This is a genomic window from Streptomyces sp. NPDC039465, assembly GCF_055639315.1.
This window is the reverse complement of the sequence record NZ_JBVKAP010000008.1, coordinates 280250-334574: the sequence shown is the minus strand read 5'-3', so window position 1 is coordinate 334574 and position 54325 is coordinate 280250. Positions and strand designations below refer to the sequence as shown.

Annotated in this window: 61 protein-coding genes and 1 riboswitch (2 of these 62 cut by a window edge); of the genes, 36 read left to right on the top strand and 25 right to left on the bottom strand. The window is 72.0% G+C overall.

Features of this window, described 5'->3' with window-relative positions; translation table 11 throughout:
• The 9 genes from ACZ7LT_RS26760 to ACZ7LT_RS26720 all read left to right on the top strand — a co-directional run.
• A protein-coding gene (locus ACZ7LT_RS26760; RefSeq protein ID WP_471238639.1) for a sugar phosphate nucleotidyltransferase crosses the window boundary here: on the top strand, positions 1-276 show its end. Its footprint begins 2220 nt before the window's first position; the window shows 276 of its 2496 coding nt (coding positions 2221-2496); its start codon lies beyond the left edge, outside the window; it ends in the stop codon at positions 274-276.
• 99 nt (positions 277-375) lie between these two features.
• A complete protein-coding gene (locus ACZ7LT_RS26755) occupies positions 376-1302 on the top strand; it encodes a DUF881 domain-containing protein (RefSeq protein ID WP_471238638.1) in 927 nt (308 codons plus the stop codon).
• Positions 1299-1631 carry a small basic family protein gene (locus tag ACZ7LT_RS26750; RefSeq protein ID WP_003970459.1) on the top strand — a complete coding sequence of 111 codons (333 nt, stop codon included), beginning with the start codon at positions 1299-1301 and terminating at the stop codon, positions 1629-1631. The genes ACZ7LT_RS26755 and ACZ7LT_RS26750 overlap by 4 nt, the downstream gene beginning before the upstream one ends.
• Before the next feature lie 5 nt (positions 1632-1636).
• Positions 1637-2500, top strand: a complete 864-nt coding sequence (locus ACZ7LT_RS26745) for a DUF881 domain-containing protein (RefSeq protein ID WP_471238637.1) — start codon at positions 1637-1639, stop codon at positions 2498-2500.
• Positions 2501-2582: 82 nt separating this feature from the next.
• Positions 2583-3527 carry an FHA domain-containing protein gene (locus ACZ7LT_RS26740; protein WP_471238660.1) on the top strand — a complete coding sequence of 315 codons (945 nt, stop codon included), beginning with the start codon at positions 2583-2585 and terminating at the stop codon, positions 3525-3527.
• 44 nt (positions 3528-3571) lie between these two features.
• Positions 3572-4315 carry a transcriptional regulator FtsR gene (ftsR, locus tag ACZ7LT_RS26735; protein ID WP_471238636.1) on the top strand — a complete coding sequence of 248 codons (744 nt, stop codon included), beginning with the start codon at positions 3572-3574 and terminating at the stop codon, positions 4313-4315.
• A gap of 53 nt (positions 4316-4368) precedes the next feature.
• Entirely contained in the window at positions 4369-4842 is a 474-nt protein-coding gene (locus ACZ7LT_RS26730; RefSeq protein WP_028797289.1) for a bifunctional nuclease family protein, read from the top strand.
• Positions 4843-5031: 189 nt separating this feature from the next.
• On the top strand, positions 5032-5649 hold the full coding sequence (locus ACZ7LT_RS26725) for a MerR family transcriptional regulator (protein ID WP_471238635.1): 618 nt from the start codon (positions 5032-5034) through the stop codon (positions 5647-5649).
• Positions 5650-5731: 82 nt separating this feature from the next.
• On the top strand, positions 5732-7090 hold the full coding sequence (locus tag ACZ7LT_RS26720; RefSeq protein WP_471238634.1) for a DNA polymerase IV: 1359 nt from the start codon (positions 5732-5734) through the stop codon (positions 7088-7090).
• A 28-nt stretch (positions 7091-7118) separates the two neighbouring features.
• Here the strand turns inward: ACZ7LT_RS26720 and ACZ7LT_RS26715 are convergent, their stop codons facing one another.
• Entirely contained in the window at positions 7119-7493 is a 375-nt protein-coding gene (locus tag ACZ7LT_RS26715) for a PRC-barrel domain-containing protein (RefSeq protein ID WP_471238633.1), read from the bottom strand.
• Between the two features lie 113 nt (positions 7494-7606).
• A riboswitch (glycine riboswitch) is annotated at positions 7607-7705 on the top strand.
• 176 nt (positions 7706-7881) lie between these two features.
• On the opposite strand from ACZ7LT_RS26715, the gene gcvP reads away from it, so the two are divergent.
• Positions 7882-10767: an aminomethyl-transferring glycine dehydrogenase gene (gcvP, locus tag ACZ7LT_RS26710; RefSeq protein WP_471238632.1), complete on the top strand. Its 2886-nt coding sequence runs from the start codon at positions 7882-7884 to the stop codon at positions 10765-10767.
• 106 nt (positions 10768-10873) lie between these two features.
• Here gcvP and ACZ7LT_RS26705 read toward each other — a convergent pair whose 3' ends face one another.
• Positions 10874-11071, bottom strand: a complete 198-nt coding sequence (locus ACZ7LT_RS26705) for a DUF5999 family protein (protein ID WP_471238631.1) — start codon at positions 11069-11071, stop codon at positions 10874-10876.
• A gap of 352 nt (positions 11072-11423) precedes the next feature.
• On the bottom strand, positions 11424-12017 hold the full coding sequence (locus ACZ7LT_RS26700; RefSeq protein ID WP_471238630.1) for a hypothetical protein: 594 nt from the start codon (positions 12015-12017) through the stop codon (positions 11424-11426).
• A gap of 504 nt (positions 12018-12521) precedes the next feature.
• Between ACZ7LT_RS26700 and ACZ7LT_RS26695 the strand changes: the two genes are divergently transcribed.
• Together ACZ7LT_RS26695 and ACZ7LT_RS26690 are read left to right on the top strand one after the other, a co-directional pair.
• A complete protein-coding gene (locus ACZ7LT_RS26695; RefSeq protein WP_471238629.1) occupies positions 12522-14024 on the top strand; it encodes a glutamate-cysteine ligase family protein in 1503 nt (500 codons plus the stop codon).
• A 134-nt stretch (positions 14025-14158) separates the two neighbouring features.
• Positions 14159-14959, top strand: a complete 801-nt coding sequence (locus ACZ7LT_RS26690; RefSeq protein WP_471238659.1) for a CPBP family intramembrane glutamic endopeptidase — start codon at positions 14159-14161, stop codon at positions 14957-14959.
• A gap of 83 nt (positions 14960-15042) precedes the next feature.
• Here ACZ7LT_RS26690 and ACZ7LT_RS26685 read toward each other — a convergent pair whose 3' ends face one another.
• A complete protein-coding gene (locus ACZ7LT_RS26685) occupies positions 15043-15852 on the bottom strand; it encodes a PhzF family phenazine biosynthesis protein (protein ID WP_471238628.1) in 810 nt (269 codons plus the stop codon).
• A 157-nt stretch (positions 15853-16009) separates the two neighbouring features.
• Here ACZ7LT_RS26685 and ACZ7LT_RS26680 point away from each other — a divergent pair, with 157 nt between their 5' ends.
• On the top strand, positions 16010-16624 hold the full coding sequence (locus ACZ7LT_RS26680; protein ID WP_471238627.1) for a PadR family transcriptional regulator: 615 nt from the start codon (positions 16010-16012) through the stop codon (positions 16622-16624).
• Between the two features lie 92 nt (positions 16625-16716).
• Here ACZ7LT_RS26680 and ACZ7LT_RS26675 read toward each other — a convergent pair whose 3' ends face one another.
• Complete coding sequence (locus ACZ7LT_RS26675; RefSeq protein WP_471238626.1) at positions 16717-17145, bottom strand: type II toxin-antitoxin system Rv0910 family toxin; 429 nt, start codon at positions 17143-17145, stop codon at positions 16717-16719.
• A 298-nt stretch (positions 17146-17443) separates the two neighbouring features.
• On the opposite strand from ACZ7LT_RS26675, the gene ACZ7LT_RS26670 reads away from it, so the two are divergent.
• From ACZ7LT_RS26670 to ACZ7LT_RS26660, 3 genes are all read left to right on the top strand, one after another.
• The gene (locus tag ACZ7LT_RS26670; protein WP_471238625.1) at positions 17444-17977 is read left to right on the top strand and encodes a Clp protease N-terminal domain-containing protein; all 534 of its coding nucleotides are present in this window, start codon (positions 17444-17446) and stop codon (positions 17975-17977) included.
• 41 nt (positions 17978-18018) lie between these two features.
• Complete coding sequence (locus ACZ7LT_RS26665; RefSeq protein WP_471238624.1) at positions 18019-19014, top strand: EamA family transporter; 996 nt, start codon at positions 18019-18021, stop codon at positions 19012-19014.
• Between the two features lie 166 nt (positions 19015-19180).
• Positions 19181-20143 (top strand): DMT family transporter, encoded by a 963-nt coding sequence (locus tag ACZ7LT_RS26660; RefSeq protein ID WP_471238623.1) that lies wholly within the window; start codon positions 19181-19183, stop codon positions 20141-20143.
• Positions 20144-20183: 40 nt separating this feature from the next.
• On the opposite strand, the gene ACZ7LT_RS26655 is transcribed toward ACZ7LT_RS26660, so the two are convergent.
• Positions 20184-20828, bottom strand: coding sequence for an FMN-binding negative transcriptional regulator (locus tag ACZ7LT_RS26655; protein WP_471238622.1), 645 nt, complete (start codon positions 20826-20828; stop codon positions 20184-20186).
• A 6-nt stretch (positions 20829-20834) separates the two neighbouring features.
• A complete protein-coding gene (locus tag ACZ7LT_RS26650; protein WP_471238621.1) occupies positions 20835-21512 on the bottom strand; it encodes a pyridoxamine 5'-phosphate oxidase family protein in 678 nt (225 codons plus the stop codon).
• A gap of 35 nt (positions 21513-21547) precedes the next feature.
• Between ACZ7LT_RS26650 and ACZ7LT_RS26645 the strand changes: the two genes are divergently transcribed.
• A complete protein-coding gene (locus ACZ7LT_RS26645; protein ID WP_471238620.1) occupies positions 21548-22879 on the top strand; it encodes an aminotransferase class I/II-fold pyridoxal phosphate-dependent enzyme in 1332 nt (443 codons plus the stop codon).
• Here the strand turns inward: ACZ7LT_RS26645 and ACZ7LT_RS26640 are convergent.
• Positions 22870-23838, bottom strand: a complete 969-nt coding sequence (locus ACZ7LT_RS26640; protein ID WP_471238619.1) for a DMT family transporter — start codon at positions 23836-23838, stop codon at positions 22870-22872. The genes ACZ7LT_RS26645 and ACZ7LT_RS26640 overlap by 10 nt on opposite strands.
• Positions 23839-23912: 74 nt before the next feature.
• Between ACZ7LT_RS26640 and ACZ7LT_RS26635 the strand changes: the two genes are divergently transcribed.
• Positions 23913-24824 (top strand): LysR family transcriptional regulator, encoded by a 912-nt coding sequence (locus ACZ7LT_RS26635; RefSeq protein ID WP_471238618.1) that lies wholly within the window; start codon positions 23913-23915, stop codon positions 24822-24824.
• A 52-nt stretch (positions 24825-24876) separates the two neighbouring features.
• Here ACZ7LT_RS26635 and ACZ7LT_RS26630 read toward each other — a convergent pair whose 3' ends face one another.
• Positions 24877-25362: a pyridoxamine 5'-phosphate oxidase family protein gene (locus ACZ7LT_RS26630; protein ID WP_471238617.1), complete on the bottom strand. Its 486-nt coding sequence runs from the start codon at positions 25360-25362 to the stop codon at positions 24877-24879.
• Positions 25363-25529: 167 nt separating this feature from the next.
• Here ACZ7LT_RS26630 and ACZ7LT_RS26625 point away from each other — a divergent pair, with 167 nt between their 5' ends.
• Positions 25530-26180: a cysteine hydrolase family protein gene (locus ACZ7LT_RS26625; RefSeq protein ID WP_471238616.1), complete on the top strand. Its 651-nt coding sequence runs from the start codon at positions 25530-25532 to the stop codon at positions 26178-26180.
• Here ACZ7LT_RS26625 and ACZ7LT_RS26620 read toward each other — a convergent pair.
• Positions 26167-26625 carry a Rieske (2Fe-2S) protein gene (locus ACZ7LT_RS26620; protein ID WP_471238615.1) on the bottom strand — a complete coding sequence of 153 codons (459 nt, stop codon included), beginning with the start codon at positions 26623-26625 and terminating at the stop codon, positions 26167-26169. The genes ACZ7LT_RS26625 and ACZ7LT_RS26620 overlap by 14 nt on opposite strands.
• Before the next feature lie 299 nt (positions 26626-26924).
• Here ACZ7LT_RS26620 and ACZ7LT_RS26615 point away from each other — a divergent pair, with 299 nt between their 5' ends.
• Complete coding sequence (locus ACZ7LT_RS26615; RefSeq protein ID WP_471238614.1) at positions 26925-27581, top strand: alpha/beta fold hydrolase; 657 nt, start codon at positions 26925-26927, stop codon at positions 27579-27581.
• Positions 27582-27604: 23 nt separating this feature from the next.
• Here the strand turns inward: ACZ7LT_RS26615 and ACZ7LT_RS26610 are convergent, their stop codons facing one another.
• Positions 27605-28360 (bottom strand): 2-phosphosulfolactate phosphatase, encoded by a 756-nt coding sequence (locus tag ACZ7LT_RS26610; RefSeq protein ID WP_471238613.1) that lies wholly within the window; start codon positions 28358-28360, stop codon positions 27605-27607.
• A 90-nt stretch (positions 28361-28450) separates the two neighbouring features.
• A complete protein-coding gene (locus ACZ7LT_RS26605; RefSeq protein ID WP_471238612.1) occupies positions 28451-29335 on the bottom strand; it encodes an oxygenase MpaB family protein in 885 nt (294 codons plus the stop codon).
• 98 nt (positions 29336-29433) lie between these two features.
• On the opposite strand from ACZ7LT_RS26605, the gene ACZ7LT_RS26600 reads away from it, so the two are divergent.
• The 7 genes from ACZ7LT_RS26600 (at position 29434) to ACZ7LT_RS26570 (ending at position 35555) form a co-directional block, all read left to right on the top strand.
• On the top strand, positions 29434-30279 hold the full coding sequence (locus ACZ7LT_RS26600; RefSeq protein WP_471238611.1) for a HipA family kinase: 846 nt from the start codon (positions 29434-29436) through the stop codon (positions 30277-30279).
• The gene (locus ACZ7LT_RS26595; protein WP_471238610.1) at positions 30276-30659 is read left to right on the top strand and encodes a DUF3037 domain-containing protein; all 384 of its coding nucleotides are present in this window, start codon (positions 30276-30278) and stop codon (positions 30657-30659) included. Before ACZ7LT_RS26600 ends, ACZ7LT_RS26595 begins: the two co-directional genes overlap by 4 nt.
• 227 nt (positions 30660-30886) lie before the next feature.
• Positions 30887-31648, top strand: a complete 762-nt coding sequence (gene fabG, locus ACZ7LT_RS26590; protein ID WP_471238609.1) for a 3-oxoacyl-ACP reductase FabG — start codon at positions 30887-30889, stop codon at positions 31646-31648.
• 20 nt (positions 31649-31668) lie between these two features.
• Positions 31669-32436 carry an SDR family oxidoreductase gene (locus tag ACZ7LT_RS26585; protein ID WP_471238608.1) on the top strand — a complete coding sequence of 256 codons (768 nt, stop codon included), beginning with the start codon at positions 31669-31671 and terminating at the stop codon, positions 32434-32436.
• 120 nt (positions 32437-32556) lie between these two features.
• A complete protein-coding gene (locus tag ACZ7LT_RS26580) occupies positions 32557-34134 on the top strand; it encodes an ABC transporter substrate-binding protein (protein WP_471238607.1) in 1578 nt (525 codons plus the stop codon).
• 108 nt (positions 34135-34242) lie between these two features.
• A complete protein-coding gene (gene ung, locus ACZ7LT_RS26575; protein WP_471238606.1) occupies positions 34243-34935 on the top strand; it encodes a uracil-DNA glycosylase in 693 nt (230 codons plus the stop codon).
• Between the two features lie 149 nt (positions 34936-35084).
• Positions 35085-35555, top strand: a complete 471-nt coding sequence (locus tag ACZ7LT_RS26570) for a hypothetical protein (protein ID WP_471238605.1) — start codon at positions 35085-35087, stop codon at positions 35553-35555.
• Between the two features lie 15 nt (positions 35556-35570).
• Here ACZ7LT_RS26570 and ACZ7LT_RS26565 read toward each other — a convergent pair whose 3' ends face one another.
• The 3 genes from ACZ7LT_RS26565 to ACZ7LT_RS26555 form a co-directional block, all read right to left on the bottom strand.
• A complete protein-coding gene (locus ACZ7LT_RS26565; RefSeq protein ID WP_471238604.1) occupies positions 35571-36059 on the bottom strand; it encodes a hypothetical protein in 489 nt (162 codons plus the stop codon).
• A 90-nt stretch (positions 36060-36149) separates the two neighbouring features.
• A complete protein-coding gene (locus tag ACZ7LT_RS26560; RefSeq protein WP_471238603.1) occupies positions 36150-36677 on the bottom strand; it encodes a DinB family protein in 528 nt (175 codons plus the stop codon).
• A gap of 83 nt (positions 36678-36760) precedes the next feature.
• A complete protein-coding gene (locus ACZ7LT_RS26555) occupies positions 36761-37375 on the bottom strand; it encodes a TetR/AcrR family transcriptional regulator (protein ID WP_471238602.1) in 615 nt (204 codons plus the stop codon).
• 99 nt (positions 37376-37474) lie between these two features.
• Here ACZ7LT_RS26555 and ACZ7LT_RS26550 point away from each other — a divergent pair, with 99 nt between their 5' ends.
• Positions 37475-38686 carry an FAD-dependent monooxygenase gene (locus ACZ7LT_RS26550; RefSeq protein ID WP_471238601.1) on the top strand — a complete coding sequence of 404 codons (1212 nt, stop codon included), beginning with the start codon at positions 37475-37477 and terminating at the stop codon, positions 38684-38686.
• A 9-nt stretch (positions 38687-38695) separates the two neighbouring features.
• Positions 38696-39601 (top strand): Gfo/Idh/MocA family protein, encoded by a 906-nt coding sequence (locus ACZ7LT_RS26545; protein WP_471238600.1) that lies wholly within the window; start codon positions 38696-38698, stop codon positions 39599-39601.
• On the opposite strand, the gene lnt is transcribed toward ACZ7LT_RS26545, so the two are convergent.
• From lnt to ACZ7LT_RS26525, 4 genes are all read right to left on the bottom strand, one after another.
• Positions 39525-41120: an apolipoprotein N-acyltransferase gene (gene lnt / locus ACZ7LT_RS26540; RefSeq protein ID WP_471238599.1), complete on the bottom strand. Its 1596-nt coding sequence runs from the start codon at positions 41118-41120 to the stop codon at positions 39525-39527. The genes ACZ7LT_RS26545 and lnt overlap by 77 nt on opposite strands.
• A 114-nt stretch (positions 41121-41234) precedes the next feature.
• Positions 41235-41687 (bottom strand): nuclear transport factor 2 family protein, encoded by a 453-nt coding sequence (locus tag ACZ7LT_RS26535; RefSeq protein ID WP_471238598.1) that lies wholly within the window; start codon positions 41685-41687, stop codon positions 41235-41237.
• A 69-nt stretch (positions 41688-41756) separates the two neighbouring features.
• A complete protein-coding gene (locus ACZ7LT_RS26530) occupies positions 41757-41972 on the bottom strand; it encodes a hypothetical protein (RefSeq protein ID WP_471238597.1) in 216 nt (71 codons plus the stop codon).
• 344 nt (positions 41973-42316) lie between these two features.
• On the bottom strand, positions 42317-42808 hold the full coding sequence (locus tag ACZ7LT_RS26525; RefSeq protein ID WP_471238596.1) for an FxLYD domain-containing protein: 492 nt from the start codon (positions 42806-42808) through the stop codon (positions 42317-42319).
• 52 nt (positions 42809-42860) lie between these two features.
• Between ACZ7LT_RS26525 and ACZ7LT_RS26520 the strand changes: the two genes are divergently transcribed.
• Complete coding sequence (locus ACZ7LT_RS26520; RefSeq protein ID WP_471238595.1) at positions 42861-43097, top strand: hypothetical protein; 237 nt, start codon at positions 42861-42863, stop codon at positions 43095-43097.
• Positions 43098-43162: 65 nt separating this feature from the next.
• Here ACZ7LT_RS26520 and ACZ7LT_RS26515 read toward each other — a convergent pair whose 3' ends face one another.
• Both ACZ7LT_RS26515 and ACZ7LT_RS26510 read right to left on the bottom strand, forming a co-directional pair.
• On the bottom strand, positions 43163-44053 hold the full coding sequence (locus ACZ7LT_RS26515; protein ID WP_471238594.1) for an undecaprenyl-diphosphate phosphatase: 891 nt from the start codon (positions 44051-44053) through the stop codon (positions 43163-43165).
• A 132-nt stretch (positions 44054-44185) separates the two neighbouring features.
• The gene (locus tag ACZ7LT_RS26510) at positions 44186-44653 is read right to left on the bottom strand and encodes a winged helix-turn-helix transcriptional regulator (RefSeq protein ID WP_471238593.1); all 468 of its coding nucleotides are present in this window, start codon (positions 44651-44653) and stop codon (positions 44186-44188) included.
• A 129-nt stretch (positions 44654-44782) separates the two neighbouring features.
• Here ACZ7LT_RS26510 and ACZ7LT_RS26505 point away from each other — a divergent pair, with 129 nt between their 5' ends.
• On the top strand, positions 44783-45952 hold the full coding sequence (locus ACZ7LT_RS26505) for a thiolase family protein (protein WP_471238592.1): 1170 nt from the start codon (positions 44783-44785) through the stop codon (positions 45950-45952).
• A gap of 57 nt (positions 45953-46009) precedes the next feature.
• Here ACZ7LT_RS26505 and ACZ7LT_RS26500 read toward each other — a convergent pair whose 3' ends face one another.
• Positions 46010-46801 carry a TVP38/TMEM64 family protein gene (locus ACZ7LT_RS26500; RefSeq protein WP_471238591.1) on the bottom strand — a complete coding sequence of 264 codons (792 nt, stop codon included), beginning with the start codon at positions 46799-46801 and terminating at the stop codon, positions 46010-46012.
• 49 nt (positions 46802-46850) lie between these two features.
• Between ACZ7LT_RS26500 and ACZ7LT_RS26495 the strand changes: the two genes are divergently transcribed.
• The 3 genes from ACZ7LT_RS26495 to ACZ7LT_RS26485 all read left to right on the top strand — a co-directional run bounded on the left by ACZ7LT_RS26495 (position 46851) and on the right by ACZ7LT_RS26485 (position 49927).
• Positions 46851-47549: a DNA alkylation repair protein gene (locus ACZ7LT_RS26495; protein ID WP_471238590.1), complete on the top strand. Its 699-nt coding sequence runs from the start codon at positions 46851-46853 to the stop codon at positions 47547-47549.
• 280 nt (positions 47550-47829) lie between these two features.
• Positions 47830-48999, top strand: coding sequence for an elongation factor Tu (tuf, locus tag ACZ7LT_RS26490; RefSeq protein WP_471238589.1), 1170 nt, complete (start codon positions 47830-47832; stop codon positions 48997-48999).
• Between the two features lie 82 nt (positions 49000-49081).
• Positions 49082-49927, top strand: a complete 846-nt coding sequence (locus ACZ7LT_RS26485) for a spermidine synthase (RefSeq protein WP_471238588.1) — start codon at positions 49082-49084, stop codon at positions 49925-49927.
• Here ACZ7LT_RS26485 and ACZ7LT_RS26480 read toward each other — a convergent pair.
• Together ACZ7LT_RS26480 and ACZ7LT_RS26475 are read right to left on the bottom strand one after the other, a co-directional pair.
• A complete protein-coding gene (locus ACZ7LT_RS26480) occupies positions 49889-51238 on the bottom strand; it encodes an MFS transporter (protein ID WP_471238587.1) in 1350 nt (449 codons plus the stop codon). The two genes, ACZ7LT_RS26485 and ACZ7LT_RS26480, sit on opposite strands and share 39 nt — an antisense overlap.
• An 88-nt stretch (positions 51239-51326) precedes the next feature.
• A complete protein-coding gene (locus ACZ7LT_RS26475; protein ID WP_471238586.1) occupies positions 51327-52400 on the bottom strand; it encodes a DUF8017 domain-containing protein in 1074 nt (357 codons plus the stop codon).
• Between the two features lie 121 nt (positions 52401-52521).
• Between ACZ7LT_RS26475 and ACZ7LT_RS26470 the strand changes: the two genes are divergently transcribed.
• Positions 52522-52959 (top strand): DUF4442 domain-containing protein, encoded by a 438-nt coding sequence (locus tag ACZ7LT_RS26470; RefSeq protein WP_471238658.1) that lies wholly within the window; start codon positions 52522-52524, stop codon positions 52957-52959.
• Between the two features lie 129 nt (positions 52960-53088).
• On the top strand, positions 53089-53760 hold the full coding sequence (locus ACZ7LT_RS26465; protein WP_471238585.1) for a DedA family protein: 672 nt from the start codon (positions 53089-53091) through the stop codon (positions 53758-53760).
• Positions 53761-53938: 178 nt separating this feature from the next.
• On the opposite strand, the gene ACZ7LT_RS26460 is transcribed toward ACZ7LT_RS26465, so the two are convergent.
• Positions 53939-54325: the 3' portion of a gamma carbonic anhydrase family protein gene (locus ACZ7LT_RS26460; RefSeq protein WP_471238584.1), read on the bottom strand. The gene runs 138 nt beyond the window's last position; only the last 387 of its 525 coding nucleotides appear in the window; its start codon lies off the right edge, out of view; it ends in the stop codon at positions 53939-53941.

The following is a 54325-nucleotide window of genomic DNA, read 5'->3' as shown; positions in this document are numbered from 1 at the left end:
GCGCGCATTCCGCGGGCGCACGTGCTGCGCAGGGACCTTGCGACCCCGTGGGCCGTCAAGGGCCTGGTGATGCGCCGGGTCGTGGAGGCGGCCGGTGATCGTCATGTGGACACCACCGACGGTGTACGGGTGGTGGAGGCCGACGGGCGCTGGGTGATGGTGCTGCCGGACCCGGCGGAAGCCGTCACCCATCTGTGGGCGGAGGGGCCGGACGACGCCTCCGCGCAGGCGCTGCTCGACGAATGGTCGGCCGTGGTGGACAGCGCCGGTCACTGACGGGTGGTACGGATGTGCCGGGAGGTGTCCTTGGGCGCCTCCCGGCACAACGGTGGGGCCATTCGGCGGTAGCCCGCGCGACGTGCGACGATGTGCGGCATGTCGCAGCAGCCCCCCGTTCGGAGCACCGGCTCCCCGCCACCGCGTCCCGATGCGTCCATGTCGCTGCTGACCAATGTGATGGACCACGCCCTGGACGACGGGTACGCGGAGGCGACGGCGCGACGGCAGGCGGAGGGCGGTCTTCCGCGCACGCTCCGGGCCAAGCTGGCGCTCGCCGCCGGTCTTGTGCTGGCGGCGCTGGTGGTCACCGTCGCCGCCGCGCAGACCCAGGTGTCGGCGCCGGTCGTCGCCAAGGAGCGCGAGGAGCTCATCGACCGTATCGAGGCGGAGACCTCCGCGGCCGACAAGCTGGCGGCGGATGTGGAGAAGCTCCGCGGCGAGGTGGGGGAGCGGCAGCGCAAGGCGCTGGAGGAGCACGGCGGGGACCAGGCCGAGCTCGTCGCGCTGCTCTCCGGCGCCACGGAGGTGCGCGGGCCCGGGGTCAAGCTGGTCGTGGACGACGCCAAGGACACCGACCAGGGCGGCGGCGGACCGCGTGAGAGCAGCGGCTTCTCCGACACAGGCCGGGTGCGGGACCGGGACATGCAGCGGGTCGTCAACGGGTTGTGGCAGTCCGGCGCCGAGGCGATCGCGATCAATGGGCAGCGTCTGACGTCGCTGTCGGCGATCCGGGCGGCGGGCGACGCCATACTGGTCGACAACAAACCGCTGGTGCCGCCGTACACCGTGCTGGCGGTGGGGGACGGGAAGAAGCTGAGCACCGCGTTCCAGGACAGCGCCGACGGCCAGTACCTGCACGCGCTGCAGGAGAACTTCGGTATCCGCACCAGCATTTCCGCCCAGGACGAGGTGCGTCTCCCGGCCGCGCCCAGCCTGATCGTACGTACAGCAGAGCCGAGGGACGCCCGGGCCGGCAAGTCCGGCGGGCAGGCCACGGCCGACACAGGGAAGGGCACATCTTGATCGCCGTACTGGGCCTCGTCGTGGGAGTCGTGGTCGGACTGTTGGTCCGGCCCGAGGTGCCGGCGGTGGTCGAGCCCTATCTGCCGATCGCCGTCGTGGCCGCGCTCGACGCGGTCTTCGGCGGTCTGCGGGCCATGCTCGACGGGATCTTCGTCGACAAGGTCTTCGTGGTCTCCTTCCTGTCGAACGTGGTCGTGGCCGCGCTGATCGTGTTCCTCGGCGACAAGTTGGGCGTGGGCGCCCAGCTGTCCACCGGTGTCGTGGTCGTCCTCGGTATCCGGATCTTCTCCAACGCCGCCGCGATCCGGCGGCATGTGTTCCGGGCGTGAGGCCGATGAGCAACGACGAGACCCCGCAGAACGACGTCCCCGAGAGCGGCCTTCCCCGCAAGGAGGAGCCGGTCCGCAAGGAGGAGCCGGTCCGTGAGCCGGCGCCGGCCCGTGAGCCGGAGCCCGCGGAGCCCGCTCCGGCGCCGCTGACCGGCCGCCAGCGGCTGGCCGCCGGGCTGTGGCCGCCCCGCTTCTCCCGTGCCCAACTGATCGTCGCCGTGCTGCTGTTCGTGCTCGGACTGGGGCTGGCGATCCAGGTCCGCTCCACCAGCGACAGCAGCGCGCTGCGGGGCGCCCGGCAGGAGGACCTGGTCCGGATCCTCGACGAGCTGGACGACCGCACCCAGCGCCTGGAGGACGAGAAGTCGCGCCTCGAGGACCAGCGCGCGGAGCTGGACAACAGCTCAGACCAGGCCGAGGAGGCCCGTAAGCAGACCCGCGAGAAGGAACGCCAGCTCGGGATCCTGGCCGGCACTGTGGCCGCGCAGGGCCCCGGCATCACCCTCACCATCGCGGACGGCGCCGGGGCGGTCGAGTCGGACATGCTGCTCGACGCCATCCAGGAGCTGCGCGCGGCCGGCGCCGAGGCGATCCAGGTCAACGACGTCAGAGTGGTCGCCGACTCGTACTTCTCCGGAGGCGACGGAAGTCCGATAGAAGTCGATGGAACGAAGGTGTCCCCTCCATACGTCTTCAAGGTCATCGGCAAGCCGGAGGACCTGGAGCCCGCGCTCAACATCCCCGGCGGTGTCGTCCAGACACTGGAGAAGGAGCAGGCCACGGCCACGGTGCGGCGTTCCGACAAGATCGTTGTGGACGCCTTGCGACCTGCGGAGCGGCCTGACTACGCTCGGTCGTCGTCGCAGTGAGGCGGGGGTGCATGAGGGTCGCGCGACAAGGGCATGACGTTGCGGGGGGTCGACGCACCACCAGCCTGCCGCGTGGTGGAAACTGTCCGGAGGATACGGACGTTGTGAAGGTGTCCGGGTCGGCAGGTGTGTTCATTCAGGGTTCGTCCTGCCCCACGGGCGGGTCTGTTTCGGTCAAGGGGAATCGCCCGTGAAGTTGTTTGCGAAGTTGTTCGGCAAGAGCGCACGCGAGGACGGCGGCAGCACCGCCAAGCACCGCGCCCCGCGCCATGCCCAGAGCGAGGAGCAGGGTGGCGAACGCCCCCTGTTCCGTGACGAGGTCGCCCAGGACGGTGTCCATCCGGGCGGACAGGGCGCGTCGTCTGTTGACCCTGCCGCTTCCGGACGCATAGGTTTCGGAGAACCATCAACCTCAAGTGCGGGTGGAGGGTTTGCCCCCGGTCCGTACGGAGCCCAGGCCCCCGCGGGGCAGCCGCGGCAGGAGGATTCGTCCATGCCGGTATGTACGAGGTGCGGGCACCGCAACGCCGCGGACAGCAGGTTCTGCTCCCACTGCGGCGCCCCGCTGCGCGGCACGGCGCCGGCGGAGCGGGCGTCCGAGACGACGTCGACCATCTCCATCTCGGGTCTCGAGGCGTACGAGGCCGAGGCCACCGGTCAGCACGCGCTGCCGTCGCTCTCCCCGGAGGCCCAGGCGGCCGTCGACGCGCTGCCGCCCGGTTCGGCGCTGCTCGTGGTGCGACGCGGCCCGAACTCGGGCAGTCGCTTCCTGCTCGACGGTGACCTGACCACGGCCGGCCGTCACCCGCAGAGCGACATCTTCCTGGACGACGTGACGGTCTCCCGGCGTCATGTGGAGTTCCGCCGTACCCAGGAAGGCACCTTCACCGTCGCGGACGTCGGCAGCCTGAACGGCACGTACGTCAACCGTGAGCCGATCGACTCGGTCGTGCTGCTCGCCACCGGTGACGAGGTTCAGATCGGCAAGTACCGGCTGGTCTTCTACCCGAGCCAGCGGGGCGTGTGACCCACCCCCGGACTCCGTTCCGGGGGGACCCCTAAGGAAGGTCCATGCTGCGAACACCGACGGGCGGTGCCGGCCACGGCACCGCCACCGCGGGTGACCGGCTGGTCAGTATCGGTACGGTGCTGAACCAGCTCAGGGACGAGTTTCCCGAGGTCACGATCTCCAAGATCCGGTTCCTGGAGGCCGAGGGCCTGGTCGAGCCGCGGCGGACCCCTTCGGGGTACCGCAAGTTCAGCCCCCAGGACGTCGAGCGGCTGGCGCAGATCCTGCGGATGCAGCGGGACCACTATCTGCCCCTGAAGGTCATCAGGGAGCACCTGGACGCGCTGGCGCGCGGGGAGCAGGTGCAGCTGCCGGCCCAGGCGCCGCAGCGCGAGCCGCTGGACGTCCCCTGGGACCAGGAGGCGCAGCGGCCGACCGCCGCCCGCGTGGGGCGTGCCGAGCTCCTGGCGGCCGCCGAGGTCACCGAGGAGGAGCTCGCCGACTGGGAGTCGTACGGGCTCATCGCTCCGGACCCGGACGGTGGGTACGACGCCGAGACCGTGACGGTCGCCAAACTTGTCGCGGATCTGGGGAGATTCGGTCTCGAAGCGCGGCATCTTCGCGCCATGAAAGCGGCCGCCGACCGGGAGGCGGGGCTGGTCGAACAGATCGTCGCACCGCTGCGCCGGCACCGCAATCCGCAGACCAGGGCGCATGCGGAAGCCACCGCGAAGGAGCTGGCGGGGCTCTCCGTACGGCTGCATTCGGCCTTGGTACAAACCGCGCTCGGAGTCCGCTTCCAGTGATCTTGGGGGAGCCCGACTACCCAAACCGGTCGAGCACGTCCTAGGGTTGCTGTGTGAACGAGCTCGACGTTGTGGGTGTCCGGGTGGAAATGCCCTCCAACCAACCGATCGTGCTCCTGCGTGAAGTGGGAGGCGATCGGTACCTCCCCATCTGGATCGGACCGGGTGAGGCGACCGCGATCGCCTTCGCCCAGCAGGGCATGGCCCCTGCCAGGCCTCTGACCCACGACCTGTTCAAGGACGTGCTGGAGGCCGTGGGCCAGGAGCTCACCGAGGTCCGCATCACGGACCTGCGTGAAGGGGTCTTCTACGCGGAGCTGGTCTTCGCCAGTGGGGTCGAGGTCAGTGCCCGGCCCTCCGACGCCATAGCGCTCGCCCTGCGCACCGGAACGCCGATCTTCGGCAGTGACGGGGTGCTGGACGACGCGGGTATCGCGATCCCCGACGAGCAGGAGGACGAGGTGGAGAAGTTCCGCGAGTTCCTCGACCAGATCTCGCCGGAGGACTTCGGAACCAGCAGTCAATGACCGGGCCTTCGACCCGCCGCGCTGCTCAGGATGGCCCCAGGGCATTCGAGTAGCCGTTCCCCGGAGAGAGACACGGGAAACCACTCTCAGGGTGATTATCACTCGGCGTGCCGAGTGTGGCGATCGTTGACGCACCCCGAGTGACTGCCTACCTTCGTGTGGGCAGGTCAAGGACGGAGGGTCGGCGTGATGAGCAGCGGCGACGGTACGGCAGGGGGTCTCCCCGGACGGAGTCCGGTGGAGAGCGGGCCGTATCCGCTTCACGGAAGTGCGGCGAGTGCGGCTCACGTGAGTGCGGCCGACACCACCACCGACACCATCGGATACCGGGGGCCGACCGCCTGCGCGGCGGCTGGGATCACCTACCGGCAGTTGGACTACTGGGCGCGTACGGGGCTCGTCGAGCCGAGTGTGCGCCCCGCTTACGGCTCGGGAACGCAGCGGCTGTACAGCTTCCGCGACGTCGTCGTCCTCAAGATCGTCAAGCGGTTCCTCGACACCGGGGTCGCGCTCCAGAACATCCGCGCGGCCGTGCAGCATCTGCGCGCGCGGGGCTTTCGCGATCTGGAGCGGATGACGCTGATGAGCGACGGCGCCACCGTCTATGAGTGCTCATCGCCGGACGAGGTGGTGGACCTCCTCCAGGGCGGGCAGGGGGTCTTCGGGATCGCCGTGGGCGTCGTGTGGCGGGACGTGGAGGCCGCGCTGTCGCAGCTGCACGGGGAGCGCGTCGACACCGGCGAGACACTGGTCGGCCACAATCCGGCCGACGAACTGGCGCGGCGCCGCCGGGACAGGGCGGTCTGAGACTCCGGTCTTCAGAGCTCCCGCCCGCGTTTCGCACAGAAGTACGGGTCCACTGTCAGTGCCGTAAGGCAGCATCTGAGGTGTGAGAGCCGCGCCGACGATCCTGCATCTGGACATGGATGCCTTCTTCGCCGCCGCCGAGCAGGCGGCGAAGCCCAGTCTGCGCGGAAAACCGGTGGTCGTCGGCGGCCTCGGGCCGCGGGGTGTGGTGGCGACGGCGTCGTACGAGGCGAGACGGTTCGGGGTGCACTCGGCCATGCCGATGGCGCAGGCCCGGCGGCTCGCGCCGAACGCCGCGTATCTGGTGCCGCGCTTCTCGCTGTACCGCTCGGTCAGCGACCAGGTCATGGCGCTGCTCGCCCGGCTGTCCCCGCTGGTCGAGCCGCTGAGCCTGGACGAGGCCTTCGTGGACCTGGAAGCGGGTGGCGCGGCATATGACTCGGCCACGGCGCGGGAGGCCGGTGAGCGGCTGCGCAGGGACATTCTCGGCACCACGGGGCTGACCGGCTCGGTGGGTCTGGCCGGTTCGAAGATGCTCGCCAAGATCGCCTCGGAGGAGGCGAAGCCGGACGGACTCGTGCTGATCGAGCCGGGCACGGAGCGGGAGCTGCTCGGGCCGAAGTCGGTGCGGATCCTGCCCGGGGTGGGGCCCGCGACCGGGGAGCATCTGCGGCGGGCCGGGATGACGACGGTCGCCGATCTGGCGGAGGCCGGCGAGGACGAGCTCGTACGGCTGCTGGGGCGGGCGCACGGGGCGGCGCTGGCCAGGATGGCCCTGGGGCACGACGACCGGCCCGTGGTGGCCGAGCGGGACGCGAAGTCGGTCTCCGTGGAGGACACGTTCGACACGGACCTGCACGACCGGGTGCGGATCCGGATCGAGGTGGAGCGGCTGGCCGACCGGTGTGTGGAGCGGCTGCGTGCCTCAGGGCACTCCGGGCGGACGATCGTGCTGAAGGTGCGGCGCTACGACTTCTCGACGCTGACCCGCTCGGAGACGCTGCGTGGGCCGACCGACGCCCCCGCGGTCGTCCGCGAGGCCGCCGGGCGGCTCCTGGAGGCCGTCGACACCACGGGCGGGGTGCGGCTGCTGGGTGTGGGTGTGAGCGGTCTGGCCGACTACACCCAGGAGGACCTCTTCGCGCAGGCCGCCGACGAGCTACGGGAACCGGCGGAGGGCGAGCCGGCCCAGACCGCGGAGGACGAGCGTACGGCCGAGCCGGAAGCGGCCGCGGTCCCGGCCGAGCGGCACTGGCCGGCAGGGCGGGACGTACGGCACGCGGTGTACGGGCCCGGATGGGTGCAGGGCAGCGGGGTGGGGCGGGTGACGGTGCGGTTCGAGGAGCCGGGGTCGCCGCCGGGGCGGGTGCGGACCTTCCTCGTCGACGACCCGGATCTGGAGCCGTCCGATCCGCTGCCGCTGGTACCCCCGCCCGTGTGAGCCCCGTGTGAGCGCGGGGCCGGCCCGGTCAGTCGTCCTGGCCCGCGATCCGGCCGAAGTCCCGGTCCGGGGGTGCGGCGGTGGACAGTGGCGGGATTTCTATCCCGTAGTGGTGGTAGAGCTGGAGCTCCTGCTCGGGGGAGAGGTGGCGGCCGACGCCGAAGTCGGGGGCGTCCTTGATCAGCGCGCGTTCGTACGGGATGTGCAGCGCGTCGTTGACCAGCTCACTCGGCTCCAGGGGGACGAAGGCGTCCCGGCTGAACAGTCCGGTCCGTACGGCCGCCCATTCGGGGGCTCCTGTGGCGTCGTCCAGGTACACCTCGTCGATGGTGCCGATCTTGGTGCCGTTGCGGTCGAACGCCTTCCGGCCGATCAGGCTGCGCGGATCGATGTCGGTCTGCACGGTCCCTCCAACTGGTCGCACCTGCTCTTCAAGGACTACGAAAGTGCACAACGGGGATGTCGGCCACTTGAGGGAACCCCGAGGAACCTCGCTGGTAGGCTGGCTGTGGCTGCTGACCCCGTGCGGGAGAGTCCAGCGAAGAAACCTTTCGGTGGCGCCGAAGGAGCAACTCCTCCCCGGAATCTCTCAGGCCCCTGTACCGCACGGACGAGGTCACTCTGGAAAGCAGGGCGATGTCCGACGGCATCCGCTCTCACCGACGGTGAAAGTCGGCCACGTCCGCGTGCGCCGGTGAAGCTCTCAGGTTGAGATGACAGAGGGGGAGGCCGTCCGGGCACCCGCGCCGTGGTGCCCCTCGCAGGTCGTGACGACCAGGAGGCCTCCGTACATGACCGCCAACCGCATTCCGCTCTCCGTGCTGGAGCAGGGCATCCCCTTCGAGCAGCGGCACATCGGGCCCGACGCCGAAGCCCGGGCGAAGATGCTCGCCCAGGTCGGCTACGGCTCGCTCGACGAGCTCACGGCCGCCGCGGTACCGGACGTGATCAAGAGCGCCGAGGCGCTCGGGCTGCCGGCCGCCCGCACCGAGGCCGAGGTCCTGGCCGAGCTGCGCACGCTCGCCGACCGCAACAAGGTCCTCGCCCCGATGATCGGCCTCGGCTACTACGGCACCTTCACGCCGCCGGTCATCCTGCGCAACGTCATGGAGAACCCGGCCTGGTACACGGCGTACACGCCCTACCAGCCGGAGATCTCGCAGGGCCGGCTCGAGGCGCTGCTCAACTTCCAGACCATGGTCGCCGACCTCACCGGTCTGCCCACCTCCGGCGCCTCCCTCCTCGACGAGGGCACCGCGGCCGCCGAGGCGATGGCGCTGTCCCGGCGCGTCGGCAAGGTCAAGAACGGTGTCTTCCTGATCGACGCGGACGCGCTGCCGCAGACCGTCGCCGTCATCCAGACCCGCGCCGAACCGACCGGTGTCGAGGTCGTCGTCGCCGACCTGTCCGAGGGCATCCCGGCCGAGATCGCCGAACGCGGCGTCTTCGGTGTGCTCCTGCAGTACCCGGGCGCCTCCGGCGCCGTACGGGACATCAAGCCGCTCATCGACGCGGCCCACGAACTCGGCGCGATCGTCACCGTCGCCGCCGACCTGCTCGCGCTGACCCTGCTGACCTCGCCCGGCGCCCTCGGCGCCGACATCGCGGTCGGCACCACCCAGCGCTTCGGCGTCCCGATGGGCTTCGGCGGCCCGCACGCCGGCTACATGGCCGTCCAGGACAAGCACGCCCGCTCCCTGCCGGGCCGGCTCGTCGGCGTCTCCGTCGACGCCGACGGCAACAAGGCCTACCGCCTGGCCCTACAGACGCGCGAGCAGCACATCCGCCGCGAGAAGGCCACCAGCAACATCTGCACCGCGCAGGTGCTGCTCGCCGTCATGGCCGGCATGTACGCCGTCTACCACGGCCCCGAGGGCCTCAAGGCGATCGCGCAGCGCACCCACCGGTACGCCACCATCCTCGCCGCGGGCCTCACGGCCGCGGGCGTGGAGGTCGTCCACGGCGCCTACTTCGACACCCTGACCGTCAAGGTGCCCGGCAAGGCGGCCCAGGCCGTCGCCGCCGCCCGCGAGGGCGGGGTCAACCTGCACCTCGTCGACGCCGACCACGTCTCCGTCTCCTGCGATGAGACCACCGGCCGCGCCCAGATCGCCGCCGTCTGGGCCGCCTTCGGCGCGGACGCCGACATCGAGGCGCTGGACGCGGAAGCGGCCGACACGCTGCCCGAGGCCCTGCTGCGCACGGACGCGTACCTCACCCACCCGGTCTTCCACGCGCACCGCTCCGAGACCGCCATGCTGCGCTACCTGCGCAAGCTCGCCGACCGCGACTACGCGCTCGACCGCGGCATGATCCCGCTCGGCTCCTGCACGATGAAGCTGAACGCGACGACCGAGATGGAGCCGGTGACCTGGCCGGAGTTCGGGCAGATTCACCCGTTCGCACCCATCGAGCAGGCCCAGGGCTACCTCACGCTCATCACCGAGCTGGAGGAGCGCCTCGCCGAGGTCACCGGCTACGACAAGGTCTCGCTGCAGCCCAACGCCGGCTCGCAGGGTGAGCTCGCCGGTCTGCTCGCGGTCCGCGCCTACCACCGCGCCAACGGCGACACCCAGCGCACCGTCTGCCTGATCCCCTCCTCCGCGCACGGCACCAACGCCGCCAGCGCCGTGATGGCCGGGATGAAGGTCGTCGTCGTCAAGACCGCCGACGACGGCGAGGTGGACATCGAGGACCTGCGCGCCAAGATCGAGCAGTACCGCGACGAGCTGTCCGTGCTAATGATCACCTACCCGTCCACGCACGGTGTGTTCGAGGAGCACGTCGCCGACATCTGCGCCGCCGTGCACGACGCCGGCGGCCAGGTGTACGTCGACGGTGCCAACCTCAACGCGCTGGTCGGCCTCGCCAAGCCGGGCAAGTTCGGCGGCGACGTCTCGCACCTGAACCTGCACAAGACCTTCTGCATCCCGCACGGCGGCGGCGGCCCGGGCGTCGGCCCGGTCGGTGTCCGGGCGCACCTCGCCCCGTACCTGCCCAACCACCCGCTCCAGCCGAGCGCCGGACCGCAGACGGGCGTCGGCCCGATCTCGGCCGCCCCGTGGGGCTCGGCCGGCATCCTGCCGATCTCCTGGTCGTATGTGCGCCTCATGGGCGGCGAGGGCCTGAAGCGGGCCACCCAGGTCGCCGTCCTCGCGGCGAACTACATCGCCAAGCGCCTGGAGCCGCACTACCCGGTGCTCTACACCGGTCCGGCCGGGCTCGTCGCCCACGAGTGCATCGTGGACCTGCGTCCGCTGTCCAAGGCGACCGGGGTCAGCGTCGACGACATCGCCAAGCGCCTGATCGACTACGGCTTCCACGCGCCGACCATGTCGTTCCCGGTCGCCGGCACGCTGATGATCGAGCCGACGGAGAGTGAGGACCTCACCGAGATCGACCGGTTCTGCGACACGATGATCGCGATCCGCGCCGAGATCGAGAAGGTCGCCTCCGGCGAGTGGCCCGCCGGGGACAACCCGCTCGCCAACGCCCCGCACACCGCGGCCGCGCTCGGCGGCGAGTGGAACCACCCGTACACCCGCGAGGAGGCCGTCTTCCCGGCCGGGGTGTCGGCCGCGGACAAGTACTGGCCGCCGGTGCGCCGGATCGACGGCGCCTTCGGCGACCGGAACCTGGTCTGCTCCTGCCCGCCGCTGGACGAGTACGACAACTGACGTACGGCGCCTGGGGCAGGGCCCTGGGCGCGCCTACGCGAGCACAGGTAAGGGCCGGTTCGGAGAAGCTCTCCGGGCCGGCCCTTCGGCTTGCTTGCCGCCTGCGTCAGGCGGCGGTCACCACCCCCGGCGGCCGGTGCGGCGCGATGATCTGGCCGTCCGGCAGCAGCTCACCGGTGTCCTCGAAGAGCAGGACGCCGTTGCACAGCAGGCTCCAACCCTGCTCCGGGTGGTGCGCCACGAGGCGCGCGGCCTCCCGGTCGGCGGAGTCGGCTGTGGGGCAGGGTGGCTGGTGCTGGCACATGGATGGGTTCTTTCGCTGCGGTGTGGTGTGTGTCCTGCGGCTCGAAGCGGAGTTCATGGCCGCCCCCCGTCGGTCGTTTCGGTGGTCCCAGTCTTCCCCTGCGGAGGTCGATCCGCAGGGATTTCGCGTCAGCTCTTCCTACTGCACAAGGACGTATCACCCGCCCGGGCGGTTCAGTTCAAGTGCACTGTCACTTCGGATGGTTCGGGGTGGTCCCAGTGGGCTAGTCCGTACGGGGCAGCGTACGGCGACCCGTACGAATGCGCTCCTCGCGTGCGCGTACGGGTTTACGGGCGTACAGCGATGCCCCGCGCCGTCGGAACGCGGGGCATCGCGGGTGGAAGCGGCCGGGTCAGGCCGGTGACCCCAGCAGCGGTGCCGGGGCCAGTCGGAGGGTCAGGACGGGCAGCAGGTCGGCGACCTGGTGGGCGCGGTGTGCGGCGATCCCCGGTGGCGCGGGCGCCAGGGGGATCAGGAGATCGGTCGGCGCCGGGGAGCCATCGGCCCCGTCGGCGTCGGTGTCCGCGTGCAGCCAGAGCGTCAGCATGTACAGCTCGGGGACCGACAGCAGACGTGGCTGGAACGGTGTGGTGACGGACTCGGCCTGGCGCAGCGCGTGTTCGGTGGCGGTGACGTACGGCCCTTCGAAGAAGTGCGAGAAGGACCAGCCGTCCGGAGTGAGCATCGTGTCCGCGGCGGCGATGGAGCGTTCGCCGCCGCGGATCAGGAACCGCCAGCCGGCGAGCCTGGTACGGGGCGTGCGGCCGGGCGGGACGACCTGATCGAGAGTGTCCAGGACGTGGACGGGCAGGGGCAGTTCGGGGGTGAGCGGGCCCTGGAAGGAGCGGAGAGCCGGGGTACGTGCGTCGCGGACCGCGGTGGGGGAACCGAGGGCCACGAGCACACTGCGCAGGGCGGCCGAAGGGGCCGGAGGGATGTGGAGCATGGTGGGTCGCCTCTCACTCAGGAGACACGGTGAAGCGGGGGCAGTGCGGACGACGCTGTCAGCGCGGGGCCAGAGGGGGCCAGAAGGCCGTGGCCGGGCGCCAACTCTCTGCCTCGTTCGCGGAGTTTATACGACGCGTGTTCACGCAGTGTTTCTGCTACCGGCCCCCGGTATTGCCGCCAAGGCAGAATTCGGCCTTTGATTTGCGGCATTTCGATGGATTTTGCGTCGGCGCACGTCTTTGACCTGCACGGTAATCCCCGCTACGACGGCCGGATCCCGTCGGCGAATCGACCGTGCCGTCGCGACGGAATGTGCCCCGCGCATCCCGTCCGGCGAATGGGCCGCCGGAATGGGCCCATGGAATGTGCCGTACGGCTCATGTTCTCAGCCTACCGTTCGGCCGGTCCGCGTGCGGGCGTTATGGATCAGTCCGGCTGGGCATTATCGACCGTGACGCGAGCGGCCGAGCCGCGGGCTGCCCACTCGAGGAGGGACGCTCCGATGGGGGAGAAGATCGTGGCAGGCGGGTTCGACCTGTCCGATCGGCAGAGATACCGGCGCAAGCTCCAACAGTGCCTGACGGGGCTGGGGAGGCTCCTGGCGGAGAAGAGGTTCGACCGGCCCAAGAACATGATGGGCCTGGAGATCGAGCTGAATCTCGCCGGTGGAGACGGCATGCCCCGGATGATGAATGCCGAGGTGCTCGACCGCATAGCGAGCAAGGATTTCCAGACCGAGCTCGGAATGTTCAACCTGGAAGTGAACATCGCGCCGCACCGCCTCGGCGGCCGGGTATTCGACCGGCTCGCCGAGGAGTTGCGTACGGGTTTGGGATATGCCCACCGCAAGGCCCAAGAGGTCGACGCGGGCATCGTCATGATCGGTATTCTGCCGACGCTCACCCCCCAGGATCTGGTCTCCGCGAACCTCTCCGAGGTCGACCGCTACATGCTGCTCAACGACCAGATCGTGGCCGCCCGCGGGGAGGACTTCACCCTCGACATCCACGGCGTGGAGCGGCTGACCTGCACGGCGACGTCGATAGCGCCCGAAGCGGCCTGTACGTCCGTGCAGTTGCACCTCCAGGTCACCCCGGCCCGCTTCGCCGCCGTGTGGAACGCCGCGCAGGCGGTGGCTGCCGTGCAGATCGCGGTGGGCGCCAACTCGCCCTTCCTCTTCGGCCGGGAGCTGTGGCGCGAGTCCCGGCCGCCCCTCTTCCAGCAGGCCACCGACACCCGTCCGCCCGAGCTCCAGGCCCAGGGGGTGCGGCCGCGCACCTGGTTCGGGGAGCGGTGGGTGGACTCGGCGTACGAGCTGTTCGAGGAGAATCTGCGCTTCTTCCCCGCGCTGCTGCCGATCTGCGACGAGGAGGATCCGCTGCGCGTCCTCGACGACGGGGGAGTGCCCCGGCTCCAGGAGCTGGCGCTGCACAACGGCACGGTCTACCGCTGGAACCGGCCCGTGTACGGACTCACCGACGGCGTCCCGCATCTGCGCGTGGAGAACCGCGTGCTGCCCGCCGGCCCCACCGTCACCGACGTCGTCGCCAACGCCGCCTTCTACTACGGACTCGTGCGCGCGCTCGCCGAGGAGCCGCGCCCGGTGTGGAAACGGCTCACCTTCCAGGAGGCCGAGGCCAACTTCGACACCGCCTGCCGCCACGGCATCGACGCGGAGCTGCGCTGGCCGCGCCCCGGCCGCTCGGGCGGCATCACCGCCGTGCCCGCCGTGAAGCTCGTACGGGACGAACTCCTGCCGCTCGCCGCGGCCGGCCTCGACGCCTGGGGCATCGAACCGGCCGACCGGGACGCGTATCTCGGTGTCATCGAGGAGCGCTGCCGGCGGCGGGTGAACGGAGCCTCCTGGCAGGTCGACACCTACCACCGCGGCCTGGAGGCGGGGCTCGGGCGGGAGGAGGCGCTCGCGGTGACCACCCGGCGCTACGCGGAGCTGATGCGCCGCGGCGAGCCGGTGCACGCCTGGCCGTCCGGGCTCGGAGACTGAGGAGCGCCACCAGCGCGCCGGCGGCCCCGATCCACGTCCGGCACGCGGCGGGCGACCTCGCCCTCGGCGCTGCCGTGGGACCCGGCCGTGCCCGTCGCCGTGGCATCGGGCAAGCTGTGACATCCCAGAACGGTGTGCAGCAGGAGGCAGGGCGCGTGGCCGACACTCTTCCCCACGAGGGCCTCTCACGGGGGATCCTGCGGTCCGAGACCATGATCGTGCTGGCGCTCTCGCTCGGCGCGAGCGCGGTGTCGTCGCTGATCAGCTTTATCGGGGCGCTGACCAAGCCCGGCGGGCTCAAGGACCAGGCCGCGATGCTCAACAGCTCGTACGCGCCGGGACGGCCATGGCTCGACCTGGCGTGGCAGCTGTTCGGCATCGCGACCGCGCTCGTGCCCGTCGTGCTCGTGGCGCATCTGCTGACCCGGGAGGGTCCTGGCCTGCGGGCCATCGGCTTCGACCGGACGCGGCCCTGGCCCGATCTCGGACGCGGGGCGCTGGTGGCGGCCGCCATCGGCAGCGCGGGGCTCGCCTTCTACCTTCTCGCGCGGGCCGCCGGCTTCAACCTGACGGTGGTGCCCGAGTCGCTGCCCGATGTGTGGTGGAAGTACCCGGTGCTCATCCTGTCGGCGGTGCAGAACTCCGTACTGGAGGAGGTCCTCGTCGTCGGCTATCTGCTGCGCAGGCTCGGGCAGTTGGGGTGGACGCCGATGGCCGCGCTGGTGGCGAGCTCGGTGCTGCGTGGCTCGTACCACCTGTACCAGGGCATCGGCGGCTTCATCGGCAACATGGTGATGGGCGCGGTGTTCGTGCTTCTCTACCGCCGGTGGGGGCGGGTCGGCCCGCTGGTCGCGGCGCACGCGCTGCTCGACATCGTGGCCTTCGTCGGATACGGCCTGCTGGCCGGAAAGGTGGGCTGGTTGCCCACCCCGTGAGACCCACCCCGTGAACCGGGGCGGCTGAAGGGAACAGGGGCGTACGGCCGGTGCCGTACGCCCCTTCGTGCTGTCCGGGCCGGTCAGACGAGGAGGTCGCCCTCGATCACCGTCACCGCCCGGCCGGTGAGCAGGGTCCGCTCGCCGCGCAGGGTCGTACGGACCAGGCCCGTACGGGCGCCGCCCTGCAGGCCGGTGAGCTCGTCGCGGCCGAGGCGGGCTGACCAGAACGGGGCGAGGGCGGTGTGCGCGCTGCCCGTGACCGGGTCCTCGTCGATGCCGACGCCGGGGAAGAAGCCGCGTGAGACGAAGTCGTAGCCGCGCGAGGGGTCGTCGGCCGCGGCGGTGGCGATGATGCCCCGGTCCGACAGGGACACCAGCGCCCGCGCGTCCGGCTCCAGGGACCGTACGGCCTGCTCGTCGGCGAGTTCGACGATCAGGTCGCCGATGTGCGTGCCGGTGTCGTGGACCGAGACGGGCTTGGCGCCGAGCGCCTCGGCGAGTCCGGCGGGGGCTGTCACAGGGATGAGCGGCGAGGTCGGGAAGTCCATCGTGATCGCGCCGTCCTCGGCGGCGGTCGCGCGCAGGATGCCGCAGCGGGCCGTGAAGCGGATGGTGCCGCTCGCGCGGCCGGTGGTGTGCAGGACGTGCGCCGTGGCGAGGGTGGCGTGGCCGCACATGTCGACCTCGGTGGTCGGCGTGAACCAGCGCAGGGCCCAGTCGGCCTCGCCGCCCCTGGGGAGGGGATGGGCGAAGGCGGTCTCCGAGAGGTTCACCTCGGCGGCGACCTTCTGGAGCCAGTGGTCCTCGGGGAAGCCGTCGAGGAGGAGAACCCCTGCCGGGTTGCCGGAGAAGGGGCGGTCGGTGAACGCGTCGACGATTCGAATCCGCATGGACGAGACCGTAGGCGGCCGGCGAAGCCGCGGGCCAAGGCCAATTCGTGACCACTGGACCGGTGGCCGGACGGCGCCGGTCAGGGTGTTGCTCGGAGAACGGTGCCGATATATCGTTGAAGCATCGCGACAGATCAACGATGGAAGGAGCGTAGCGATGCGTTCACAAGGACACGAGCATGAGCACGGCCGAGGGCACGGACACTGCGGACCCGGCCATCGCGGTTGGGCCGACGTCGAGGGGCGGCGTGCCGCCTTCGGTCCGTTCGGACCGGGGTTCGGGGGCGGCGGCCCCTGGGGCGGGCGTGGCCGCGGAGGCGGCGGTCGGGGCAGGGCGCGGCGCGGAGACGTGCGCGCCTCGATCCTGACGCTGCTGAAGGACCGTCCGATGCACGGTTACGAGATGATCCAGGAGATCGGCGAGCGCAGCGGCGGGGCCTGGAAGCCCAGCCCCGGCTCCGTCTACCCCACCCTCCAGCTGCTGGAGGACGAGGGCCTGATCACCAGCGCGAGCGAGGGCGGCAAGAAGCTGTTCACGCTCACCGACGCCGGGCGGGCCGAGGTCGAGGCGGGGCCCGACGCCCCGTGGGAGGAGGCCGGGCGCGGTGTCGACTGGGAGGCCCTGAACGAAGTCCGGCAGGCAGGTTTCGGCCTGATGGAGGCGTTCGGCCAGGTCTGGAAGACCGGCAGTGCCGAGCAGCGGCAGAAGGCCGTCGAGGTCATCAACGACGCCCGCAAGAAGCTGTACCTGATCCTGGCCGACGAGCACTGAGTCGAAGGCGAGCGCTGAGTCGGATCAGAACTCCCGGTCAGGGCAAGGGTCCCGTGGCATCCGTGCCACGGGACCCTTCCTGCCTCCGGAGTTCAGGCCACCAGCGCGCCGAGCCTGCGCAGCGACTCGTTGAGCGCCGCCGTGGCCGAGTCCTTGAGTTTGCCCGCCATAAGGGAGACCGCGGCGCCGGTGAACTCGCCGTCGATCCGCAGCGTCGTGGCGTCCCCGTCCGCCGTCAGCGAGTAGCGCGTACCGACACTGACACCCATCGGGCCCTTGCCGCGGATGGCCAGAACCCGCGCTGTCTCCAGCTCCTCGACCGTCCAGAGCACCTCGGCCGGGAAGCCCATCAGCTTCATGTTCTCCTCGAACGTGGCGCCGGGCTCCAGGGTGGCGGGACCCCCCTTGGGGAAGCTCGTGTGGGTGGCGTTCCACCGGTCGTACGAGGTGAAGTCGGTCAGCTGCGCCCAGACCTTCTCGGTCGGTGCCTCGATACGTGCCTCCGCGCTGACATCGGCCATGCGACCACTCCTCTTGTCGGACTCCGTGGCGCGGAACGTAGCCGGGGGCCGGTGAACATTCAATACTGATGGGCCGTCAGATCTGCTCGGTCCGGCCGGTCGTCGTCGAGTCGGCCGAGGGGGCGTGAGGCAAGGCGGCGCGCGCCCCTTCTGTCATTGCCTCGCAATCTCATCCGTAAGGATGAGGAAAGAACGCGCCATGCCCACCTCCCGTGGGATGGAGACATGGTTCCCGGCGGGGATGGTCATGGCCCGGCAGGGCTGATGGGATGGGACGGTGCAATTTCCCGTACCACGGGTGCCTCAGCCGCCCGCCGCATCCCGCGGAGCGATTGACGCCCGGCTCACCGTCGAGCTGAGCAAGCTCACCGTCGAACTCGCCTCGGTCGTCGCGGGCGCGCGCCGAAGGGCGCTGCGGGACGGGGACCGGCAGATCGACACCGCCCATCTGCTCCATTCACTGCTGGAGTGCGACCCGGCGGTCGGCGCGGCCTTCGACGGCCCCGGCCGGGTCGCCCGCGTCCTCGGCTACCTCGTCCAGCGCAGCATCGGGTACGGACTGCGCTGGCGGGGCGCCGTGGAGGACTCCGGGGTCGCCCCCCTCGTCGTACGCAAGAACCAGATGGCGGGCTGGTCGCCCTCCGCCGTGGCCGCCATGGCCCGGGCCCTGGACCGCGCCGCACAGCGCGGGGACGCCCGCGCCCACGGCCTCGACCTGCTGGCCGCCCTGGTCGCCGACCCGGACTGCCGGGCCGTGGAGGTCCTCGGCCGCGCGGGCGCCGATCCCTCCGCCCTGACCCTGCGGATCGCGGAGCTGTCTCAACAGGTGTAACGGGCCTTACGCACCTGACGTGCCGCTGGCATGATGGCCCGATGCACGCGTCTCAGGGGAGAAGCGCCGGCCTGGGACTCGCCCTGGCCTCGGCGTTCGCATTCGGTGGATCAGGTGTCGCGGCCAAGCCGCTGATCGAAGCGGGGCTCGACCCGCTGCATGTGGTGTGGCTACGGGTGGCCGGCGCCGCGCTCGTCATGCTGCCCGTCGCCTGGCGCCACCGCGACCTCCTGCGGCGCAAGCCCGCCCTCCTCGCCGGCTTCGGTCTCCTCGCCGTCGCCGGCGTCCAGGCCTGCTACTTCGCGGCGATCTCGCGGATCCCGGTCGGCGTTGCCCTGCTCATCGAATACCTCGCCCCCGCGCTCGTCCTCGGCTGGGTGCGGTTCGTCCAGCGCCGTCCCGTCACCCGCGCCGCCGCGCTCGGGGTGGTGCTCGCCGTCGGCGGGCTCGCCTGTGTCGTGCAGGTCTGGTCTGGGCTCACCTTCGACCTCCTTGGGCTGCTGCTCGCGCTGGCCGCCGCCTGCTGCCAGGTCGGCTACTTCGTCCTGTCCGACCAGGGCAGCGACGAGGCCGAACCCGCCGATCCGCTCGGCGTCATCGCGTACGGACTGCTCGTCGGCGCGCTCGTCCTGACCGTCGTGGCCCGGCCCTGGGGCATGGACTGGTCCGTCCTCGGCGGCACCGCCGAGCTGAACGGGACCGCCGCCCCGGCCTGGCTGCTGCTCGGCTGGATCGTGCTGATCGCGACCGTCGTCGCCTACGTCACCGGCGTCGTGTCGGTGCGCAGGCTCTCCCCGCAGGTCGCCGGAGTCGTGGCCTGCCTGGAGGCGGTCATCGCGACCGTGCTGGCGTGGGTGCTGCTCGGGGAGCACTTGGCGGCGCCGCAGATCATCGGTGGCGCGGTCGTCCTCGTCGGCGCGTTCATCGCCCAGTCCTCGACGCCGAAGGCGCCGTCCCGGCCGGTCGCCGGCTCGGAGCAGGCCGAGCACGAGGACCGGCCGGCCCCGGAGCGCACCTCCCTCCAGACCTCCAAGTAGGGTGACGATCATGCATTCGACCGTTCTTCCGCCGCCTGCCGCGTAACGCGGGCGGTACCTCTCCAGACGAAGACCCGGCTCGGGCCGCCATGGCCGCCGGGTGGACCGTCGCTGCCCGCACACGGAGCCGAGCGACCATCCACCTGTCTTCACACGGAGAAACCACGTGTCGAACTCCCCCCTGCCCACGGCGCTGCCCGTCGGGCGGAGCCTCTTCTACCTGATCGTCGCCGGAATCGCCTGGGGCACCGCCGGCGCGGCCGCCACCCTCGTCTTCCGGATCAGCGATCTCGGCCCCCTCGCGCTCTCCTTCTGGCGGTGCGTCGGCGGACTCGTCCTGCTCCTCGGCGCGCTCGCCCTGCGGCCCCGGCGGGCCGCAGCGCCGGTGGCTGAACCGCGCCGCCGCAAGCTGCTGCGGATCCTCGGGACGGGGATCGGGCTGACCGTCTTCCAGAGCGCGTACTTCGGCGCTGTGGAGGCCACCGGTCTCGCCGTGGGCACCGTCGTCACCCTCGGCGCCGGGCCCGTCCTCATCGCGCTCGGCGCCCGCCTGACGATGGGCGAGCAGATGGGCCGGGGCGGTGTCCTCGCCGTGGGCGGGGCCCTGGCCGGGCTCGCCGTGCTGGTGCTCGGGGGCGGCCAGGCCGAGGTACGCCCCTTCGGCGTGGCCCTGGCGGTGCTGTCCGCCGCCGGGTACGCGGCGATCACCCTGCTGACCCGGTGGCTCGGCCGTGACGGCGGTGGAGGGGACGCGCTGACCACCACGGTCTGGGCGTTCGTCATCGGCGCGGTCGGCCTGCTGCCGATGGCGGCGGCCGAGGGCCTCGTCCCGCACACCGACCACATGGGCACGGTGGTGGGCCTGTTGGTGTACGTGGCCGCCGTGCCGACGGCCCTCGCGTACGCCCTCTACTTCGCGGGCGCGGCCGTCGTCCGCGCCGCGACCGTCTCCGTGATCATGCTCCTGGAGCCGGTGAGCGCCGCGGTCCTCGCCGTCACCCTGCTCGGTGAGGAACTCACCGCGACCACCCTCGCCGGCACTCTCCTCCTGCTGACGGCGGTCACCGGCCTGGCGGCGGCCGAGGCGAGGGGCGCCGCGGCCCGCAGGCGCGCCGAGGCCCTCGCGTAGGCCGTCCCGCCGGGGCCGCGGGAGGTCCCGGGGCCCTCGCCTACGCCGTCGCGCGGCGGCGCAGCTGGTGGGCGAGGGCCGCCCGGTCGCGGGGGGCGTCACGCTCCTTCAGGCCGGCGGCCAGGCGGTCCTGGACCTCGGCCGGCTTGTGGTTGGCGTATTTGAACTTGGCCTGTACGTCCGTCACTTCGAGGCGCAGGCCCCGCAGGCCCGACAGCAGCCTGCCGTACGGGGCCTGCCCGACGGAGACCTCGGCCGAGCCGCCCTCCGGCTGGAAGTGGGACGTCTGGCGGTTCAGCAGAGCCGCCTTCTCGGCCGGGTCGTCGATCACGTGCGCGGTGCAGCGCAGTTGGACGGCCGCGTAGAACGAGGTGGGGACGCCGTGCTCGGGCGGAGCTGAGGGCGGCGCGGCCCACGGGCCCGGCACGAAGACGTAGTCGTCGACCACGCTGAGCAGGACGTCCGGGCACGCCTCCAGGGCCGGCCAGAGCGGGTTCGGCCGGGCCAGGTGGGCGATGACCCGGCCGTACGGGCCGGGCTCGGGGTCGTAGCGGAAGTGCAGCGGCTGCACCCACGGCGGCTCGCCGGGCAGGCCGTTCACGGCGAGCTGGCCGAAGTCGTGGGCGGCGAGCCAGCTCTGCCACTCGGCGGGGTCGTGGGCCGCGTCCCAGGGGTGGATGAGCATGGCGGGTCAGCCGAGCGCGGTGACGTACGCGGGCACGGAGACGGCCGGGTCCAGGTCGTCGGCCGGGACGGGGGTGCCGTAGCGGCGCGCCACCGGGACGACACCGGACCAGTACGGCAGGGCGAGGTCCTCGGGCTCGTCGTTGGGGCCGCCGGCGCGGACCTTCGCGGAGACCTCCTGGAGGTCCAGTCGCAGGACGGCCGTGGCCGCGAGCTCCTTGGCGTCGGCCGGGCGGGAGTCCAGCGCGCGGCCGGGGACGACATGGTCGACGAGCGCGTCGAGGGCGATGCGCCGCTCCTCGGGGTCGGTGACCTGGCGGGCGACGCCGTGCACCACGACGGAGCGGTAGTTGATCGAGTGGTGGAAGGCGGACCGGGCGAGCACCAGACCGTCCACGTGGGTGACCGTGAGGCACACCGCGAGGCCGGGCGCCTCCTCGCCGCCGCCCTGGCCGGCCATCCGCAGGGGGCGCGAACCGGTGGAGCCGTGGACGTACAGCCGCTCGCCGACCCGCCCGTAGAGCGTGGGCAGGACGACCGGCGCGCCGTCGCGGACGAAGCCGAGGTGGCAGACGTAGGCCTCGTCGAGGATCGCGTGGACCAGCTCGCGGTCGTACGAGGCGCGGTGCCGGGACCGGGTGGGAACGGTCCGGTCGGTCGGCTCGTAGCCGGATGCCTGCGACATTGCGTCCTCCATTGCACTAGTGCATAATCTCTTTTGTGCTAGGAGAGTATCGGATCGCCGGGCGGCGTGCATCGGAGATCGCTGCGAGCGTGGAGCAGGGCGTGGGCAGCGGAGCCCTTGCGCCGGGTCAACTGCTGCCGCCCATGAGGGAGTTGGCGACGGAGCTGGGGGTCAACCCCAATACCGTCGCCGCCGCCTACCGCACCCTGCGGGAGCGGGGGGTCATCGAGACCGCGGGCCGCCGCGGCAGCCGCGTACGCCCCGAGCCCGCCACCACCGCCCGAGGATCGCTCCGGGTCGACGCCCCGCCGGGCGTCAGGGACGCGGGGAAGGGCAACCCCGACGCCGCGCTGCTGCCGCCGCTCGCCGAGGCGTTCGCTGCGGCCGCCCGCCGCGCCGACGAACGCCCCGACCTCTACGGCCAGGCTCCCGTCGACGCCGGCTTCGCCCGGCTCGCCCGGGCCGCCCTGGACGCCGACGGCGTCCCCGACGGGCCCGTCGCCGTCACCTCCGGATCACTCGACGCCATCGAACGGGTCCTCGCCGCGCATCTGCGCCCGGGGGATGCCGTGGCCGTCGAGGACCCGGGCTGGGGCGGCCTGCTGGATCTCGTACCGGCCCTCGGCCTCAAGCCCGTCCCCGTCGAGATCGACGACGAAGGGCCCCTCGCCCACAGCATGGAGCGCGCGCTACGGGCCGGCGCGCGCGCCGTGGTCGTGACCGACCGCGCGCAGAACCCGACCGGCGCGGCGGTGAGCGCCGAGCGCGCGGCCGCCCTGCGCGCGCTGCTCGCCCGCCACCCCCGCACCCTGCTGATCGAGGACGACCACGGCCACGCCATCGTCGACCTCCCCCTCCACCCGCTCGCCGGCGGCACGGAGCACTGGGCGATGGTCCGCTCGGTCGCCAAGGCCTACGGACCGGACCTGCGGGTCGCCACCCTGACCGGCGACGCTGTCACCCTCGACCGGGTGCTGGGCCGCCAGCGGCTGGGACCGGGCTGGGTCAGCCGACTGCTCCAGCGGGCCGTCGCCCACCTCTGGGAGACCGGCGCCGTGGACGTCGTGGCCGTGGCCAGGTCCTACGGAGAGCGGCGCGACGCCCTCGTGCGGGCCCTGGCGGAGCGGGGCGTCGAGGCGCACGGGCGCAGCGGCATGAACGTATGGGTCCCGGTCGCCGACGAGACCGGGGCGGTCGCCCGGCTGCTGCAGGCAGGGTGGGCGGTCGCCCCCGGCGCCCGCTTCCGCATGGCCAGCCGCCCCGGAGTCCGGCTGACCGTCTCCGAGATGTCCGTACGGGACGTCGAAGAGGTCGCCGACGCGCTCGCCGCGGCCGCCGGGCCGGCCCCCGCGCTCAGCTACGGCTGATCCTCCCGGGCCCGCCGCCTCGGCCCGCGGCTCTGGGTGAGGGCCGCACCGGCCAGCACTATCAGCGCGCCGACGGGAGTGTTCCAGCCGAGGTGCTCGTCGAGGAGTGCCACGCCCGCGGCGGTCGCGATGACCGGGATGAAGTACGTGACCATCGAGGCCGTCGTCGGCCCGACCTCGGCGACCAGACCGTACTGGAGCAGTACCGCGACTCCGGTGCCGAGCGCCCCGAGCGCCACCACCGCGAGCAGCTCCACCATCGGGAACGATGTGGGGAAGCTGGTGAACAGCGGGGTGACGACGGCCAGTTGGAGCATGCCCAGGAAGAGCTGCGCACCGGTCAGGGACAGATGTGACTCGCTGCGCCCGGCCAGGGTGCGGCGGACGTAGATCCAGCCGACCGCGTAGCTGAGCGAGGCGAGCAGGGCCATCGCCGTCCCGCCCAGATCGAGTCCTGAGAAGCCCTGCCAGGCGCCGAGCACGGTCAGCACGCCCACGAAACCGATACCGAGACCGGCGGCCCGGCGGCGGGTCGGGCGGTCCTCGGAGAGGGCGACCATCGACAGGGCCATGCCCCACAGCGGGGTCGTGGCGTTGCAGATCCCCGCCAGGGTCGAGGGGATGGTCAGCTCGGCGTAGGCGAACAGGGAGAACGGCAGGGCGTTCAGGAAGAACGCGGCCACCGCCATATGGGCCCATGTGCGGGCGCCGCGCGGCAGCCGCGAGCGCTGGACGGCCATGGCGACGGCCAGCACCGTCGTACCGAAGAACAGCCGTCCGAAGGTGACTTGGAACGGGGCGTAGCCCTGCGTGCCGACCTTGATGAGCAGAAAGCTGAAGCCCCAGATCAGCGAGAGGACGGCGAAGCGGATCCGCCAGTCCACCGCGCGGCGGCGGGCGGGGGAGGAGAGGGCGGGAGGACGGGTCGGAGTGGCCCTGGCCGGGGCGACGCTGCTCATACCCGCCACGATGACGGACACGATCTCGTAGAACAAGCGAGTTTTCTTCGAGTACATCGCTTAGCATTGCTTACATGTTGAATCTGGAGCGCCTGCGGACCCTGGACGCCCTCGCCCGCCACGGCTCGGTGAGCGGCGCGGCGGACGGCCTGCACGTCACCACCTCGGCCGTCTCGCAGCAGCTGTCCAAGCTGGAGCGGGAGGTCGGGCAGCAGCTGCTGGCCAAGAACGGGCGGGGTGTGCGGCTCACCGACGCCGGACAGCTCCTCGCCGACCACGCCGCGCGGATCCTCTCCCAGGTCGAGATCGCCCAGTCCGACATCGAGGCGCAGCGCGGGCAGGTGGTGGGGGAGGTGCGGCTCGCCGCGTTCCCGACGGCGATGCGCGGCCTGTTCCCTGCGGCGGTCCCGGCCCTGCGGGTGAGCCATCCCGAGCTGCGCGTACGGACCCGGGAGCTGGAGCCGGAGGCCGGGATCCAGCACGTCCTGCGCGGCGACATGGACCTCGCGGTCGTCCTCGACTGGCACAACAAACGGCTGCCGGTGCCCGGCGGCCTCGCCCGGGCCCATCTGCTCGACGACACCGCGGACATCGCCATGCCGGTCGGACATCCGCTCGCCGACCGCGAGGAGCTGGACCTGGAGGAGCTCGCCGACGAGGACTGGGTGTCCTGGCCCGAGGGCGAATTCTGCTACGAGTGGCTGATGTTCACCCTCCGCTCCCAGGGCATCGAACCCCGCATCGCCCATCTCGCCGAGGAGCACCACACCCAGCTCGCGATGATCGCCGCCGGCCTCGGCGTCTGCATCACCCCCCGGCTGGGGCGCGGACCGGTCCCGGAGGGCGTGGTGTTCGTGCCCGTACGGCACAAGATGCGGCGGCACATCTACGCGGTGTGGCGCACCGACGCCGACCGGCGGCCGTCGATCAGGGCGGCTGTGCAGGCGCTGGCCGAGGCGGGCCAGGGCCTGTCGGCGCGGGACTGAGGCGGGCCAGACCCTGTCGGCGCGGGACTGAGGTGGCCGCGCCATGGCCTGGTCAGCCGTCGCCTCCGCCCCGGAGTGCGGCGAGCTTGCGGAAGTCCCAGGACGCGATCGCGTCGGGCGTCAGCCGGAGCCAGGCGTGCCGACCGTCGTGCGGCATGCTGGCCAGGCCGAAGTTCTTCCGGGCGAACAGCCGCTCCACCCCGTCCAGTTCCGGACAGGGCTCGCCCGTCCTCGGGGCCTCGCCGACGAAGACCGCGGTGCCCGACAGCTCCACCCCGCGCAGCTCGCCGTACTCCTCCCCGTCGTCCACCACGACCGCGATCCGCGGGTCGCGGCGCAGCTCGGCCCAGCGCCGGCTGCGCGTGATCGAGTACAGCCACAGCGAGGTGCCGTCCCAGGCGAACCACAGCGCGCTCACATGCGGGCGCCCGTCCGCGGCGACCGTCGCCACCCGGCAGGTGCGCTGCTCGGCGAGGAACGCGTCCCGCTCCTTCGGCGTCATCATGATCCGGCGGCCCCGGCGCTGTGCGACGGTCATCGGCCGTCCCCTTCCCGCAGTGCGGCAGAAGCTTTCTGACTATGCGTCAGAAAGCATGGGGGCTCTTCCCTCGCGGCGCAATGGTGGCTAGCCTCGCGCACCCCAGGGCGCGTCCGAGGGGGACCACACGGCTCCGCGGGGGACCGCACCGCTCCAAGGGGGACCGCATGGCGTCGTACGAACAGCTCGTGGAACAGCTCGATCCGGACGGCACCGTGCTGCTCACCGTCGAATGCCAGCAGGGTGTCGTCGGCCCGCACAGCGCGCTGCCCGAACTCGCCGCCGTCGCACGCCACTCGGGCGCCCTCCACCACATAGCCCGGCTCGTCGCGGGCGCCCACGACGCCGGGGTGCAGGTCCTCCACGCGGTGGCCGAACGCCGCCCCGACGGCCGCGGCTCCAGCCGCAACGCCCGCCTCTTCCGGGCTGCCGAGCGCCTGCCCGTGCAACAGCACAGCGGCAGTTCAGCCGTACGGATCGCCGAACCGATCCCGGTCGCCGACGAGGACCTCGTCGTCCGCCGTCTGCACGGTCTGTCGCCGCTGGCCGGCACCGACGTCGACGCGCTGCTGCGCAACCTCGGCTGCCGCACCCTCGTCGTCACCGGCGTCTCGGCGAACGTCGCCGTCCCCAACGCGGTCTTCGACGCCGTGAACCTCGGCTACACCGCCGTCGTCCCCTCCGACGCCATCGCGGGGGTGCCCGCCGACTACACCCCCGCGATGATCCGCCACACCCTGTCCCTGGTGGCGACCGTCTGCACCACGGACGACGTCCTGGGCTGCTGGAAACGCCCCCGCCGGACTACGCGAGCTTGATCGACGTACCGTCCACCGTGATCGACGCGGCGGGCAGCGGGCTCGTCGCCGGCCCGCCCTTCACACTGCCGTCGCCCGCGTCGAACGTGCTCTGGTGGCATGGGCAGACGATGACCCCGTCACTGACACCGCTGACCGCACACCCCTGATGGGTGCACTTGGACGAGAAGGCCTTGAACTGGCCGGCCTGCGGCTGGGTGACCACCACACCCTTGTCGGCGAACACCTTCCCGCCGCCGACCGGGATGTCCGCCGTCGCGGCGAGCACCTCACCGCCACCGGCGGGCGCCCCCGCCCCGCCGTCCGCCGGCTTCTCCCCGACGGTCTTCGCCGGAGTGTCCGAGCCGCCGCAGGCGGTCAGCGCCGCGGCGAGACCCGCCCCTCCCGCCGCCGCGACGACGGTACGGCGCGCGACCTTCCGAGCGGTCCCCTGCGATCCGGTCATACGGGCTCCCCTTCCAGAGCGAACAACGATTCACCGTGCTGTACGCGCCCCTGAGGCCACCCGTTCAACGAAGACGACGACTACCCGGAAGTAATGTCCAGGCGGAGGCGCCGCGCCCACGGGCATCCGTGAGCCGGTGGTACGACGAAGGGCACAGTGAGCCGGGGCAGCGGCCCGCCGGCGCGCGGCCGCGCGGACCCCGTGCCCGACCGCCGGGACCCGGGCGGTTCCACGGCCTGGCAGACTGCGCCTCGCGTCTCCCCGCCAGGGGGAGGCTCGCGACCCCCTGGAGGCTCCGAATGACCGCGCAGACCCCGGACCGCGCCGTACGGGGCGAGTCCGGCGCCCTGGTGCTGCGCAGTGCCCCGCCCGTACCGACCGCGGCCGTCCTCCTGCTGCACGGTGGCCGTGCGGACGCGTTGGAGCCGCCGCCGTTCCTCAACCTGCCCGCACTGCGCATGCGCCCCTTCGCTGCCGCCACGGCCCGCGCCGTCCGCGGCCGGGACGTGCTGATCGCGGAGGTGCGCTACCGCCACCGCGGCTGGAACGGCGCCCGCGCCGACGCGGCCCAGGACGCCGAAGCCGCCCTCGCACGGCTGCGGGAACGCGTCGGCTCCCTTCCCGTCGTCCTCGTGGGCCACTCCATGGGCGGCCGCGCCGCCCTCCGGGTCGCGGGCGACCCCCTGGTCCGCGGAGTGGTCGCCCTCGCGCCCTGGTGCCCCGCCGGGGAACCGGTCGACCACCTCGCCGGACGCCGCCTCCACCTCCTCCACGACGAGAGCGACAAGGTCACCGCGGCGCGCGAGTCCTGGGAGTTCGTCCGCCGGGCCCGCGCGGCCGGCGCCGACGCGGAGGCCGTCACCATGCCGACCGGCGGCCACGCCATGCTGCGCGGCGCGGCCCTGTGGCACCGTCGCACGGCCGCACTCGTCGCGGGGCTGCTGGCCGACCGGTGAGAGCCTGAGACCCGAGCCGGCCGTCACCCGGCGGCTGTGAACGCCCCCTCCACGAGGACGGGCACCACGGCGCAGCCGTCCAGTTCGGTGGCGACGGCGACGTCCTGGGCGAAGCCGTACTCGACGAGCTCCCGACCGGAGGAACTGGCGGTCACCGCGGCGACCACGTCCGGTGTCGTCCGGAACGCCGCGGCCGCTACGGAGGCTTCGGGCGAGAGCGTGTCACCGACGTGCTCGCGGAGCGCCGCGACGACGGCCCCGGCGCCGAGCAGGTCCTCCAGGGCCGGCCGCAGGCTCCCGTCGGGCCACCGCTCGCCCGATGCGATCACCCCGACGGGCCGCGCGGGCGTCCCGTAGCCCTGCCGGGTGAGCCACTCCCCGACGGCCTTCGCGTTACGGAGCGCTCCCGCCACCACCCGGGCCTCCCCGGCCGAGGCGGAGATGGCGGATCCGTTGGGTGAGGGAAGGACCAGGCGTGGCGTGAAGGGGGCACCGCGCAGCGCCGCCGGAGAGAGCGACCACGGCGACGACGGACCGGCCTCCCGCCGCCCGACCGCCAGGTCCGCGCCGTTGCGCTCGGCGAACGCCGCGGCGGTCGCATCCCGCCAGCGGTAGGGGAACACACGCGTTCCGGCCTCCACCGCGACCGTCACCGAGGTCGTGAACGACAGCACGTCGACGACCACGACACAGTCGACGCCCGCCGCCAGCCGCTCCGCGCCCTCGGGACCCCACTCGAAGCGGACACCGTGGCCTGTCTGCAGGTACCAATCGCCCATGCGTGATGATCATGCCAGGCGAGTATCCGGACGTCCCGGGAATCCGCGAGCCTGCCGGAGGCACCCGACGCGGCCTCCCGTGACGTGCCGTCACCCACGCCGCGCGGGCGGCGGCCGCAGGGCCCAGCGGACGGCCGCCGTGACGGCGTGGCCGCCGGGGCGGGCCAGGGGCCGCAGCAGCCGTATCCCGTACGGGACGTTCAGGGGTTCCCGCGCCCACGGCGGCAGCAGATCGACGGCCGCCGCGGCGAGCAGCGCGTACGCCGGGCGGACCAGGGCGGGCAGCGGCGGGTCGGCCAGCAGGAAGCGGGTCGTCTCCCGGCAGGCGGGGGTGGCGCGCAGCTGCGGCCGGTACGAGGCGATGCGTGCGGCCAGCGCGCGACGGTCCGTCGGCGGGTGGTCGGCGCCCAGCGCCCGCGCCACGCGGGCCGCGTCGGCGAGGTACGCGTCGTAGTCGGCCGGGGTCAGCGGACGGCGCCCGTACCGCTCATGGGCCCGTGCGAAGCACGCGGTCTCCGCGATGTGGACCCAGGTGAGCAGCGCGGGATCGTCGGCCCGGTAGGGCACGCCCTCGCTCGTACGCCCACGGATCCGCGCGTGCACCGCCCGCACCTGGGCGACCGCGGCCTCGGCGTCCTCGCTCGTCCCGAACGTCGTCACCGCCAGGAAGGTGCTGGTCCGCTGCAACCGGCCCCATGGGTCGCCCCGGTAGCCGGAGTGCGCCTCGACCGCGGCCATGGCCAGCGGGTGCAGCGACTGGAGCAGCAGCGCGGCCAGCCCGCCCACGAACATCGAGGCGTCCCCGTGGACCTCCCGGATGGGCCGCTCGGGCCCGAACCACCGGGGCCCGGGGGTCTCGTGGATGCGTGCGCGGGTCTGCGGCCCGGAGGGACCGGCGATCCGGCGGAAGAGGGCCTCACCCGCCCGCTCCCGGAACGCCCCCAGAGCGCCCCGCGCCGCCGACGACCGGGGCATGTGGCCAGTATGCGCCCGCCCGCGCCCGCTTCTTGCGGCACCCGGAGGCCGCGATAAACCGTGGATCATGAGGCGAGTCCGGCGGATAGCCTGTCGGAATGCTCTCAGAAGTCACAGCGACCCGATATGTCACGCCGTTGCGTGAAGGCGGCTCGCTCCCGGGCATCGTCGAGGCCGACGATCTCGGCACATACGTCATGAAGTTCACCGGAGCCGGACAGGGCCGCAAGACCCTCGTCGCCGAGGTCATCTGCGGGCAGCTGGCCCGCCGTCTCGGACTGCGGGTGCCCGAACTGGTCGCCATCGAGCTCGATCCCGTCATCGGCCTGGCCGAGCCCGACCAGGAGGTCCAGGAGCTCCTCAAGGCCAGCGGCGGCCTCAACCTGGGCATGGACTACCTGCCCGGATCTCTCGGCTTCGATCCGCTCGCCTACGAGGTCGACCCGGCGGAGGCGGGGCGGATCGTCTGGTTCGACGCGCTGATCAACAACGTGGACCGCTCCTGGCGCAACCCCAACATGCTCGTCTGGCACGGCGACGTCTGGCTCATCGACCACGGCGCCACGATGATCTGGCACCACAACTGGCGCGGCGCCGAGGCCTCCGCCGCCAAGCCGTACGACGCCTCCGACCATGTCCTCGCCCCCTTCGGTCCGGACGTCGAGGGCGCCGCCGCCGAGCTCGCGCCGCGCGTCACCCGCGAGCTGCTGCGGGAGGTCGCCGCCGACGTGCCCGACGAGTGGCTCGTCGACGAACCCGGCTTCGACACCACCGACGCGCTGCGCGACGCCTATGTCGAGGCGCTGCTGCCGCGCGCCGCGACCATCCACGAACGCATCACCCTCGGCCCGCGCAGCGAGCACCGGCCCTCCCAGGCCCCGGGCTGGCTCACCGACCATCTGGCCCCCTGGCCCCACACCACCAAGAAGGACAGCACCACGTGAGCGACCGGGACGTCTTCGAGTACGCGCTGCTGCGTGTCGTGCCGCGGGTGGAGCGCGGCGAGTTCTTCAACGCGGGGGTCGTCGTCTACTGCCGCGCCCGGTCGTTCGTGGCCGCCCGCACCCACCTCGACGAGACCAAGCTCAGGGCTCTCGACCCGGCCGCGGACGTCACGGGCGTACGGGCGGCGCTGCATGCCGTCGAGGGCGTCTGCCGGGGCGGACCGAACGCCGGCCAGGCCGCGCGCGACGACGCCGGCCGACGGTTCCGCTGGCTGATCGCCCCCCGCTCCACAGTGGTCCAGCCGGGGCCGGTCCACACGGGCCTCACGGCCGACCCGGAGGCGGAGGTGGAGAGGCTGCTGAACCTGCTGGTCCGCTGACAGTCGCCCCGACCGCCTAGAGGCCAACCCCGGCCGCCTCGGCGAGTGACCCGCACGCTCAAAGCGCCCCGCAGGTGAACCGAGCCCTCCAAAGAGGAGCCGCCGTTGACACGGGGTGCCAGGGCTTCTAGCGTCTCGTCTGCCGGAAGGTACTAAGCGGTCGCTCATTTTTCGCCGCCGTACTGGATGAGCCGCATCCCAGGGATTCCAAGGGCGAGGAGAACAGCATGTCCACCACCGAGCAGCGCGTTGCCGTCGTGACCGGCGCGGCGCGGGGTATTGGCGCCGCGACCGCGGTACGCCTCGCGGCCGAGGGGCGCGCCGTCGCCGTGCTCGACCTCGACGAGGCGGCCTGCAAGGACACCGTCGAGAAGATCACCGCCGCCGGCGGCAAGGCCCTCGCCGTCGGCTGCGACGTCTCCGACGCCGCCCAGGTGGAGGCGGCCGTCGCGCGCGTGGCCGCCGAGCTCGGCGCGCCGACGATCCTCGTCAACAACGCCGGCGTCCTCCGCGACAACCTCCTCTTCAAGATGTCCGAGGCCGACTGGGACACCGTGATGAACGTGCACCTCAAGGGCGCGTTCCTGATGACCAAGGCCTGCCAGAAGCACATGGTCGGGGCGGGCTGGGGCCGGATCGTGTCCCTCTCCTCCTCGTCCGCCCTCGGCAACCGCGGCCAGGCCAACTACTCCGCCGTCAAGGCCGGTCTCCAGGGCTTCACCAAGACCCTCGCCATCGAGCTCGGCAAGTTCGGTGTCACGGCCAACGCCGTGGCTCCCGGCTTCATCGTCACCGAGATGACCGCCCAGACCGCCGCGCGCGTGGGCATGGGGTTCGAGGACTTCCAGGCCGCCGCCGCCACCCAGATCCCCGTCCAGCGGGTCGGCCACCCCGAGGACATCGCGAACGCGATCGCCTTCTTCACGGGTGACGACGCGGGCTTCGTCTCCGGCCAGGTCCTGTACGTGGCCGGCGGCCCGCTCAACTGACGCGAAGGGTGACGACGGACATGACCGCAACCGAACTTCCCCCGCTCTCCGGCAAGGTCGCGCTGGTCACCGGCGCCAGCCGGGGCATCGGCTACGGCATCGCCGAGGCGCTCGTGGCCCGTGGCGACCGGGTCTGCATCACCGGACGGGGCGAGGACGCCCTCAAGGAGGCCGTGGAGCGCCTGGGCGCCGACCGTGTCATTGCGGTGGCCGGAAAGGCCCACGACGAGGCCCACCAGGCCCTCGCCGTCGAACGGACCATGGAGGCCTTCGGCCGCGTCGACTTCCTGGTGAACAACGCCGGCACCAACCCGGTCTTCGGCCCCCTGGCCGAGCTCGACCTCAATGTGGCGCGCAAGGTCTACGAGACCAATGTGATCTCCGCGCTGGGCTTCGCCCAGCGGACCTGGAAGGCCTGGCAGCAGGAGCACGGCGGTGCGATCGTGAACATCGCCTCGATCGCCGGCGTCTCCGCCTCGCCGTTCATCGGCGCGTACGGCATGAGCAAGGCCGCCATGGTCAACCTGACCCTTCAGCTGGCGCACGAGTTCGCCCCGGCGGTCCGGGTCAACGCCATCGCGCCAGCCGTGGTCAAGACCAAATTCGCCCAGGCCCTCTACGAGGGCCGGGAGGCGGAGGCGGCGGCCGCGTATCCGCTGGGCAGGCTGGGTGTGCCGGAGGACATCGGGGGCGCCGCCGCATTCCTCACCTCCGACCAGTCGGACTGGATCACCGGCCAGACCCTGGTCGTCGACGGCGGAATGTTCCTGAACGCCGGTGTCCACTGATCCGGATTCCGCCCGATTCACTGCTGAATGACTCGAGTGCCCCGCCAGAGTCGCCCATTGACCTGGCGGGGCGCTGCGGTATGGTCGGCCGACCCATGGCTGAACGAGGAGCGTGTGCACGTGTTCAACCGGACCAGTCTGCAGGCCGCTGCAGCCCTTGCGTCCATATCCCTGGTGGCGGGATGCAGTGCCTTTTCCGATGACGACGCCGATGGGGAGAAGCGGATCGTCGTCGGTACGACCAGCGCCCCCAGCACGCTCGATCCGGCTGCCTCCTGGGACGGCTCGTGGGAGTTGTACCGCAACGTCTTCCAGACGCTGCTGAGCTTCCCGACCGGCAGTACGACCCCGCAGCCCGACGCCGCCGACTGCAAATTCACCGACAAGTCGAGCAAGGTCTACGTCTGCACGCTCAAGGAGGGCCTCAAGTTCTCCAACGGGCATGTGCTGGACGCCAAGGCGGTCCAGCACTCCATCGAGCGGATCCGGACGATCAACGTCAACGGTGGCCCGAACGGTCTGCTCGGATCCCTCGGAAAGATCGACGTCGAGGGTGACCGGAAGCTCACCTTCAATCTGACCCAGTCGGACGCGACCTTCCCGTTCATTCTGGCCACGCCCGCAATGTCTCTCGTGGACCCGGCCGAATATCCGGCGGACAAACTGCGCGAGGACGGAAAGCTCACCGGCTCCGGCCCTTATGTCCTGGAGTCGTACGAAGAGGGCAACAAGGCCGAACTGGGCAACAATCCGCATTACAACGGATTCGCCGACCGTAAGAACACCGGTGTGACCATTCGGTACTTCAAGGAGTCCGAGGCCATGGTCGGCGCGCTGAAGAAGAAGGAGATCGACGCCACCAACCGCGGTCTGACCGCGCAGGAGGTCGTCGAGATCCAGGAGAAGGGCAAGGGCACCGAAGGCCTCCAGCTCGTCGAGTCGACCGGCGCCGACATCCGCTACCTGGTCTTCAACACCGCCGACCCGTCCGTGCGCAAGCTCGCCGTCCGCCAGGCCATCGCCCAGCTCGTGGACCGCGACGCGCTCGTCGCCAAGGTCTACAAGGGCACCGCCGAGCCGCTGTACTCGATGGTCCCCAAGGGCATCTCCGGCCACACCACGGCCTTCTACGACCGCTTCCAGAACCCGAGCGTCGCCAAGGCGAAGAAGCTCCTCAAGGACGCCGACATCGACGCGCCGGTGGAGCTCACCCTCTGGTACACCACCGACCGGTACGGCTCCGCCACCGCGCAGGAGTTCAACGAGCTCAAGCGCCAGCTCGACGAGTCGGGCCTGTTCAAGGTGACGGTCAAGGGCAAGCCCTGGAAGGAGTTCCAGGCCGGCTACCAGAAGGGCGAGTACCCCGTCTTCGGCCGAGGCTGGTTCCCCGACTTCCCGGACCCGGACAACTTCATCGCCCCGTTCGTCGGCAAGAACAACGTGCTCCGCACCCCGTACGACAGCCCGGAGATCACCGGGCAGCTGCTGCCGCAGTCCCGGCGCGAGAGCGACCGCGGCTCGGTCACCAAGCAGTTCGAGCGGGCCCAGGAGATCCTCGTCGGCGATGTGCGGCTGCTGCCGCTGTGGCAGGGCAAGCTGTACGTGGCGGCCAGCGAGGACATCGCCGGCGGCGAGCGCGCCATGGACCCGCAGACCGTCATGCAGCTGTGGGAGCTCCAGCGGAAGAAGAGCTGGTAGCGGCCGGATCCGCCCCGCAAGGGGCGGCCGGCGGACTCGGGCGGGCGTTGTCAGTGGTGCCCGGTAGGTTCTTGACCGAGAAGTGATCGCCTACCGGAGGTTGTTGACGTGACCGACACCGACATGCTGCCCGAGTCCTGGCGCGGCGTCCTCGGCGAGGAGCTGCAGCAGCAGTACTTCAAGCAGCTCACCGAGTTCGTCGAGGAGGAGCGGGCCCGGGGGCCGGTCTACCCGCCGCGTGAGGAGGTTTTCGCCGCCCTCGACGCCACGCCGTTCGACAGGGTCAAGGTCCTCGTCCTGGGCCAGGACCCCTACCACGGGGAGGGGCAGGGACACGGTCTCTGCTTCTCCGTCCGGCCCGGCGTCAAGACGCCGCCCTCGCTGCGGAACATCTACAAGGAGATGAAGGAGGAGCTCGGCCACCCGGTGCCGGACAACGGCTATCTGATGCCGTGGGCCGAGCAGGGTGTGCTGCTGCTCAACGCGGTGCTGACCGTCCGCGCGGGCGAGCCCAATTCGCACAAGGGCAAGGGCTGGGAGAAGTTCACGGACGCGGTGATCCGGGCCGTCTCCGACCGGCCCGACCCGGCGGTGTTCGTGCTGTGGGGCAATTACGCGCAGAAGAAGCTGCCCCTGATCGACGAGGAGCGGCACGTGGTGGTGAAGGGCGCGCACCCCTCGCCGCTGTCCGCGAAGAAGTTCTTCGGCTCCCGGCCGTTCACCCAGATCAATGAGGCGATCGCGGCGCAGGGCCATGCCCCGGTCGACTGGCGCATCCCGGACCTCGGCCTCCAGGGCTAGGGCGTGTTTCGAGAGTAGCGTCGTCCGCCCGGCGGGGGCGTACGGCTGACAGGCCCGGGACCGCACCCGAGCCTGTCGGCCGCCGGGGCCGGTGGCGGCTAGCGTCGAGGGGACCGAGCGTGGACACGTGGACCCGGCGCGGAGGCCCCATGAGCGAGCAGCGGAAGCCCGACGACGGCGTCCTGACCAAGATCGGGCAGGCCACGATGCTGCTCCACGCCGGTGACCGGGAGGAGGCCCGCAACCGCCTTGGCGAGCTGTGGGCGCAGATCGGCACCGACGGGGATCCGCTGCACCGCTCCACACTCGCGCACTACCTCGCCGACGCCCAGGACGACCCCGACGCCGAGCTGGCCTGGGACCTGCGGGCGCTCACCGCGGCGGAGTGCCTGGGCGGGGAGCGGCCCGCCGGACCAGCCGAGGCGGCGGCGCTGCGGGCGCTGTATCCGACCCTCCACCTCAGCCTCGCCGCCGACTATGTGAAGCTGCGCCGGCCCGACGCCGCGTGGATCCATCTGGACCGGGCCCGCGCGGCGTCCGACGCCCTGGAGGACGACGGCTACGGCCACGGGGTCCGGACCGCGATCGACCGGCTGGAGACGTACCTGCGCGGGGAGTAGCCCGCCGGGTTCGCGTCAGCGGGTGCCGTAGGTGTCCTCGCAGATCCGGGCCTGGCGGCTGTGGGGCTGCCAGCCTCCGTACTTCTTGCCCAGGGCGCACAGGCCCGCCCCGCCCGCCGGGGGCCGGGCCGCCTCGGGCAGCTGGACGTCCGGTGGCAGGTCGGGGAGCTCCGGCAGGCGCGGCCGGGGCCGCTCGTCCCGTGGCGTCCGTACGGACGGGGTGGCCGGAGCCCGTTCCGGCTCGGGGGCGGCGCGCGGCGGGGGCGATTCGCCGCCCGGGGAGCCGTCCGCTTCCGGTGGCGAGTCCCGGTCGGGCAGCGCGGCCTCCAGCGCCTCCTTGGCGGGACCCCCGACGATCTGCGGCGCCACGTCCTGGGCCGCGGACCGGGGGGTCTGCGGGAGCGGCGCCGGGCCGCCGGGCGGCGGCGCGACCGACACGCAGCCGGAGACGGCCGCGACCGCGACGCCGACCAGGACCCTCGCTGTGGTTCTCGTTCGATGCACCCGCGCCACTCTGCTGTGCGCAGCACGGTGTTCCCAACCCCCGGCGGGGAGAATGCCTCGCACGGGTGACGCGGGGGAGAGGGGGGCCGTTCAGTCGCCCGTGGCGCCGTCGATCCGCTCCCGCAGCAGGTCCGCGTGGCCGTTGTGGCGGGCGTACTCCTCGATCATGTGGGTATAGATCCAACGGAGGTTGAAGTCCATCGGGCGCCGCGGGTGGCGGCCGAGGGCCAGATCGTCGAGCGAGTCGAAGCGGGCCGCGATCTCCCGGGCCCGGGCGATCTCCTCCTGCCAGGTGGCGAAGGCCTCCTCCCACGTGTCGCTCTCGCCCGGATGGAAGTCGCCGTCCTGGTCGGCCGAGGTGGAGTAGATCCAGCCGGCGTCCTCCCGGCTCTCTCCGGCCATCGTCCGCCGGAACCAACCGCGTTCGACCTCCGCCATGTGCCGTATGAGGCCCATCAGCGAGAGGTCGGAGGGCGGCGCGGAGGTCTCGCGCAGGCTCTTCTCGTCGAGCCCGGCGCACTTATGGGCCAGCGTCATGCGGTGGTATTCGAGCCAGCCTTCGAGCATCTCGCGCTCGCCCGCGGTGGTCGACGGTTCGGTGCGTTCCGTTGTGGTCATGGCGCGAATCGTCGCTCACGACGGTCCCGAAGACCAGGGGGTTTCCCGCCCCGGCGCGCGAAACCGCCTCGGGGCCGGCCCGGTCACCGGTCGAGCATGCCGTGGAGCAGTTCGTCGAAGCCCGTACGCAGTTCGTCCCAGGTCGGCACCGAGGAGTGGTACGAGCCGACCGCGCAGGAGAACATCAGGCCCTCCGCCCAGGCGACCAGGGCCAGCGCGTGACGTTCGGGGGCGGCTGAGCCGGCCGCGGCCATCAGCGCGACCAGCGGCCCGCGGAAGGCCTCGCCGGTCCGGTCGAAGAAGGTGCGCAGCTCGGGACGGCGGGTGGCCTCCAGGGCCAGTTCGTAGCGGCAGACCAGGAGTTGGCGGTGGCCGCTGAGATGGCGGTGCAGGGCCGTCGCGAGCGCTTCGGCCAGCTCCCGCGTCCCCGCCGATGGCACAGGCATCTCCTCCGGGGTCAGCACCCGCGCCTCGCGTTCCGCCAGCCGCCGTACAGCCACTTCGAGGAGGGCCTGGCGGGTGCGCGCGTGGTTGGAGGTCGATCCCTGCGGCAGGCCGGCCCGTTCGTCGACGGCGCGGTGGGTGAGCCCGCGCATGCCGCGTTCGGCGAGCAGGGCGAGCGCCGCGTCGCCGATCAGTTCGGCGCGCGAGGAGGGGCGCGAGTCGGCGGGTGTGGTGGGGGTGGTGCCGGAGCTCATGAGGACAACCTACCGCGATGACTACACCCGTAGTGCGCTCGCACTACGGGTGTAGTACGGTCAATCCGTCACTACGGATGTAGTTACGTAGGAGGAGTCATGCAGCACACCCGCGCCGTCGTCATCGGCGGCGGAATCGGCGGACTCACTGCGGCCATCGCCCTGCACCGGCGCGGCTGGCCGGTCACCGTCCTGGAACGTGCCACCGCCCTCACCCCCGTCGGTTTCGCGATCGGCCTCGCCCCCAACTCCCAGCGCGCCCTGGACGTCATCGGCCTCGGCGACCGCGTCCGCGCACTCGCCGCCTGGCAGGGCGACGGCGGCCTGCGCACGCCGCGCGGACGCTGGATCGCCCGCCTGGACGCCCACGCCACCGCCGAGCGTTACGGCGGCCCGCTCGTCCTCCTCCACCGCGCGACGCTCGTCAGCCTGCTCACCGACGCCCTGCCCGAGGGCTCCGTCCGCACCGCCACGGCCGCCACGCTCACCGACCCTGGCGCCCCGGACCGGCCCGCCGTCGTCACCACCCCCGACGGCCCCCTCGAAGCCGGACTCGTCGTCGCCGCCGACGGCATCCGCTCCGCCACCCGGCGCACCCTCTTCCCCGGCCACCCCGGCCCTGCCTACTCCGGCTACACCACCTGGCGGCTCGTCATCCCCGCACCCGGCCCCTTCACCCCGCACGAGACCTGGGGCCCGGGCCGCCTGTGGGGCAGCCACCCCCTCAAGGGCGGACGGGTGTACGCCTACGCCATGGCCACGGCCCCCGCGGGCGCCCGCGCCGATGACGAGAAGGCCGAACTGCTGCGCCGCTTCCAGGGCTGGCACGACCCGATCCCGCGCATCCTCGACGCCGTACGCCCCGACGAGATCCTGCGCCACGACGTCCACTTCATGAAGGTCCCGCTGCCCGCCTTCCACCGCGGCCGGGTCGCGCTCCTCGGCGACGCCGCCCACGCCATGCAGCCCACCCTCGCCCAGGGCGGCAACCAGGCGATCGAGGACGCCGTCGTCCTCGGCCAGTACGCCCCCGTGGGCATCGACGTGCACCGCGCCCTGGCCGCGTACACCGCCGACCGGCTGCCCCGGACCACCGCCATCGTCCGTCAGGCGACCTGTGCCGGACGCCTCGCCACCTTCGGCGGCGCCCCCGCGGCCGCCGTACGCAACACCCTTATGGCCACCGTCTCCCGCTTCGGGCCCGGGATCGTGCTGCGCGGCTTCGACGGCATCGCCGACTGGGCCCCGCCGGCCCCCACGTATGCTTCCGACAGTCATGACCTGCCGGAACGGCACAACACGAACCGATAGGGAGACCCCGTGAAGGTTGGCTGCATCGGGCTCGGCGACATCGCGCGGAAGGCCTATCTGCCCGTGCTCGCCGCGCTGCCAGGAGTCGAACTCCACCTCCAGACCCGCAGCCCCGCCACCCTGGAGACGGTCGGCGAGAGCCACCACATCCCGGCCGCCCGCCGCCATGCCGACCTCGACTCGCTGCTCTCCGCCGGGCTCGACGCAGCCTTCGTCCACGCACCCACCTCCGTGCACCCCGAGATCACCACCCGTCTCCTGCGGGCCGGGGTGCCGACCTATGTCGACAAGCCGCTCGCCTACGAACTGGCCGACTCCCAGCGGGTGGTGGAGCTCGCCGAGCAGCTCGGTGTCAGCCTCGCGGTCGGCTTCAACCGCCGGCTCGCCCCCGGCTACGCCCAGTGCCTGGAGCACCCCCGCGATCTGATCCTGATGCAGAAGAACCGCGTCGGGCTGCCCGAGGACCCGCGCACCCTCGTCCTCGACGACTTCATCCACGTCGTGGACACCCTGCGCTTCCTCGCCCCAGGTCCCGTCGAGCACACCGACGTACGGGCGCGGATCCGCGACGGACTCATGCACCACGTCGTCCTGCAGCTGTCCGGCGACGGGTTCACCGCCATCGGCATGATGAACCGGATGAACGGCTCCACCGAGGAGATCCTCGAAGTCTCCGGTGAGGACACCAAGCGCCAGGTCCTCAACCTCGCCGACATCGTCGACCACAAGGGCCAGCCGAGCGTGCGCCGCCGGGGCGACTGGGTGCCGGTCGCACGCCAGCGCGGCATCGAACAGGCCGTGCTCGCCTTCCTCGACGCCGTACGCGTCGGCAAGACCCTCAGCGCCCGGGACGCCCTGACGACGCATGAGCTGTGTGAGCAGATCGTGCGGACGGCGCTGGTGCAGGCCGCCTGAGCAACCGGACCCCCTCGGCGCCGGCCAGCACGGCCAGCACACCGAGCGCGCCGTACACCGGCCAGTCGCCGAACCGTACGTACGGGGTCGTCGCCGTCGCCAGCGGTACCGTGTAGACGGCGGCGGCGCCGGTGTCCGTACCGATCGTGGGGCCGATCCGGTCGCCGTCCGGGCCGTGCACCGCGCTCACGCCGGTGAGCGTGGCATGCACCATCGGCCGGCCGGACTCGGCCGCGCGCAGCGCCGCCAGCGAGGCGTGCTGGGCCGGGGCCCAGCTGTCCTGGAAGGTGGAGGTCGCCGACTGGGCGACCAGCAGCTGGGTGCCGTCCCGGACCAGCCGCCGGCTCATGTCGGGGAACGCCGACTCGAAGCAGACCAGCGGGCCGATCCGCAGCGCGTCCCCCTGCGCGGGCAGCCGCATCACCACGGGCGCGGTGCCGCGCCTGCGGTCCTCGTTCGCGGCCTTGCCCACCGACGTCGCCCAGCCGAGCAGCGAACGCGCCGGGACGTACTCGCCGAACGGCACCAGCCGCATCTTGTCGTAGCGGTCCCCGGTGGGCCCGTCCACGCCGACGAGCACGCTGCTCTTGAAGATGCCCGGCCGGTCCGCCCGCCGCGCGTCCACATTGACCAGGATGGGCGCGTCGACCGTCTTGGCGAGCGTGGTCAGCCGGGCCGCCAGATCGGGCCGGGCGGTGAGATCCGCGGCGACACTGCTCTCGCCCCAGACGATCAGATCCACGTCCTGCCCGGCCAGTTCACGAGTCAGCTCCTCGCCCCGGGTGAAGCGCCGCTCGGGCCCGCCGACCCCGTTGAGCACACCGGGCTGCACCACCCCGACCCGTACCTCCCCGGTCTCCGGTGGGGGCTGCACCCACAGCCACATCGACGCCATGGTGGCGGCGCATACGGACAGTCCGGTGAGGGCGAGGATCGCGACCGTACGCATCCGCGCGGCCGACACCAGCAGGGTCAGGGCGGTGTTGACGGCCACCACCAGCAGGGTCACCAGCCACACACCGCCGAAGGAGGCGAGCCGCAGCGCGGGCGGCACCTGCCACTGGCTGGCCCCCAGCAGCCCCCAGGGCCCGCCCAACCCCTCCCAGGAACGGACCAGTTCGACCATCAGCCACCCGCAGGGGACGGCGAGCAGCGCGGCGGCGGCCCGGCCGGGCGAGAGCGGGCCGCCCAGCACGGACCGCACCAGCCAGCCCCACGGCGCCCACAGCAGCCCGAGCAGTGCGGCGATGAGGAGGATGAACACATGGAGGCTCGGCATCAGCCAGTGGTGCACGGCGAGCATGAAACCGATGCCGCCGAGCCAGCCTTCGAGGGCCGCGCGGCGCCCGGACGCGGCGGTGCGCAGGAGCAGCATCCATGGCACCAGGGCTCCGTACGCCAGCCACCACAGGGACGGCGCCGGGAAGGCGAGCGCGGGCAGCGCACCGGCGGCGAGCACGGCCGGCAGCCGCCACCAGGGCGGGCGCGGCCGGGGCTCGGGGGAGGGGAGCGTGCCCATACCGCGCCTCCTCGACCGGCCTCCAGGAACGATGTCCGCCTCCAGTGTGCGCGGTACGGGACGGGCGGGGACAGAGGGCATGCCGGGGCGCCCGCCGACAGCACCCGGCCGGTGTTACCGCGACGGCCCGCTCGTGCGCCGCCACTTCTCGTGGACGACCACCGACCGCAGCCGCCAGCCCGCGTCGGTGCGCTGCAGCGCGAAGGTGTAGCGCCCGCCGGACACGAAGTCGTCCCCCGACTCCAGTCGCATGGGGTTCACGTAGTCGGCGAGCACCTCGGCGCTGTCGCCCGGGTAGCCGCCGAGGTCCTGGATGCGGACCCGGCGGTTGACGATCAGATGCTGGCGTACGGGAAACAGTCGCATCGTCCCGGCCAGCCAGTCGGCGACGTCACCGGCCGCCCCCTCGATACCGCCCGAGCCCCGGTAGTCGGCGCGGCCGTCCCGGGTGAACAGGGCGCGGTAGGCGGGCCAGTCGGCGTCGTCCACGGCCACGGCGTACCCGGTGATCACCTCATCGATGGCCAGGCGGTCCATCACGGTCGCGAGCTCCACGCGCTGTGTCATCGCCTCAGTGTCGGGCAGCGGACGGCGCCGGGCCAAGAGCCGTGCGGGCCCTCTCGGACGGTGTCCGGTTCAGGCGGCTTCCCAGCGGTGCGGCCGGCCGCCGCGCCACTCGACCAGATGGGGGTCGTCGAGGATCATGTCGGCGTCGTCAAGCCCTGCGCGCCGCAAGAACTCGACCAGGTCGGTGTCGTTGTGCGCGAGTCCGACGATCTGTCCGCGCACGGTGACACGGCGCCCGCCGTCCGCGTCGGGGCGGTGCACGACGATGGGTGGTTGCCAGGCCATGGCACCAGGGTGCGCCGTGCCGGGAAAGATCGCATCGTCCGGCTTCACACGGGGTGTGAACGGAGTACGTAGATATATGCGGCGCACACGCTCGCGGGCAACGGCGGACGGCGGGACGCTCGTCAGGTCCGTTCGGATGGGGCGCAGCTGAATGAGAGGCCGTCGGAGACACCCCCGAGCCCGGCGGCCCGCCCTGGTCCGGCGCGCAGCTCGTCCCCCGTCCGCCCGGACGCGAGCCCGTCCCCCTCCCTCGCGCCGGAGCCCCGCCCCCGGCCGGGGGACGGGCCGCCCCCCGCCTCCCGCCTCCCGCGCGCCCGGTCAGGACGCGTACCGGGTCACCTCCGTCACCTTGCAGTGATGGCACCCGAGACCTTCTTGAGCCCCTGTGCGGTCACCTCCGCCTTCTGCCCGGGGGCGAGGTTGCTGGTGCCGACGAGGCTTTCGTCGACGCGGGTGCCCGAGCGGGTGACGAATTCGACGGAGACGGCGTAGCTGCTGGTCTTGCTGCTGCGGTTGGTGATCGTGAGACGGGCAGAGGCCCAGCCGGTGGTGGGATCGACCTCGCACGCGTCGATGGCCACGTCCTCGACATGTCCCCTGGAGGTGGCCGTCGGGGTGGTGGCCGGCCGCGTCGGCGGTACGGGAGTGGGGCCGTCGTCGTCCCCGCCGAGCGCGACGAGCAGGCCGACGAGGAGTGCCACCACCAGCGCGCCGATCACCAGGGCCACGACCAGGCAGTTCCGTGCGGTCCTGCGGGGTGGTGGCGGGGGCGGGGGAGCGGCCCATGCGGGGCCGGTGGGTGGCCGGCGGGGGGCCCAGGAGGGGTCTCTGGGCATGCCTTCAGGGTGCGCCGGACGTCCCCTCCCGGCACGCCGTGACCCCGCGGGCGTGTCCGCAGTTGTTCTGGGCATGAAGAAGCGCAGCATGCTCGCCGTCGCCTCCCTCGCCGCAGGTGTGGTCACGGCCCTCGTCAGCCCCCAGCAGCCCGCCTCCGCGACCGAGACCGGCACCGCCGGGCCCGGGCTCCTTCAGCCGGACACCGCCCTTGGGCCCCTCGTTTCGGAGGCCACCGGCGGCGCGGACCTCAGTGGCGTACCGATTCCGAACAGTGGCCCCATCGTCTGACCACAGAGAACGGCCGACGGGCCCGCCCCCATCCCGGGGCGGGCCCGTCGGCCGTACGGCTCAGGTCACCGGTCGCTGCTCAGGCCGCCGCCCGACTCGCCCGCGTGCGGGCTCAGGGTGTCCGTGCCGACCAGGACGAACAGCGCGATGCCGAGGATGATCCGGTAGATCACGAACGGCATGAAGCTCTTGGTCGTGATGAATCGCATGAACCACGCGATCACCGCGTATCCGACGCCGAAGGCGATGATCGTCGCGAAGATCGTCGGACCCCAGGAGACATGCCCCTCGCCGGCGTCCTTCAGCTCGTAGGCGCCCGAGGCGAGCACCGCCGGGATCGCGAGCAGGAAGGAGTAGCGGGCCGCCGCCTCGCGGGTGTAGCCCATCAGCAGGCCGCCGCTGATCGTGGCGCCGGACCGGGAGACGCCGGGGATCAGGGCCATCGCCTGGCAGATGCCGTAGATCAGGCCGTCCCGCACCCCCAGGTCCTTGAGCGTCTTGCGCTCGCGGCTCGCGCGGTGCCGGCCGCCCATCTCGTCGCGGGCGGCGAGCCGGTCCGCGAGGCCGAGCACGACACCCATGACGATCAGCGTGGTGGCGATCAGCCGCAGATCCCGGAACGGGCCCTCGATCTGCTCCTTGAGCGTGATGCCGAGCACGCCGATCGGGATCGAGCCGACGATGACGAGCCAGCCCATCTGCGCGTCGTGGTCGGAGCGCATCGCCTTGTTCGTCAGCGAGCGGAACCACGCCGACACGATCCGGACGATGTCCTTGCGGAAGTAGATCAGAACCGCCGTCTCCGTACCGATCTGGGTGATCGCGGTGAAGGCCGCGCCCGGGTCCTCCCACCCCGCGAAGGCCGCCGTCAGGCGCAGATGCGCGCTGGACGAGATGGGCAGGAACTCCGTCAGCCCCTGGACGAGTCCGAGGATGAACGATTCGAACCAACTCATGGGGCTAGGGCCGTCCCGGATGTGCGTTAGCGGTCAGCGGGCAAGAAGACGGGCGGCCGTAGATCGACCGCCGGTCGCTGCGCAGCGTACCGCCCCTGGGTGAACGCCGGTCCGGTCGCCCGCGGGCGGGCTTCAGGACTCGGCGGGTCCGGTCGTCGTCCAGCCCGGACTCTGGACGTGCGGGGTGAGGCTCGTAGCGTCCGCCCGCTCGCCGCAGCAGTCGCAGACCACGCGCGGGGTGAGCGTCGCCCCGCAGGTGTGGGTGAGGACCATCGGCCGGTCGCCGCCTACATGTCGGTCGCCCCAGGCCATCAGGGTCAGCAGTACGGGCTGGAGCTCCTGGCCGGCCTGGGTGGCGCGGTACTCGAAGCGCTGGGGGCGTTCGCTGTACGCCACCTTCTCCAGGATTCCCGCCTCCACCAGGCGCCGCAGCCGCGCGGTGAGCACATCGCGCGGGGCGCCGGTGTTGCGGGCGATCCGGTCGAAGCGGCGGACCCCGAGCGAGATCTCGCGCAGCACGAGCAGGGAGTACTTCTCGCCCACCAGCGCGAGGGCGTCGGCGATGGAGCAGGGGCGCGGGTCCTTGCGCGTGGCCGTCATGGGGTCAGCCTAAAACAGCTTCCCGAGAGGGTTTGAAATTCAAACGCACAGGGTTATGTTACTGACGAGTGTTGGTCCAGATTTCCAACTCACCGGGTGATCTCCCGATGCAGCGAGGAGCCGTCAGTCATGCGCGACGCCGTCATCGTCGAAGCCGTCCGTACCCCGATCGGAAAGGGCAAGCCGACCGGTGCCCTGGCCCAGGTCCATCCGGTCGCCCTGCTCTCCCACACCCTGCGCGCCCTCGTCGAACGGAGCGGGGTCGATCCCGCCCTCGTCGACGACGTCATCGGCGGCACGGTCGACCAGGTCGGCGAACAGGCCATGAACACCACCCGCTACGCCTGGCTCGGCGCCGGATTCCCCGAGTCGGTGCCCGCCACCACCGTCGACCGCCAGTGCGGCTCCTCCCAGCAGGCCGTCCACTTCGCCGCCCAGGGCGTGCGCTCGGGGGAGTACGACATCGTGATCGCCTGCGGAGTCGAGTCGATGAGCCGGGTCCCCATGTGGTCCAACGTGCCCCCGGGCACCGACCCCTTCGGCCCCGGAGTCGCCGAGCGCTACCCCGAGGGCCTTGTCCCGCAGGGCGTCAGCGCCGAACTGATCGCGGCCAAGTGGTCCCTCAGCCGCGACGCCATGGACGCCTTCGCCGTCACCTCCCACCAGCGGGCCGCCCGCGCCTGGGACGAGGGACGCTTCGACGCCGAGGTGGCGCCCTACGGCGAGCTGAGCAAGGACGAGTCCGTACGGCCCGGCACCACCGCCGAGATCCTCGCCGGGCTGCGCCCCGCCTTCGAGGACCCCGGATTCGCCGAGCGCTTCCCGCAGATCGACTGGTCGGTCACCGCCGGCAACAGCAGCCCCACCAACGACGGCGCCTCCGCCGTCCTGATCATGGCCGCCGAGACCGCCGCCCAACTCGGACTCACCCCGCTCGCGCGGCTGCACAGCTTCGCCGTCACCGGCTCGGACCCGCTGCTCATGCTGACCGGTGTCATCCCCGCGACCGAGAAGGTGCTCCGCAAGGCCGGACTCGGCATCGACGACATCGACCTCTTCGAGATCAACGAAGCCTTCGCCAGCGTCGTCCTCGCCTGGCAGCAGGAGACCGGCGCCGACCCGGCGAAGGTGAACGTGCACGGCGGCGCCATCGCCCTCGGACATCCGCTCGGCGCCAGCGGCACCCGCCTGACGACCACCCTGGTCCACGCCCTGCGCGCCCGCGGCGGGCGCTACGGCCTCCAGGCCATGTGCGAGGCGGGCGGCCTCGCCAACGCGATGATCGTCGAAACCCTCTGACCGGGCACCGACGCGCGGTACGGGGGCGCGCCCCAGGGCCCGTCCCCGTACCCTGCCTCACCCGCGGGAGGCGTCCTCCGGGGCCCCGGCCCCCACGCCCGCCGGCTCCCGGGCCGCAGCCACGGCCTGCGGTACGGGAAGGGGAGCGGCCGCCCGCAGCCGGTGGCGCTTGTGCCAGGCCACCAGCGCCCCGCCGAGCCCGGTCACCACGATGAAGCCCGTCGAGATCATGAACGCGGGCGACGTCGGCGCGGACGCCTGACTGCCCGCGATCACATACGCCGTGGTGTTCGGCACCGAACCGATCCCCGTCGCCGCCAGAAACGGCACGTAGCCCATCCGGGACACCGCCGCGCAGTAGTTGGCCGCCGCGAACGGCACCCCGGGGAACAGCCGGATCGCCAGCATCGACCGGAATCCGTGCCGGCTCAGCTGCCCGTCGGCCGCCGTCAGCCAGCGCCCCCGCACCAGCGGCCGCAGCGCGTCCTGACCGAGCACCCGCCCAAGGGTGAACGCGATCCCCGCGCCCAGGACCGTGCCGGCCACCGCCGCCACCAGACCCGCCTGGGTACCGAAGAGCGCCCCCGCGGCCAGATTCAGGATCGGCCTCGGCACGAACGCCGCCGTACACGCCCCGTACGCGAGAGCGAACACGAATACCGCGCCCGCTCCTTCCGCCTGGGGCGGCCACCCGGCCGAGAGGAGCCGCTGCGGCTCGTACAGCACCACCGCCGTCGCCGCGCACGCCAGCACCACCACGAGCAGAGACAGCCGCGACCAGGGAGACAGCAGAGCCCGGGTGCAACGGATGGTGAGACCGTCCTGCGGCCTGGTCACGGGGTCGAGCATCCGGGGAGACTAACCGACGGGGGCCTGTGATCGCCGTAATGTGCACCGCATGACCCTCGCCCCGCCCACGAGCGCGCTCGCCGACACCGTGCTCCCGCGGCTCACCGCGGTCTACGGCGCCGCCGCGGACCCCGCCCGGGCCCAGGAGGCGGCCGCCTACATGAAGGGCGTCGCGCCCTTCCTCGGCATCCCCACGCCCCAGCGGCGCGCCCTGTCCCGTACGGTCCTCGAAGGCACCGCCCGCCCCGACGAGACCGACTGCGCGGCGATCGCCCTGCGCTGCTTCGCCCTGCCCGAGCGCGAATATCACTACTTCGCCGTCGACTATCTGCGCCGCCACGGCACACGCTGCACCTCCGGCTTCCTGCCCGTGGCCCACCAGCTCGTGCGGACCGTCTCCTGGTGGGACACCGTCGACGCGCTCGCCTCGCATGTCGTCGGCGGCCTCGTCCACGCCGACCGCGCCCTCGCCCGCCGCATGGACGACTGGATCGACGATCCGGACCTGTGGGTGGCCCGCACCGCCCTCCTGCACCAGCTGCGGTTCAAGGAAGACACCGACACCGAACGGCTCTTCGCCTACTGCCTGCGCAGGGCCGAGGACCCCGACTTCTTCCTCCGCAAGGCGATCGGCTGGTCCCTGCGCGAATACGCCAAGGCCGACCCCGACGCCGTACGGGCCTTCGTCACCGCCCACCGGACCCGGCTCTCACCGCTGTCGGTGCGCGAGGCCCTCAAGAACCTCTGAGCCGCACGGGACTTCCCGGCCGCCCCGCGCGGAAAACCATTCGACGTCCGCCCGCCGCCGGGCGATGATCGTCGACATGTCCCGGTTCGCCTTCCCCGCAGCGCCGTCCGCAGTCGCGGACGCGCCGAAGGCTGCCGGCGTGGCCGAACTCCTCACGTGCACGGCGCTCTTCGACGGCGCCCGAAGCTGACCCTTCCCGGATCGTCCGGCGGACCCCGCAGGGGGAGGGTCGGTAGGACTCCGGGGTCCCCACTCTCAGCTTCCAGCTCAAGGACGAGCCATGCCCAAGACGGCATACGTGCGCACCAAACCGCATCTCAACATCGGCACCATGGGCCATGTCGACCACGGCAAGACCACCCTGACCGCCGCCATCACCAAGGTCCTCAGCGACCGCGGCACCGGCACCTTCGTCCCCTTCGACCGCATCGACCGCGCCCCCGAGGAGGCGCAGCGCGGCATCACCATCAACATCGCGCACGTCGAGTACGAGACCGACACCCGGCACTACGCCCATGTCGACATGCCCGGCCACGCCGACTACGTCAAGAACATGGTCACCGGCGCGGCCCAGCTCGACGGGGCGATCCTCGTCGTCTCCGCGCTCGACGGCATCATGCCGCAGACCGCCGAGCACGTCCTGCTGGCCCGTCAGGTCGGCGTCGACCACATCGTCGTGGCCCTCAACAAGGCCGACGCGGGCGACGACGACATCACCGACCTCGTCGAGCTCGAGGTCCGCGAACTGCTCACCGCGCACGGCTACGGCGGCGACGCCGTCCCGGTCGTACGGGTCTCCGGACTCCGGGCGCTCGAGGGCGACCCGCGCTGGACCTCCGCCGTCGAGGCGCTGCTCGACGCGGTGGACACGTATGTGCCCATGCCCGAGCGGTACGTGGACGCGCCGTTCCTGCTGCCAGTGGAGAACGTCCTCACCATCACCGGGCGCGGCACAGTCGTCACCGGCGCCGTCGAGCGCGGCACCGTCCGGGTCGGCGACCGGGTCGAACTGCTCGGCGCCGGCGGCGAGAGTGTCGTCACCGGCCTGGAGACCTTCGGCAGGCCGATGGAGTCCGCGCAGGCCGGGGACAACGTGGCACTGCTCCTGCGCGGTGTGACGCGTGACGCCGTACGCCGGGGCCATGTGGTCGCGGCGCCCGGCAGTGTCGTGCCCAGCCGCCGCTTCCGGGCGCAGGTGTACGTGCTCTCAGGGCGCGAGGGCGGCCGCACCACGCCCGTGGCGAGCGGCTACCGCCCGCAGTTCTACATCCGCACCGCGGACGTCGTCGGCGAGGTCGACCTCGGCGAGCAGGCGGTGGCCCGGCCCGGCGAGACGGTCACCATGACCGTCGAACTGGGCCGTGACACCCCGCTGGAGCCCGGTCTCGGCTTCGCGATCCGCGAAGGCGGCCGTACCGTCGGCGCCGGCACCGTGATCGAACTGGTCTGACCGGCCCGCCGTGGCCCGCCGCCCGTGGCATCCCCACGGGCGGCGGGCGCGGCGGGGACGCGCCAGGGCGGACAATGGGGGCGTGAACGAGCAGATCCCCGTCCTGCGGGACGTCGACGGCGGCACCGCCAAACTCATGCCCGACGTGGACCGCGACCGGGCCTGGCTGCTCACCGTCGACGGCGCGCCCCAGTCGTACGTCGACCTCGACGAGCCCACCCACCTCGAATTCGAGTACGCGCGCCGCCTCGCCCACGTCCTGGACAGCGCCGCGGACGACGGCGAACCCCTCGACGTCCTCCACCTCGGCGGCGGCGCCCTCACCCTGCCCCGCTACATCGCCGCGACCCGGCCCGGCTCACACCAGGACGTCGTCGAGGCGGACCGCGGACTGCTCGCCCTGGTCACCGAGCATCTGCCGCTCCCGGCCGGCGCCGATGTCACCCTGCACGGCGCGGACGCCCGCGCCTGGCTGGAGGCGGCGCCCACGAACAGCGCCGACATCCTGATCGCGGACGTCTTCGGCGGCTCCCGGGTGCCCGCGCACCTCACCACGCTGACGTACGCGCGCGTGGCCGAGCGGGTCCTGCGCCCGGGCGGTATCTACGCCGCCAACCTGGCCGACGGCGCGCCCTTCGCCTTCCTCCGCTCCCAACTGGCCACCTTCGCCGCCGTCTTCCCCGAGCTCGCCCTCATCGCCGAACCGGCCATGTTGCGCGGCCGCCGCTTCGGCAACGCGATCCTGGTCGCTTCGCACGCGCCCCTGGACACCGCGCTGATGGCCCGCCGTTCGGCCGCCGACGCCTTCCCCGCGCGCGTGGAGCACGGCACGGCCCTGGCCCGCTTCATCGGCGACGCGGCGCCCGTACGGGACGAGGACGCCGTGCCGTCACCCGAGCCGCCCGACGGCGCTTTCAGCATCGGCTGAGCCATCGGCTGAGCCATCGGCTGAGCCATGGGCCGAGGCATCGGCCGAGCCGGGCGCGGGCGCCGCGGCCACCGGCTTCGTACGCCGCGTCAGGTTCCGTACGTCCGGCACCAGCAGCACCAGCGCGGTGACGAGCACGATCAGCGCCGCACAGCCCCACAGCGCCGTCTCCCGCCCGAAGGCGTCCTCGGCGGGGCCGGCCAGCGCCGTGGACAGCGGCAGCATTGCCGTCGAGCCGAACCAGTCGTAGGCGGAGACCCGGGAGAGCTTGTCCTCCGGGATCTCCTGGTGCAGCGCGGTCATCCACGCCACACCGAACACCTCGATCGCGACACCGCTCACGAACATCGCCACCGATAGCCCCACCACATCCAGCGGCACCGCGAGCGACGCCGACGGCAGCGCCATCGGGAAGACGCACAGGGTGCCCACGAGCAGCATCCGGCGCGGCTTCCAGCGCATCATCAGCAGCGCGCCGCCGAGCGTGCCCGCGCCGAAGGCGGCCAGCGCCAGACCCCAGGGGCGCGCCCCGCCCAGATGCTCCTCGGCGACCAGCGGCCCGTACACGGCGTCGGCGGCGCCGATGACCGCGACGACCACGGAGAACTGCGCCACGATCGACCAGAGCCAGGGCCGGCCGGTGAACTCCCGCCAGCCGTCCCGCAGATCGGACAGGAGCCCGCCGCCGGCCTCACGCGGGGCGATGTGGCCGACGTCGAGGAAGGCGCGCAGCGCCCCGGCCACGGCAAAGGCCATGGCGTCGACGGCCAGCACCCAGCCGGGGCCGACGGCCGCGATGAGCGCGCCGCCGAGCGCGGCTCCGCCGATCCCGGCGCCGTGCATGGCCATCCGGAACAGCGCGAAGGCGCGGTTGGCGTGTTCGCCGCTGACGCTGGACAGGAGCATGCCTTCGGCGGCGGGGTTGAAGAAGGCCTGGCCGGTGCCGCAGAGGGCGGTGAGGATCAGCATCTGCCACAGCTGCGCCTGGCCGGTGAGGACCAGGACGGCGAACAGGCCCTGGGAGACGCAGTTGAGGGCGTTGGCCGCGACCATGACGCGGTGCCGGGGTATGCGGTCGGCCATCGCGCCGCCGATGAGCAGGAAGAGCACCAGCGGCAGGAACCGGGCCATCGCGATCAGGCCCAGGTCGCCGCTGTCGCCGCCGGACTCCAGCACCGCGAACGCCGACGCGATCAGCGCGCCGTTGGCGCCGAGGTTGGTGACGACGGCGGCCGCCGTCAGCAGGGAGTAGTTGCGCCCGGCCCACTCGGGGCGGCGGGACCGGCGGGGTGCGGCGGCGGGTGTGGTCACCCAGGGACTATCCCCGCCGCCGCCGCAGAATCCAAACCGTTGAACCGGGGCGCTACGGGCCCTCGGTCATCTCTCGGTCAGCCCTCGCTCATCCCTTGGTCACGGGCGCGAGCCGGACCGTGGTGAGGATCTGCCGGATCATGGTGTCCGGCAGCTCGTCCTTGATGCCCTTGTTGGCGAAGAGGACGAACGACGCGAAGTCGCCCTTGGAGTTCTTGAAGCTGAACGCGATGGACTTGCCGTCCGTCTCGCACTTGGTCTTCTTGGTCAGGCCGGTGGCGGTGGCCGTGGCCATATGACCGGTGAGACCGGACTTGGTGGTGTACGGCGTGGCCGGGCTGACCTTGATCAGCTGCTTGAGCTTGTTCTCCGGCTCGTCCTGCGCGTACCCGGCGAAGACCCAGGCGCCCGCCTCGTTACGCGCGTTCTCGGAGGTGTTCTTGGCGCCCTGGGCGCCACGGCTACCGGCGGTGGCCAGGCCGCTGTCCTCCATGCGGCCGTCCTTGTCGGAGTCCTCGCTGCACCACTTGGACTTGTAGTCGGCCGGGGCCGACATGATGATGTACGCCGAACCGTCGTTCTTCTTCTTGTCGTCGAAGCCCGTGATGTGGCCGGTGCCCTGCACCTCCCAGTCGGCCGGGACGTCGAACTGCGTGCCGAACTTCGGGTTGTAGACGACCTTCCAGCCCGGGATCGTGGGCTTGGCGTCCGTCCCGCCGCGCGGGTTCTCCACCGGCGGCGCGGAGGACTCGACCGGCTTCGACGCGGAAACGGACGGCTTGGGGTCGTCGGCCACCGTCTTCTTCTCGTCGTCCTTCAGGACGAGGAAACCGGTGACACCCGCGGCCACGACCACCGCGGTCGCGGCGGCGATCGCGATGATCGTCGTCTTCTTCTTGTCCTGGCCGGGACCACCGGGCTGCGGCGCACCGGGCATGCCGTACTGCGGCATCTGCTGCGGCACGGTCGGCGGCTGCTGGTACGCGCCGGGCTGCGGGTACTGCGGCGGCTGGCCGGGCTGAGGCTGACTGGGCTGCTGATAGCCCGGCTGCTGGTATCCGGGCTGCTGGTACGGATTCGGCTGCTGGTAACCCGGCTGCTGGTACGGGTTCTGGTCCTGCGGGTTCTGCTCGCCCCCGGGCGGCTGCTGTCCTGGCCACATGGCGAGTAACCATAGAGGTGCGGCGTGATCGCTGCCACGCCCGGCCCCCTCCTCCCGTCGGCCGGAGGGATGGCCAAGGGTGCTACCGATGGGTAACATCGCGGCCATGAGCGCAGATCAGATGACCGTCGGCGAGATGCTCGCCGCCACCGTCCCCATGGCCAGGACCCTCAACCTGGAGTTCCTGGAGACCACGGCCGAGCGTGCCGTGGTGCGCATGCCGGACCAGCCCGACTACCACAACCACGTCGGCGGTCCGCACGCCGGAGCGATGTTCACGCTGGCCGAGTCCGCCAGCGGCGCGATCGTCCTGGCCGCCTTCGGTGCCGAGCTGAACCGCGCCGTCCCGCTCGCCGTCAAGGCCGAGATCGGCTACAAGAAGCTCGCCATGGGCGTCGTCACCGCGACCGCCACCCTCGGCCGCCCGGCCGCCGACGTCATCGCCGAGCTCGACGCCGGCGAGCGCCCGGAGTTCCCCGTCGCCATCGCCATCACGCGCGAGGACGGCGCGGTGACCGGTGAGATGACGGTCGTCTGGACCCTGCGCCCCAACGCCTGAGGCGCCCTCGCCAGGACCGCCCCCGTACCCCGCCTGGGGTGCGGGGGCGGTCTCGCGTCACCAGGTAGGCTTCGCCCGGCCCCGGGACCCTTGGGTGCCATGGGGTTGTCGATACGGGAGGAACCTGCGTTGCACGTCCAGGAGTGGCTCGAGACCGTGCCCCCGGTCGCTATCTATCTCCTGGTGGGGGTGGTGATCGGGCTCGAGAGCCTCGGCATCCCGCTGCCGGGTGAGATCGTTCTCGTCAGTTCCGCGCTGCTCGCCTCCCAGCACGGTGACATCGACCCGTACGTCCTGGGCGCCTGCGCGACCGCCGGCGCGATCATCGGCGACTCGATCGGCTACGCCATCGGTCGCAAGGGCGGCCGGCCCCTGCTGGCCTGGCTCGGGGGCAAGTTCCCCAAGCATTTCAGCGAGGCCAACATCGCCATGGCCGAGCGGTCCTTCGAGAAGTGGGGCATGTGGGCGGTCTTCTTCGGCCGGTTCGTGGCGCTGCTGCGGATCTTCGCCGGGCCGCTCGCGGGTGTGCTGCGCATGCCGTACTGGAAGTTCCTCATCGCCAATGTCTTCGGCGGGATCCTGTGGGCCGGCGGCACCACGGCCGTCATCTACTCGGTGGGTGTGGTCGCCGAGGCGTGGCTGAAGCGGTTCTCCTGGCTGGGTCTGGTCCTCGCGGTGGCCTTCGGTCTAACGTCCATGCTGGTCCTGAAGAGCCGTGCGAAGAAGGCCGCGGCCCGCCAGGAGGCGGCGGCCGAGGCCGCGGTCACGCCCGCGGCCGAGCGTGAGCCCGCCGGCCGCTGAAGGGGCGCGCCCACCCCGACGGCCCCGGCGAGTGAGCCGAAGGGGCGCGCGGGCGCCGAAAGGGATGGGGGTCCCCCCACCGAAGGTAGGGGGAGCGCGGAGGCTGCGAGGAACGAGCAGCCGAGCACGATCGACCGTCGGCGCACGCTCAAAGCGCCCCGGAGGAGAACCGAGCCCCCTAAAAAGCAGCCCGGTGGTCGCGTGCCAGGCCGAGGTACATCGCCGCGTTGAGGGTGAGCCCCTCGCGCTCCTCCTCTGTCAGCGTCCGCTTGACCTTCGCCGGTACGCCCGCGACCAGGGAGCCCGGCGGCACCACCATCCCCTGCGGCACCAGCGCCTGCGCGGCGACGAGTGAGCCGGCGCCGATGTGGGCTCCGTTGAGGACGGTGGCGCCCATGCCGATCAGGCAGTCGTCCTCGATGGTGCAGCCGTGGACGACGGCGTTGTGGCCGATGGAGACGCGTTCGCCGATGGAGACCGGGTAGCCGGGGTCGACGTGCACGGTGGAGTTGTCCTGCACATTGGAGTCGGCGCCGAGGGTGATGGGCCCGCAGTCCGCGCGCAG

Bases quoted from the DNA above. Each gene is read 5' to 3' on its own strand.
- ACZ7LT_RS26470 (WP_471238658.1), top strand. From the start codon at position 52,522: ATGACCGTCGGCGAGATGCTCGCCGCCACCGTCCCCATGGCCAGGACC.
- ACZ7LT_RS26610 (WP_471238613.1), bottom strand. From the start codon at position 28,360: ATGGGCGATTGGTACCTGCAGACAGGCCACGGTGTCCGCTTCGAGTGG.
- ACZ7LT_RS26550 (WP_471238601.1), top strand. From the start codon at position 37,475: ATGCAGCACACCCGCGCCGTCGTCATCGGCGGCGGAATCGGCGGACTC.
- ACZ7LT_RS26615 (WP_471238614.1), top strand. From the start codon at position 26,925: ATGACCGCGCAGACCCCGGACCGCGCCGTACGGGGCGAGTCCGGCGCC.
- ACZ7LT_RS26510 (WP_471238593.1), bottom strand. From the start codon at position 44,653: ATGACGGCCACGCGCAAGGACCCGCGCCCCTGCTCCATCGCCGACGCC.
- ACZ7LT_RS26745 (WP_471238637.1), top strand. From the start codon at position 1,637: ATGAGCAACGACGAGACCCCGCAGAACGACGTCCCCGAGAGCGGCCTT.
- ACZ7LT_RS26630 (WP_471238617.1), bottom strand. From the start codon at position 25,362: ATGACCGTCGCACAGCGCCGGGGCCGCCGGATCATGATGACGCCGAAG.
- ACZ7LT_RS26705 (WP_471238631.1), bottom strand. From the start codon at position 11,071: ATGTGCCAGCACCAGCCACCCTGCCCCACAGCCGACTCCGCCGACCGG.
- ACZ7LT_RS26505 (WP_471238592.1), top strand. From the start codon at position 44,783: ATGCGCGACGCCGTCATCGTCGAAGCCGTCCGTACCCCGATCGGAAAG.
- ACZ7LT_RS26570 (WP_471238605.1), top strand. From the start codon at position 35,085: ATGAGCGAGCAGCGGAAGCCCGACGACGGCGTCCTGACCAAGATCGGG.
- ACZ7LT_RS26635 (WP_471238618.1), top strand. From the start codon at position 23,913: ATGTTGAATCTGGAGCGCCTGCGGACCCTGGACGCCCTCGCCCGCCAC.
- ACZ7LT_RS26675 (WP_471238626.1), bottom strand. From the start codon at position 17,145: ATGGCCGATGTCAGCGCGGAGGCACGTATCGAGGCACCGACCGAGAAG.
- ACZ7LT_RS26700 (WP_471238630.1), bottom strand. From the start codon at position 12,017: ATGCTCCACATCCCTCCGGCCCCTTCGGCCGCCCTGCGCAGTGTGCTC.
- ACZ7LT_RS26585 (WP_471238608.1), top strand. From the start codon at position 31,669: ATGACCGCAACCGAACTTCCCCCGCTCTCCGGCAAGGTCGCGCTGGTC.
- ACZ7LT_RS26665 (WP_471238624.1), top strand. From the start codon at position 18,019: ATGCACGCGTCTCAGGGGAGAAGCGCCGGCCTGGGACTCGCCCTGGCC.
- ACZ7LT_RS26535 (WP_471238598.1), bottom strand. From the start codon at position 41,687: ATGACACAGCGCGTGGAGCTCGCGACCGTGATGGACCGCCTGGCCATC.
- ACZ7LT_RS26515 (WP_471238594.1), bottom strand. From the start codon at position 44,053: ATGAGTTGGTTCGAATCGTTCATCCTCGGACTCGTCCAGGGGCTGACG.
- fabG (WP_471238609.1), top strand. From the start codon at position 30,887: ATGTCCACCACCGAGCAGCGCGTTGCCGTCGTGACCGGCGCGGCGCGG.
- ACZ7LT_RS26530 (WP_471238597.1), bottom strand. From the start codon at position 41,972: ATGGCCTGGCAACCACCCATCGTCGTGCACCGCCCCGACGCGGACGGC.
- ACZ7LT_RS26500 (WP_471238591.1), bottom strand. From the start codon at position 46,801: ATGCTCGACCCCGTGACCAGGCCGCAGGACGGTCTCACCATCCGTTGC.
- ACZ7LT_RS26695 (WP_471238629.1), top strand. From the start codon at position 12,522: ATGGGGGAGAAGATCGTGGCAGGCGGGTTCGACCTGTCCGATCGGCAG.
- ACZ7LT_RS26495 (WP_471238590.1), top strand. From the start codon at position 46,851: ATGACCCTCGCCCCGCCCACGAGCGCGCTCGCCGACACCGTGCTCCCG.
- ACZ7LT_RS26755 (WP_471238638.1), top strand. From the start codon at position 376: ATGTCGCAGCAGCCCCCCGTTCGGAGCACCGGCTCCCCGCCACCGCGT.
- gcvP (WP_471238632.1), top strand. From the start codon at position 7,882: ATGACCGCCAACCGCATTCCGCTCTCCGTGCTGGAGCAGGGCATCCCC.
- ACZ7LT_RS26655 (WP_471238622.1), bottom strand. From the start codon at position 20,828: ATGCTCATCCACCCCTGGGACGCGGCCCACGACCCCGCCGAGTGGCAG.
- ACZ7LT_RS26625 (WP_471238616.1), top strand. From the start codon at position 25,530: ATGGCGTCGTACGAACAGCTCGTGGAACAGCTCGATCCGGACGGCACC.
- ACZ7LT_RS26650 (WP_471238621.1), bottom strand. From the start codon at position 21,512: ATGTCGCAGGCATCCGGCTACGAGCCGACCGACCGGACCGTTCCCACC.
- lnt (WP_471238599.1), bottom strand. From the start codon at position 41,120: ATGGGCACGCTCCCCTCCCCCGAGCCCCGGCCGCGCCCGCCCTGGTGG.
- ACZ7LT_RS26555 (WP_471238602.1), bottom strand. From the start codon at position 37,375: ATGAGCTCCGGCACCACCCCCACCACACCCGCCGACTCGCGCCCCTCC.
- ACZ7LT_RS26725 (WP_471238635.1), top strand. From the start codon at position 5,032: ATGAGCAGCGGCGACGGTACGGCAGGGGGTCTCCCCGGACGGAGTCCG.
- ftsR (WP_471238636.1), top strand. From the start codon at position 3,572: ATGCTGCGAACACCGACGGGCGGTGCCGGCCACGGCACCGCCACCGCG.
- ACZ7LT_RS26560 (WP_471238603.1), bottom strand. From the start codon at position 36,677: ATGACCACAACGGAACGCACCGAACCGTCGACCACCGCGGGCGAGCGC.
- ACZ7LT_RS26680 (WP_471238627.1), top strand. From the start codon at position 16,010: ATGCGTTCACAAGGACACGAGCATGAGCACGGCCGAGGGCACGGACAC.
- tuf (WP_471238589.1), top strand. From the start codon at position 47,830: ATGCCCAAGACGGCATACGTGCGCACCAAACCGCATCTCAACATCGGC.
- ACZ7LT_RS26640 (WP_471238619.1), bottom strand. From the start codon at position 23,838: ATGAGCAGCGTCGCCCCGGCCAGGGCCACTCCGACCCGTCCTCCCGCC.
- ACZ7LT_RS26685 (WP_471238628.1), bottom strand. From the start codon at position 15,852: ATGCGGATTCGAATCGTCGACGCGTTCACCGACCGCCCCTTCTCCGGC.
- ACZ7LT_RS26525 (WP_471238596.1), bottom strand. From the start codon at position 42,808: ATGCCCAGAGACCCCTCCTGGGCCCCCCGCCGGCCACCCACCGGCCCC.
- ACZ7LT_RS26620 (WP_471238615.1), bottom strand. From the start codon at position 26,625: ATGACCGGATCGCAGGGGACCGCTCGGAAGGTCGCGCGCCGTACCGTC.
- ACZ7LT_RS26475 (WP_471238586.1), bottom strand. From the start codon at position 52,400: ATGTGGCCAGGACAGCAGCCGCCCGGGGGCGAGCAGAACCCGCAGGAC.
- ACZ7LT_RS26600 (WP_471238611.1), top strand. From the start codon at position 29,434: ATGCTCTCAGAAGTCACAGCGACCCGATATGTCACGCCGTTGCGTGAA.
- ACZ7LT_RS26605 (WP_471238612.1), bottom strand. From the start codon at position 29,335: ATGCCCCGGTCGTCGGCGGCGCGGGGCGCTCTGGGGGCGTTCCGGGAG.